55 protein-coding genes and 2 pseudogenes (1 of these 57 running past the window's edge) are annotated in these 56,258 nt (G+C 54.1%); 23 read left to right on the forward strand and 34 right to left on the reverse strand.

Going from position 1 to position 56,258, the window contains the following annotated elements; genetic code table 11:
• Both ACK4HN_RS07425 and psbC read left to right on the forward strand, forming a co-directional pair.
• A pseudogene (locus ACK4HN_RS07425) lies at nt 1-84 on the forward strand (photosystem II protein D2); the annotation flags it as partial.
• A complete protein-coding gene (psbC, locus tag ACK4HN_RS07430; RefSeq protein WP_409869780.1) occupies nt 68-1,453 on the forward strand; it encodes a photosystem II reaction center protein CP43 in 1,386 nt (461 codons plus the stop codon). The pseudogene ACK4HN_RS07425 and the gene psbC, both read left to right, overlap by 17 nt.
• 76 nt (nt 1,454-1,529) lie before the next feature.
• Here the strand turns inward: psbC and ACK4HN_RS07435 are convergent, their stop codons facing one another.
• The 9 genes from ACK4HN_RS07435 to accC all read right to left on the reverse strand — a co-directional run bounded on the left by ACK4HN_RS07435 (nt 1,530) and on the right by accC (nt 11,330).
• Complete coding sequence (locus ACK4HN_RS07435; protein ID WP_409869781.1) at nt 1,530-2,723, reverse strand: lipid-A-disaccharide synthase-related protein; 1,194 nt, start codon at nt 2,721-2,723, stop codon at nt 1,530-1,532.
• Complete coding sequence (locus ACK4HN_RS07440; protein WP_409869783.1) at nt 2,720-4,147, reverse strand: protein adenylyltransferase SelO; 1,428 nt, start codon at nt 4,145-4,147, stop codon at nt 2,720-2,722. The genes ACK4HN_RS07435 and ACK4HN_RS07440 overlap by 4 nt, the downstream gene beginning before the upstream one ends.
• 15 nt (nt 4,148-4,162) lie before the next feature.
• Nucleotides 4,163-5,905 (reverse strand): M48 family metalloprotease, encoded by a 1,743-nt coding sequence (locus tag ACK4HN_RS07445; RefSeq protein WP_409869785.1) that lies wholly within the window; start codon nt 5,903-5,905, stop codon nt 4,163-4,165.
• Nucleotides 5,906-6,129: 224 nt separating this feature from the next.
• Nucleotides 6,130-6,252, reverse strand: a complete 123-nt coding sequence (locus ACK4HN_RS07450; protein ID WP_409850819.1) for a transposase — start codon at nt 6,250-6,252, stop codon at nt 6,130-6,132.
• A gap of 387 nt (nt 6,253-6,639) precedes the next feature.
• On the reverse strand, nt 6,640-7,314 hold the full coding sequence (locus ACK4HN_RS07455) for a Uma2 family endonuclease (protein WP_409869787.1): 675 nt from the start codon (nt 7,312-7,314) through the stop codon (nt 6,640-6,642).
• Between the two features lie 54 nt (nt 7,315-7,368).
• Nucleotides 7,369-8,394: a phosphoribosylformylglycinamidine cyclo-ligase gene (purM, locus tag ACK4HN_RS07460; protein ID WP_409869789.1), complete on the reverse strand. Its 1,026-nt coding sequence runs from the start codon at nt 8,392-8,394 to the stop codon at nt 7,369-7,371.
• A complete protein-coding gene (locus tag ACK4HN_RS07465; protein WP_409869790.1) occupies nt 8,394-8,888 on the reverse strand; it encodes a low molecular weight protein-tyrosine-phosphatase in 495 nt (164 codons plus the stop codon). Before ACK4HN_RS07465 ends, purM begins: the two co-directional genes overlap by 1 nt.
• A gap of 10 nt (nt 8,889-8,898) precedes the next feature.
• Entirely contained in the window at nt 8,899-9,969 is a 1,071-nt protein-coding gene (gene murG, locus ACK4HN_RS07470) for an undecaprenyldiphospho-muramoylpentapeptide beta-N-acetylglucosaminyltransferase (RefSeq protein WP_409869792.1), read from the reverse strand.
• Nucleotides 9,969-11,330 (reverse strand): acetyl-CoA carboxylase biotin carboxylase subunit, encoded by a 1,362-nt coding sequence (gene accC / locus ACK4HN_RS07475; protein WP_409877420.1) that lies wholly within the window; start codon nt 11,328-11,330, stop codon nt 9,969-9,971. Before accC ends, murG begins: the two co-directional genes overlap by 1 nt.
• Before the next feature lie 157 nt (nt 11,331-11,487).
• On the opposite strand from accC, the gene speA reads away from it, so the two are divergent.
• The 8 genes from speA (at nt 11,488) to ACK4HN_RS07515 (ending at nt 18,864) form a co-directional block, all read left to right on the forward strand.
• Nucleotides 11,488-13,401 (forward strand): biosynthetic arginine decarboxylase, encoded by a 1,914-nt coding sequence (gene speA / locus ACK4HN_RS07480; RefSeq protein ID WP_409869811.1) that lies wholly within the window; start codon nt 11,488-11,490, stop codon nt 13,399-13,401.
• 9 nt (nt 13,402-13,410) lie between these two features.
• Entirely contained in the window at nt 13,411-13,797 is a 387-nt protein-coding gene (locus tag ACK4HN_RS07485) for a hypothetical protein (RefSeq protein WP_409869794.1), read from the forward strand.
• A gap of 49 nt (nt 13,798-13,846) precedes the next feature.
• A complete protein-coding gene (locus tag ACK4HN_RS07490) occupies nt 13,847-14,977 on the forward strand; it encodes an S-layer homology domain-containing protein (RefSeq protein WP_409869795.1) in 1,131 nt (376 codons plus the stop codon).
• Nucleotides 14,978-15,037: 60 nt separating this feature from the next.
• A complete protein-coding gene (gene sppA / locus ACK4HN_RS07495; protein WP_409869797.1) occupies nt 15,038-15,862 on the forward strand; it encodes a signal peptide peptidase SppA in 825 nt (274 codons plus the stop codon).
• Between the two features lie 29 nt (nt 15,863-15,891).
• Nucleotides 15,892-16,323, forward strand: a complete 432-nt coding sequence (aroH, locus tag ACK4HN_RS07500; RefSeq protein ID WP_409869799.1) for a chorismate mutase — start codon at nt 15,892-15,894, stop codon at nt 16,321-16,323.
• A gap of 2 nt (nt 16,324-16,325) precedes the next feature.
• Nucleotides 16,326-16,796, forward strand: a complete 471-nt coding sequence (locus tag ACK4HN_RS07505; protein WP_409869801.1) for a CBS domain-containing protein — start codon at nt 16,326-16,328, stop codon at nt 16,794-16,796.
• Between the two features lie 105 nt (nt 16,797-16,901).
• Nucleotides 16,902-18,419, forward strand: a complete 1,518-nt coding sequence (locus ACK4HN_RS07510; protein ID WP_409869803.1) for a CapA family protein — start codon at nt 16,902-16,904, stop codon at nt 18,417-18,419.
• A 40-nt stretch (nt 18,420-18,459) separates the two neighbouring features.
• Nucleotides 18,460-18,864: an NIL domain-containing protein gene (locus tag ACK4HN_RS07515; RefSeq protein ID WP_409850794.1), complete on the forward strand. Its 405-nt coding sequence runs from the start codon at nt 18,460-18,462 to the stop codon at nt 18,862-18,864.
• A gap of 6 nt (nt 18,865-18,870) precedes the next feature.
• On the opposite strand, the pseudogene ACK4HN_RS07520 reads toward ACK4HN_RS07515, so the two are convergent.
• Nucleotides 18,871-19,439 (reverse strand): annotated as a pseudogene (locus ACK4HN_RS07520) (Uma2 family endonuclease).
• Nucleotides 19,440-19,501: 62 nt separating this feature from the next.
• Here ACK4HN_RS07520 and ACK4HN_RS07525 point away from each other — a divergent pair.
• From ACK4HN_RS07525 to ACK4HN_RS07535, 3 genes are all read left to right on the forward strand, one after another.
• A complete protein-coding gene (locus ACK4HN_RS07525; RefSeq protein WP_409869805.1) occupies nt 19,502-20,155 on the forward strand; it encodes a TIGR02281 family clan AA aspartic protease in 654 nt (217 codons plus the stop codon).
• 3 nt (nt 20,156-20,158) lie between these two features.
• Entirely contained in the window at nt 20,159-20,743 is a 585-nt protein-coding gene (rdgB, locus tag ACK4HN_RS07530; RefSeq protein ID WP_409869807.1) for an RdgB/HAM1 family non-canonical purine NTP pyrophosphatase, read from the forward strand.
• A 285-nt stretch (nt 20,744-21,028) separates the two neighbouring features.
• Nucleotides 21,029-22,156, forward strand: a complete 1,128-nt coding sequence (locus ACK4HN_RS07535) for a DUF3824 domain-containing protein (RefSeq protein ID WP_409877422.1) — start codon at nt 21,029-21,031, stop codon at nt 22,154-22,156.
• Here ACK4HN_RS07535 and ACK4HN_RS07540 read toward each other — a convergent pair.
• From ACK4HN_RS07540 to ACK4HN_RS07580, 9 genes are all read right to left on the reverse strand, one after another.
• Nucleotides 22,153-24,372: a glycosyltransferase family 2 protein gene (locus ACK4HN_RS07540; RefSeq protein WP_409877424.1), complete on the reverse strand. Its 2,220-nt coding sequence runs from the start codon at nt 24,370-24,372 to the stop codon at nt 22,153-22,155. The two genes, ACK4HN_RS07535 and ACK4HN_RS07540, sit on opposite strands and share 4 nt — an antisense overlap.
• A 48-nt stretch (nt 24,373-24,420) precedes the next feature.
• Nucleotides 24,421-25,686 carry an HlyD family secretion protein gene (locus tag ACK4HN_RS07545; protein WP_409877426.1) on the reverse strand — a complete coding sequence of 422 codons (1,266 nt, stop codon included), beginning with the start codon at nt 25,684-25,686 and terminating at the stop codon, nt 24,421-24,423.
• A 113-nt stretch (nt 25,687-25,799) separates the two neighbouring features.
• Nucleotides 25,800-26,273, reverse strand: a complete 474-nt coding sequence (locus tag ACK4HN_RS07550; RefSeq protein WP_409870314.1) for a tRNA (cytidine(34)-2'-O)-methyltransferase — start codon at nt 26,271-26,273, stop codon at nt 25,800-25,802.
• A gap of 26 nt (nt 26,274-26,299) precedes the next feature.
• Nucleotides 26,300-27,106, reverse strand: coding sequence for an acyl-ACP--UDP-N-acetylglucosamine O-acyltransferase (gene lpxA, locus ACK4HN_RS07555; RefSeq protein ID WP_409850825.1), 807 nt, complete (start codon nt 27,104-27,106; stop codon nt 26,300-26,302).
• A gap of 12 nt (nt 27,107-27,118) precedes the next feature.
• Entirely contained in the window at nt 27,119-27,580 is a 462-nt protein-coding gene (gene fabZ / locus ACK4HN_RS07560; protein WP_011057628.1) for a 3-hydroxyacyl-ACP dehydratase FabZ, read from the reverse strand.
• A gap of 64 nt (nt 27,581-27,644) precedes the next feature.
• On the reverse strand, nt 27,645-28,502 hold the full coding sequence (lpxC, locus tag ACK4HN_RS07565; protein WP_409870310.1) for a UDP-3-O-acyl-N-acetylglucosamine deacetylase: 858 nt from the start codon (nt 28,500-28,502) through the stop codon (nt 27,645-27,647).
• Nucleotides 28,503-28,513: 11 nt separating this feature from the next.
• Nucleotides 28,514-30,550 (reverse strand): BamA/TamA family outer membrane protein, encoded by a 2,037-nt coding sequence (locus tag ACK4HN_RS07570; protein WP_409877428.1) that lies wholly within the window; start codon nt 30,548-30,550, stop codon nt 28,514-28,516.
• Between the two features lie 112 nt (nt 30,551-30,662).
• Nucleotides 30,663-31,250 carry a thioredoxin family protein gene (locus ACK4HN_RS07575; RefSeq protein WP_409853056.1) on the reverse strand — a complete coding sequence of 196 codons (588 nt, stop codon included), beginning with the start codon at nt 31,248-31,250 and terminating at the stop codon, nt 30,663-30,665.
• Between the two features lie 182 nt (nt 31,251-31,432).
• Nucleotides 31,433-31,669, reverse strand: coding sequence for a hypothetical protein (locus ACK4HN_RS07580; RefSeq protein WP_409853054.1), 237 nt, complete (start codon nt 31,667-31,669; stop codon nt 31,433-31,435).
• Between the two features lie 179 nt (nt 31,670-31,848).
• Between ACK4HN_RS07580 and surE the strand changes: the two genes are divergently transcribed.
• Nucleotides 31,849-32,652, forward strand: coding sequence for a 5'/3'-nucleotidase SurE (gene surE, locus ACK4HN_RS07585; protein ID WP_409853051.1), 804 nt, complete (start codon nt 31,849-31,851; stop codon nt 32,650-32,652).
• On the opposite strand, the gene xth is transcribed toward surE, so the two are convergent.
• Entirely contained in the window at nt 32,638-33,423 is a 786-nt protein-coding gene (gene xth / locus ACK4HN_RS07590) for an exodeoxyribonuclease III (protein ID WP_409869867.1), read from the reverse strand. The two genes, surE and xth, sit on opposite strands and share 15 nt — an antisense overlap.
• A 102-nt stretch (nt 33,424-33,525) precedes the next feature.
• On the opposite strand from xth, the gene ACK4HN_RS07595 reads away from it, so the two are divergent.
• Both ACK4HN_RS07595 and cax read left to right on the forward strand, forming a co-directional pair.
• Nucleotides 33,526-34,965, forward strand: a complete 1,440-nt coding sequence (locus ACK4HN_RS07595; protein ID WP_409869865.1) for a DUF3084 domain-containing protein — start codon at nt 33,526-33,528, stop codon at nt 34,963-34,965.
• Nucleotides 34,966-35,071: 106 nt separating this feature from the next.
• The gene (gene cax / locus ACK4HN_RS07600) at nt 35,072-36,139 is read left to right on the forward strand and encodes a calcium/proton exchanger (RefSeq protein ID WP_409869863.1); all 1,068 of its coding nucleotides are present in this window, start codon (nt 35,072-35,074) and stop codon (nt 36,137-36,139) included.
• Here the strand turns inward: cax and ACK4HN_RS07605 are convergent.
• Nucleotides 36,136-36,981, reverse strand: coding sequence for a transglutaminase N-terminal domain-containing protein (locus ACK4HN_RS07605; RefSeq protein ID WP_409869861.1), 846 nt, complete (start codon nt 36,979-36,981; stop codon nt 36,136-36,138). The genes cax and ACK4HN_RS07605 overlap by 4 nt on opposite strands.
• 248 nt (nt 36,982-37,229) lie before the next feature.
• Nucleotides 37,230-37,532 (reverse strand): DUF3155 domain-containing protein, encoded by a 303-nt coding sequence (locus tag ACK4HN_RS07610; RefSeq protein WP_409853039.1) that lies wholly within the window; start codon nt 37,530-37,532, stop codon nt 37,230-37,232.
• A gap of 273 nt (nt 37,533-37,805) precedes the next feature.
• Between ACK4HN_RS07610 and ACK4HN_RS07615 the strand changes: the two genes are divergently transcribed.
• Together ACK4HN_RS07615 and ACK4HN_RS07620 are read left to right on the forward strand one after the other, a co-directional pair.
• Nucleotides 37,806-37,979: a hypothetical protein gene (locus tag ACK4HN_RS07615; RefSeq protein WP_409869859.1), complete on the forward strand. Its 174-nt coding sequence runs from the start codon at nt 37,806-37,808 to the stop codon at nt 37,977-37,979.
• A complete protein-coding gene (locus ACK4HN_RS07620) occupies nt 37,980-39,182 on the forward strand; it encodes an anion transporter (protein WP_409869858.1) in 1,203 nt (400 codons plus the stop codon). It abuts the gene before it with no gap.
• Here ACK4HN_RS07620 and ACK4HN_RS07625 read toward each other — a convergent pair.
• Nucleotides 39,179-39,457 carry a hypothetical protein gene (locus ACK4HN_RS07625; RefSeq protein WP_409853032.1) on the reverse strand — a complete coding sequence of 93 codons (279 nt, stop codon included), beginning with the start codon at nt 39,455-39,457 and terminating at the stop codon, nt 39,179-39,181. The genes ACK4HN_RS07620 and ACK4HN_RS07625 overlap by 4 nt on opposite strands.
• A gap of 68 nt (nt 39,458-39,525) precedes the next feature.
• Nucleotides 39,526-39,750, reverse strand: coding sequence for a replication restart DNA helicase PriA (locus ACK4HN_RS07630; RefSeq protein WP_409869856.1), 225 nt, complete (start codon nt 39,748-39,750; stop codon nt 39,526-39,528).
• A gap of 396 nt (nt 39,751-40,146) precedes the next feature.
• On the opposite strand from ACK4HN_RS07630, the gene ACK4HN_RS07635 reads away from it, so the two are divergent.
• Complete coding sequence (locus ACK4HN_RS07635) at nt 40,147-41,880, forward strand: N-acetylmuramoyl-L-alanine amidase (RefSeq protein WP_409869855.1); 1,734 nt, start codon at nt 40,147-40,149, stop codon at nt 41,878-41,880.
• Here the strand turns inward: ACK4HN_RS07635 and rfaE1 are convergent.
• Nucleotides 41,877-42,899, reverse strand: coding sequence for a D-glycero-beta-D-manno-heptose-7-phosphate kinase (gene rfaE1 / locus ACK4HN_RS07640; RefSeq protein WP_409869853.1), 1,023 nt, complete (start codon nt 42,897-42,899; stop codon nt 41,877-41,879). The genes ACK4HN_RS07635 and rfaE1 overlap by 4 nt on opposite strands.
• Before the next feature lie 183 nt (nt 42,900-43,082).
• Between rfaE1 and glmM the strand changes: the two genes are divergently transcribed.
• Nucleotides 43,083-44,453: a phosphoglucosamine mutase gene (gene glmM, locus ACK4HN_RS07645; protein WP_409869851.1), complete on the forward strand. Its 1,371-nt coding sequence runs from the start codon at nt 43,083-43,085 to the stop codon at nt 44,451-44,453.
• Nucleotides 44,454-44,508: 55 nt separating this feature from the next.
• On the forward strand, nt 44,509-45,441 hold the full coding sequence (locus tag ACK4HN_RS07650; RefSeq protein ID WP_409869849.1) for a methylenetetrahydrofolate reductase: 933 nt from the start codon (nt 44,509-44,511) through the stop codon (nt 45,439-45,441).
• Here the strand turns inward: ACK4HN_RS07650 and ACK4HN_RS07655 are convergent.
• Both ACK4HN_RS07655 and ACK4HN_RS07660 read right to left on the reverse strand, forming a co-directional pair.
• Nucleotides 45,395-45,679, reverse strand: a complete 285-nt coding sequence (locus ACK4HN_RS07655; protein ID WP_409852903.1) for a DUF427 domain-containing protein — start codon at nt 45,677-45,679, stop codon at nt 45,395-45,397. The genes ACK4HN_RS07650 and ACK4HN_RS07655 overlap by 47 nt on opposite strands.
• A gap of 26 nt (nt 45,680-45,705) precedes the next feature.
• Nucleotides 45,706-46,428: an ABC transporter ATP-binding protein gene (locus tag ACK4HN_RS07660; protein WP_409869847.1), complete on the reverse strand. Its 723-nt coding sequence runs from the start codon at nt 46,426-46,428 to the stop codon at nt 45,706-45,708.
• 176 nt (nt 46,429-46,604) lie between these two features.
• On the opposite strand from ACK4HN_RS07660, the gene ACK4HN_RS07665 reads away from it, so the two are divergent.
• Together ACK4HN_RS07665 and ACK4HN_RS07670 are read left to right on the forward strand one after the other, a co-directional pair.
• Nucleotides 46,605-47,735 (forward strand): SLBB domain-containing protein, encoded by a 1,131-nt coding sequence (locus ACK4HN_RS07665; protein ID WP_409877430.1) that lies wholly within the window; start codon nt 46,605-46,607, stop codon nt 47,733-47,735.
• A gap of 17 nt (nt 47,736-47,752) precedes the next feature.
• Complete coding sequence (locus tag ACK4HN_RS07670) at nt 47,753-49,996, forward strand: polysaccharide biosynthesis tyrosine autokinase (protein ID WP_409869843.1); 2,244 nt, start codon at nt 47,753-47,755, stop codon at nt 49,994-49,996.
• Between the two features lie 4 nt (nt 49,997-50,000).
• Here ACK4HN_RS07670 and ACK4HN_RS07675 read toward each other — a convergent pair whose 3' ends face one another.
• The 7 genes from ACK4HN_RS07675 to ACK4HN_RS07705 form a co-directional block, all read right to left on the reverse strand.
• A complete protein-coding gene (locus tag ACK4HN_RS07675; protein ID WP_409877433.1) occupies nt 50,001-51,071 on the reverse strand; it encodes a RuBisCO accumulation factor 1 in 1,071 nt (356 codons plus the stop codon).
• A gap of 30 nt (nt 51,072-51,101) precedes the next feature.
• Nucleotides 51,102-52,007: a homoserine kinase gene (thrB, locus tag ACK4HN_RS07680; protein WP_409877435.1), complete on the reverse strand. Its 906-nt coding sequence runs from the start codon at nt 52,005-52,007 to the stop codon at nt 51,102-51,104.
• A 3-nt stretch (nt 52,008-52,010) separates the two neighbouring features.
• On the reverse strand, nt 52,011-52,673 hold the full coding sequence (gene upp / locus ACK4HN_RS07685) for a uracil phosphoribosyltransferase (protein ID WP_409877436.1): 663 nt from the start codon (nt 52,671-52,673) through the stop codon (nt 52,011-52,013).
• A gap of 56 nt (nt 52,674-52,729) precedes the next feature.
• Nucleotides 52,730-53,479 carry a polyprenyl diphosphate synthase gene (gene uppS / locus ACK4HN_RS07690; protein ID WP_409877438.1) on the reverse strand — a complete coding sequence of 250 codons (750 nt, stop codon included), beginning with the start codon at nt 53,477-53,479 and terminating at the stop codon, nt 52,730-52,732.
• A 22-nt stretch (nt 53,480-53,501) separates the two neighbouring features.
• Nucleotides 53,502-54,380, reverse strand: a complete 879-nt coding sequence (gene cdaA, locus ACK4HN_RS07695; RefSeq protein ID WP_409868972.1) for a diadenylate cyclase CdaA — start codon at nt 54,378-54,380, stop codon at nt 53,502-53,504.
• A gap of 20 nt (nt 54,381-54,400) precedes the next feature.
• A complete protein-coding gene (gene lysA / locus ACK4HN_RS07700) occupies nt 54,401-55,753 on the reverse strand; it encodes a diaminopimelate decarboxylase (RefSeq protein ID WP_409877439.1) in 1,353 nt (450 codons plus the stop codon).
• An 84-nt stretch (nt 55,754-55,837) separates the two neighbouring features.
• On the reverse strand, nt 55,838-56,258 hold the 3' portion of the coding sequence (locus tag ACK4HN_RS07705) for a prohibitin family protein (RefSeq protein ID WP_409868974.1). Its footprint extends 413 nt past the window's final position; the window shows 421 of its 834 coding nt (coding positions 414-834); its start codon lies off the right edge, out of view; its stop codon occupies nt 55,838-55,840.

Consider the following 56,258-nt stretch of genomic DNA (forward strand, 5'->3'; position numbering starts at 1 on the left):
CGTGCTTGGATGGCGCCCCAAGACCAACCCCATGAAAACTTTGTCTTCCCAGAAGAGGTACTCCCCCGTGGTAACGCTCTCTAGTAACTCGATCTTTGCCACCAATCGCGACCAAGAATCCTCCGGTTTCGCGTGGTGGGCCGGTAATGCTCGTCTAATTAATCTTTCCGGCAAACTTCTGGGTGCCCACGTCGCCCACGCTGGCCTGATCGTCTTCTGGGCCGGTGCCATGACCCTGTTCGAGTTGGCTCACTTCATCCCTGAGAAGCCAATGTACGAGCAAGGGCTGATTCTCATCCCCCACATTGCCACCCTTGGTTGGGGCGTTGGCCCTGGGGGCGAAGTGGTGGACACCTTCCCCTTCTTTGTGGTTGGGGTGGTGCACCTGATTTCCTCTGCCGTCCTTGGCTTTGGGGGGGTTTACCATGCCATTCGAGGACCTGAAACCCTTGAGGAATCCTTCCCCTTCTTCGGCTACGACTGGAAGGACAAAAATAAAATGACGACGATTCTGGGGTTCCACCTGATCGTCCTTGGCATTGGGGCCCTGCTCTTAGTGGCCAAAGCCATGTTCTTTGGGGGTCTTTACGACACCTGGGCACCTGGCGGTGGCGATGTTCGTGTCATTACCAACCCCACCCTTGACCCACGGGTGATCTTTGGCTATCTGCTGAAGTCTCCCTTTGGGGGTGAGGGCTGGATCGTCAGCGTCAACAACCTTGAGGACGTTGTCGGTGGTCACATCTGGGTTGGCCTGATCTGCATTGCAGGTGGAATTTGGCACATTTTGACCACACCTTTCGGCTGGGCACGCCGTGCCTTCATCTGGTCTGGGGAAGCCTATCTCTCCTACAGCTTGGGCGCCCTGTCCATGATGGGCTTCATTGCCACCTGCTTTGTCTGGTTCAACAACACGGTGTATCCCAGTGAATTCTACGGACCTACAGGTGCAGAGGCCTCGCAGGCTCAGGCAATGACCTTCTTGATCCGTGACCAGAAATTGGGTGCAAACGTGGGTTCGGCTCAAGGCCCTACGGGTTTGGGTAAATACCTGATGCGCTCTCCCACGGGTGAAATCATCTTTGGCGGTGAGACAATGCGCTTCTGGGATTTCCGTGGTCCTTGGCTAGAGCCGTTGCGTGGTCCCAATGGCCTTGATCTCAACAAGATCAAAAATGACATTCAGCCTTGGCAAGAGCGTCGTGCGGCTGAGTATATGACCCATGCTCCCCTTGGTTCTCTCAACTCCGTGGGTGGTGTGGCCACCGAAATCAACTCGGTGAACTTCGTGTCGCCCCGCTCTTGGTTGGCTACCTCTCACTTTGTCTTGGCCTTCTTCTTCTTGGTGGGTCACCTGTGGCATGCGGGTCGCGCCCGTGCGGCTGCCGCTGGTTTCGAGAAGGGGATTGACCGTGAGTCTGAACCCGTGCTCTCGATGCCCAGCCTCGACTAGGGTCACTGACTTAATCTGAACAAATTCAGTACTCCTTGGCTCCCATCTACGGATGGGGGTCTTTTTTTAGTAGGCCTCAATCACGGAGTATTTTTAGCAGTTGTTCAGCAATGCGATCGCTCGCTCCAGGTTTGCCCATGCGTTCTTTCCCATTGGCGGCAATTCGCGCCAGTAAGGCAGCATCTTCCCAGATCTGCCAAAGGGTGGGGATGGCCTCTTGAGGATCATCTAGTAGGAAAATCGAGTCTCCGAGAAGGTGTTTTTGGCGACTGGCAAACTCACGGGTAAACTGGGGACCGGCTCCAGCAAAGGTGATCACAGGTTTCCCTAAGCCCACGCACTGCTCCGTGGCTGTGCCGGCGAGGGCAATGCCCCCCTCCGCCCAATGCAAAAATTCACGAAAGTGGTGTGAACTTAAAATCAGTTGTTGCTGACCCAACTGCCATGCTGTGGTCTGGGGTAATGGACTGGCGATGGGTTGCCAACCCTCAAGAGCTTGCTCAAGAACACGCAAATCAAGGCTGGGACTGACAGCGGCAAGACAGGTTAGCGGCTGATCGGCATAGGGCGTTAGTGCCCGTAGCATCTGTTGCCAATTGCGGTAGGCCTCAGGAGCACGAGACCCCGGCAGCAGCACAATGGTTTTGGTAGTAAAAGGAGAAGGCGCCGGGGGTGGCATCACTAAGTCCATCATTGGATTGCCACAGTAGTGAACCGGGTAGCCCAAGTGCCGCAACCCTTTGGCGGTTAACTCATCGCGGACAAAAATGCCTCGACAGCGGGGCGATCGCCACAACCATCGCTCCCAAGGTAGGTAGTCACTTCCCGCCCAGCCCATGCCCCAGCGATAGGGACGCCCCGTTGCCTTATATAGGTAATAATCAGACTTAGCAGTGCCGATAAAACTATAGGTTCCCCCTGTGAGATAGGCTACCAACAGTGGCACAATATCCCCCACCGCTAAGAGATGCCCTGCCGATAATCGCTGCCAATCCCGAATAGCACGAACTTGCGCCCCCAACAGTCCCAACAGCCCTGCCCTGAGATCTCGCCATAGCTGTCGCAGATCCATGTAGATAAAGCCCCCAGAGGGGAGTATTTTTCCCGGCTGCAACAAAGGAATCCCTAGGCGCGTATAGGCAGACCCTAAGCCTACCAAGGGCAATGCCATCAGCTCTACATCTGGACAACGGTGCCGCAAGGCCTGCAAAATCGAGCTGGCGATCGCATCCTCACCGTGGCCATTACTGAGGCAAAGGAGCTGCTTCATGTCTGCATTAACTCAAGGGCTGCAGTAAATCGTGACCAATCATCCCCCTGATCAATGGCCTGCCAAATATGTTCTATCTGCGGACGAGTCAAGATAACAAGGGGATTGGCCGCCGCTAGGGTTTGGGGAATTGATGCTTGTTGTAACGGTGTAGCTTGCTGAAGGAGTTCAAAATAGATTTTTTTCCAACGGTCTAGAAGCTTTTGATCGGCGGAGGGGAGTATTGGGCTTTCACAAAAGATATGACCGACATCTACGGCCCATTGGGGGGAAAATTCCTGGCGCAGACTGACAAAGAACTGGGGATAACTGATGGAGCTGCGAGTGAGAAAAGCTTGGGTCTCTGCCACTAAGGGACGGCCAAGCTCTAGGGGAAGGCCTGCCCAACCGAGGCGTTTAAGCATGAGTTTGAAATAGGTGGCTTGACAGCGATCGCCAAAGGTTTTCAGGGCAGCTTGCATTTCCTCAAGGGGCATCACCAAAGACAGCGGGATTTGCAGCTTCTCTAGATTCCAAGCACAAATGGCTGGCTGATTGCCATAGGTGTAGCGACCATAGTAGTCAAAATAGGCTGCTGTAAATCCCAAATCATAGTGCTCCAAAAAGACATAGGGGCCATAGTCAAAGCTTTCGCCCGTAATCGCCATATTATCGGTGTTCAAAACACCGTGGCAAAACCCCGCCACCAACCACTGCGCTGCCAGATCTGCCGTTCGTGCCACCAATTCGCGATAAAAGGCACAGTCCCGTTCCTTGGGGTCTGGGATCTCTAGCAAGTGAGGATAGTAGTAGTAAATGACGTGATCAAGCAACCGCCGAATCAGATCCGGTCGCCGTAGATAGTGGAGCCGCTCAAAGGTACCAAAGCGAATATGAGAACGGCCAAGACGCACCAAGACACTGGATCGGGTTGGCGATGGCTCATCCCCCCGCCATAGGGATTCCCCCGTTTCCACCAAGCTGAGACTGCGAAAAGTGCGCACCCCCAAGCGATGCAGCAGTTCACTGGCCAAAACTTCACGCACGCCCCCTTTCAATGTCAGGCGACCATCTCCCCCCCGCGAATAGGGTGTGGTGCCCGATCCTTTGGTGCCAAGATCATATAGTTGACCATCCACACCGCGAAACTGGCCATAGAGGAACCCTCGGCCATCCCCCAAGCGCGCATTGTATTCCCCAAATTGGTAACCGTGATAGCGCATGGCCAAAAACGGTTCTCGCCCCTGAAATTGGCCAAAGGCCGCAATAAAATCGGCATCGGTTACCTTGGCAGGATCTAACCCCATCAAAGGCAAGAGGGCATCATTGCGAAAACGCAGAATGTGCTGCGGAAAGGTTGCCGCCTGTACCTTGTCCCAGTACTCTTCCCCTAGGGAGAGAAACGCGGGTTCGTACTCAAGGGTTTGAAAGCAATGGTGAGACATTCAGAGCGAACTGAGCTACTGCGGTGTTTTGGCAGTTTCCCGTTTAGATTTTTTGGGATTGGGAGGATCCACTAGCGTGCGCAGACGGGCTTGAATCTGTTGGTGCCGTTCGACTCCCTCAAACACAAAGGGGGTGTACCCGCGATCGCGGATCAAACCACGAACATAGCGAATCCGCTCATTGGTCGGCGGGTGCGTTGAAAACCACGGCAGCAGCGGCTCCTGATTGCGGTATTCCTTCTTGAGGGTGTGCATTAGGTTAAGCAAGCCGTCAGCGGCATAGCCTGCCTTCGCCAGAATCTGTGTGCCCAGAATATCTGCCTCTCGCTCCATTTCTCGACTATAGCGAGTCACGAGCATCCCTGTTACATAGCCACCCGCGGGTAATAGCCGCGTCAAGTTGGCAGTGGCTGTGCCTTGGGTCATTAGGCGAAAGCCGTGGGAGAGCACCGCATGAGCCATTTCATGGGCAAGTAACCCCGCCAATTCTGCTTCGGTATTGGCTTTGAGAATGGCACCGGCGTTGATAAAAATCTTACCCCCCGGCAAGGCAAAGGCATTGAGATCATTATTTTTTATGACAAAAAATTCATACTCAAACTCATTACGACCGGCCACTCTGGCGAGGCGCTGCCCTACTTCATTGACATAGGCTTGAACCTCAGGATCCTCAAGGAGCTTGACTTGGCGGCTAATGTGCCGCGCTGCTGAACGGCCTAGGGCAGACTCTCCCTGCATCATCAAGGCCATCATTTGAATCGAGTCCAAAGATAGTAAGGGATTTCCTGTGACAGCTACACCCACCAATCCCGTGAGGGCGCCGACAATCATGCCTTCGCGCAGTTGCCCCTGAAGGCGACGACGGAATCGTTGCATTCGCTCTGCGGCCAGTTGCTGAAATTCAGGGGTGGCGGGGTGGTCTGGATTTAGCAGAGCAAAACGTTGGGCGGCAAGGGCTGCCTCCAGCCACTGTTGCTGGCGATCGTAGAGAGTGACGAGGGTTCGTTGAATATCTGGTTGATCGGGATAGAGACTGGCGGCTTTTTCAAGATGGGCATAGGCCTCTTTGAGGTTCCCTTGCTGTGCGAGAAACTCAGCAAAGCGCACTTGGCCGGGGATAAACTCTGGGAACTGCTCCACCAAAAGCTGCAGCGGCACCGCTTGGGCAGTATAGAGTTGGGAACCCCCTTGCACTTCTCGCCAATAGACTTGAGCCGCAGGGGGCAGTTGACTGATTTCCTGTACAGCCGCAGGGATGACGCGAGGAGGTGGCAGGTCTAGAGCAGCTTTGGCCTTTTGGTAGTAGGTTTGGGCTGTTGTGACATCACCTAATTGCCAGTGGCGATCGCCCTCCCGTAGAAGTGCTAAACGCGCCTCCTGTGCTGCTTGCTCTGCTGTCAGTTGCAGTGTTGTTGGCGCCTCTGGAGAATTGTCAGTCGTTCTTGGTGCAGGTTCCATAGAGGGGGCTGCTGACTCACCCTTGATCTCAGTGCTCGTGGGTAGAGAGGCAGGGGATTCTACAGGAGGAACTACTTCTGCAGGGGGCTGGGGTGGTAGCGGTAATAGATCGATAGCAGAGCCTTCAGATTGCGGCAGGCGAGCTTGGGCAAAGGGGTCTTCTTTAATGAGGGCAATCAACTCCTCCTCTGCTACACCAGTTTGGGGTAGGGACAGCTCTGCTGCTTTGACAGGTTCAAGACCCACCCCTAAAAGAAGAGCAACAGCCAGCCGCCAGTAGCGTAACCGATATTTCACCATGACACTGTCCTCAAGCCACCTGATGCTTTATAGTCTAATCACTAGGTATGGTTGAATTGGGTCGTCATCAGAATCAGAAGTGTTGAATCCTCTAACAAAACTTAATGTTCTAAGCCACACATAGCTCCGGCTGCCCATCAAAGCTCCAATGAATGATGGAACATCGCTGACTCAGTTCCAGTTGCACATATCGTAATGTATCTAACAGCTTCCTACCAAAGTATTCAGGTATATCCACTAACTCTAAAATGCATTTTTAAGAATTTCCATAAATTCTCAATCGCCCCCCGCTGCCGATACAGTTCAGCCACTTCTTCATCGGTTAGATTCCATAGATTCGTCGCGATCCGAAACTCTGTCTTATACTAGCTCTTTGTAACCACGAATCGTCCCCCCAGCAGTGATGGCACAGTTGCAGAAACATCTGCAAGACCCCAGCGAGTTTGACAGCTATAGAACCATTGTGCAGTGGCTGCGACAGGAGCATTAGCTTGAGGTGGCCTACCCGACAGTGCATCTGTCAAGACGAGAGTCGCTGGAGATTGCTCACGCTCACGGGAGGGCGAGTGACGTTTTAGCTCTATAGTGTGGTCGAGCCTTTGAGGGGAAAACACTTTTTTCAGGTCTATCACCAACCCAATGGTCGAGCTTTTCAGGACTTTGAGTAGTCTCCCTAACGCCGCTGCTGCTTACTCACCCATTTGCGGCTAAAGCACAGTCCAGAAACGCTAAATTTATTGTGATTGCTGCTTCAAGGCTTCAGCAAACCGTTGGCCTTCAGGGGAAGCTAGCCCCTGTTGTAATGTGAGCATCACCCTTTTCATATCCCCTTGCAAAAGGGCAGGTAAATTTAGCCAGAGACCGGCAAACGCTTGACTGCGCAGCACTCCCTCGCGATCGGGCTGTTGTTGAACATAGCTGCCCTGTTTGCGGTGATACCAGTAGAAGGCCTGTTCTGAGACGACCCACACCAGATATTCCTTGACGCCAAAACGGCAATAGAGGTCTTTTTTATCGTGGAGATCGTAGGCGGCACTGCTAGAGGCAATTTCAATCACTAACTCTGGTGCCCCTTCAATGTAGTCATCGGCACTAATGCGGGACTGACCTCCCGCCGATTCCTCAAGGCGTAATAGCACATCGGGTTGGACTTCATTTTGGTTATCGAGTCGTACTGTGGCGTTATCGCAAACCATGAAGCCGCTAAATTCAATGCTGTAGTGAAAGAGCCAGCCAAGAATGTTGCTATGGGGCTGGGCGTGGTTTCTCACCCGAACTGGTGAAGCCACAAACACCACTCCGTTAATCAGTTCAGCTTTGTTAATGTGGGGACACTGAGCGTAGCGATATTCAAATTCCTCGCGGGTGAGGCGATCGCCACTTTCAAGGGTGAGGAGAGGAGTCGTCATTTTTCTCAAGAGTCCGTGATAGCACCCAGCATCTTTATTCTAGGCGGGAGTGAATTAAGCAGCAGGTAATCCCAATACCTCACCGCTGCCCGCAACAACGGTGCCAATGGGCCAACTGTCAATTCCCCACTCGGCAAAGCAGGCCTGCGCCGCTGCAACCGCTGACGCGGGTAAAACCACAGTGTACCCAATGCCCATATTGAAGGTGTTAAAGAGTTCTCCCAAGCTAACTTCCCCCATCTCCCCCAGCCAGTGAAAGAGGGGAGGAATGGGCCAAGCCTGCGGGTCAAGTTCTGCCGATCGCCCTTCGCCTAGGCAGCGGGGCAAATTTTCCGGCAGCCCACCACCTGTGATGTGCGCCATGCCATGGATAGGAATTCCCTCAGCTAAAGCGGCACGAATGGGTTGAACATAGAGGCGCGTTGGTTCTAAGCACAGCTCCCCAAGGGACGTGGTACCAAAAGGCGTATCCTGCCAATTGAGCTGGCGATCGCTGACAATTTTGCGCACCAAACTAAAGCCATTACTGTGCAAGCCTGAACTGGCCAATCCCAAGACCACATCCCCCACCTGCACCTGTGTGCCATCCAGGACCCGATCCTGCTCCACCACCCCCACACAGAAGCCTGCGAGGTCATAAACACCTTCAGGGTAAAATCCGGGCATTTCCGCCGTCTCCCCCCCCAAGAGGGCACAACCTGCCGCTTCACATCCTTGGGCAATCCCTGCCACGACAGCGGTCATGATTTCTGGCGCTAGGCGACCACAGGCAATATAGTCCAAGAAAAAGAGCGGCTCAGCCCCACAGGTGAGGACATCGTTGACACACATGGCCACCAGATCAATGCCGACCGTATCGTGGCGATTGAGCGTCTGCGCGATTTTCAGCTTGGTGCCCACCCCATCAGTTCCTGAGACCAACAGAGGCTGGCGATAGCCCTTGGGAATTTGACACAGTCCAGCAAAGCCCCCCAGTCGTCCCACCACTTCCGGTCGTTGGGTGCGCTGCACCAAGGGGCGAATCTGCTCAACAAAAGCACGGCCAGCGGCCACATCTACACCAGCACTGCGGTAGTCCATCAGCGCTGCTCCTGTAGTTGGGGATAATTGGCCTTGACATACTCCAAGAGACCCTCACAGGCATCGGTGAGCAGATCCAACACCTTCTCAAACCCCTGACGACCGCCATAGTAGGGGTCGGGCACTTCCTTCGCCTCGTGGTGACGGCAAAACTCGCACATTAACCGCACTTTGTCGCGGTATTTCCCCTCAGGGTCGAGGCGCAAAATATCGTAGTAGTTTTCCCGGTCCATTGCCAAAATGAGATCAAATTCCTCAAAGTCGGCAGTGTGGAATTGGCGTGCTCGATGGGTTAGGTGCAGTCCCCGTTGCCGTGCCGTCATCACCATACGAGAATCTGGGGGATCGCCGACGTGGTAGTTGCTAGTGCCAGCGGAATCACACTGAATCTCCTGCTCTAAACCAGCCTTTTTGATCAGGTCTTGCATGATTGCTTCAGCGGCAGGGGAGCGACAGATATTGCCAAGACAAACAAACAAAAGACGGATGGGCATAGCACATTTCCTAGGGGGTGGGAATTAGCATACGAATGAGATCAGCGACCTGCTGACTGCTGTGGGGCATGGCCAGTTGGCGGGCCTTCTCTGCCATGGCTTGTAATTTTTGCGGCTGCCCTAGCCATTCTAGAATGATCCGTCCGAGGCGATCGCCCGTCAATGCCGATTGTGGGATCATTTCAGCCGCACCGGCACTCACCAAGACTTCCGCATTCACCGTTTGGTGATCCTCAGCGGCATGGGGATAGGGAATCAATAGCGCCGGGGTTCCCGTGAGGGTCAGCTCCGCCAAGGCACTGGCGCCGGCTCGACTAATGGCAATATTCGCGCGGTGCAACAGTGGCCCCATGGGTTCAAAGAAGGAAAAGACCAAGTAATGGGGATGCTGAAGGCTCTGGGCTTCTGGATCATTGGTTCCTGTCAAATGCACCACCCAAGCGCCGGCCTCAAGCCACACGTGAACCGTTTCCCGTACAAGGCGATTGATAGCCACAGCCCCTTGACTCCCCCCCATCACTAGAATCAGGGGCACGTCTTTGGGAATCGGCAACGCCAAGTCGCCCCCCTGGAGAATATCGGGACGCACCGGTGTGCCCGTAACCTGTAGGTTCAGCCGTTTGGATTTGAGGTAGGCCAAACTGGCGGGGGTACCCAAGGCCACCAGTGTACACCAGGGCGCTAGCCAGCGGGTGACTTTACCCGGCAGGGCGTTGGATTCATGGAGTAGCGCAACCTGCCCCAGACTGCGAGCCGCTAAAATCGCCGGCGCCGCAATATAGCCCCCCGTCGTAAATACTCCTTGGAAGTGTCCCTGTTTTAACAACTGGCGCGTTTGCCAAAAGGCTCCCCACAATTGCCACAAGGGGCGCAGCCTTGCCCAAGGGGTCTTGCCTTGGACGCCACTAAAGTCGATGGTATGTAGGGGGTAACGGGGTGGAATCAATTTCTGTTCAAGGCGATCGCGCACGCCTAACCAATGGATCTCATATTCAGGTAACTCCTCTGCCACCGCCAGCGCCGGAAAGAGATGCCCCCCGGTACCACTCGCTGCAATCAGTAGTTTCCCTTGCCTAGGCATTAAACATTCCAGCCCAATGTGGTCATGAGCTTATCGACAAAGTTGGTATAGACAATGCCGCTGCGAAACTCCGGTGTGTCCATCACCTGCTGATGAAAGGGAATAGTGGTCGGCACCCCCATAATCGCACATTCTCGTAGGGCGCGCTTCATGCGGGCAATCGCAGCGGGGCGATCGCTCCCCCACACCACCAGTTTACCGATTAGCGAATCATAGTAGGGGGGGATTTCATAGTCGGTATATACATGGGAGTCCATGCGCACCCCAGGGCCACCGGGAGGCAAGTAACCGCTAATGCGACCGGGATGGGGACGGAAATTGCGCTCTGGATCCTCGGCATTAATGCGGCACTCAATGGCATGTCCACGCAATGTCACCTCTTCTTGGGTTAAGCGGAGGGGTTCCCCTTGGGCAATGCGAATTTGCTCGGCAATGAGATCTAGCCCCGTAATCATTTCCGTGACCGTGTGCTCCACTTGAATACGGGTATTCATCTCCATAAAGTAAAAGTTGTTTTCGCTGTCAAGGAGAAATTCAATGGTGCCGGCACCAACATAGTTAATGGCTTTGGCCGCAGTGACGGCAGCTTCCCCCATTTTGGCGCGGAGTTCGGGGGTGAGGGCAGGGCTAGGCGCCTCCTCTAGAAGCTTTTGGTGACGCCGTTGTACGGAGCAATCGCGCTCCCCCAAGTGAATGACATTGCCATAGCTATCCGCGAGAATCTGAAATTCTATGTGGCGGGGATTTTCAATAAAGCGCTCCAGATAAACCCCGGCATTGCCGAAGGCGGCTTCTGCTTCCCCTTGTGCGGCAGTGAGGGCGCGTCCTAGTTCTTCTTCGGAGCGCACCAAGCGCATGCCCCGCCCCCCTCCGCCAGCGGTGGCTTTAATCATCAGGGGATAGCCAATTTTGCGGGCGATCGCCCGCGCCGTTTCCTCGTCCTGCACCAGTCCCTCACTGCCGGGAATCGTCGGCACTCCCACCCGTTGCATCGTCGCTTTGGCGGTGGACTTATCCCCCATGGCACGCATCGCCGCAGGACTGGGTCCAATAAAGGTAATTTTGTGGTCAGCGCAGATTTCGGCAAAGCGGGCATTTTCTGCCAAAAAGCCATAGCCGGGGTGAATTGCGGCAGCATGGCGGGTAAGGGCAGCGGCAATAATGTTGGGGATATTGAGATAGCTGCGGCTACTGGGAGCTTCGCCAATACATACCGCCTCATCGGCCAATTGCACATGCAGGGCATGGCGATCTACGGTGGAATAGACAGCCACGGTGGCAATGCCCAATTCTTCACAGGTGCGTAGAATCCGTAGTGCAATTTCGCCACGATTGGCAATCAAAATTTTCGTAAAGGCCATGGCGGTCAACGGTAGGGGAAGCGATCCCTAATGCTACCATGCCCGCCGAACGCTACCGAAAAACCGAGCTGCAATTGCATTGGTGCCACTGGCAAAAACAAGTTAGGATCAGCAGGGTTTTGTTTGGGAGCGCACTATGGCTGCTGTGTCACCCACGATGGCATTGACCGTTACGAAAACCGGCAATTGGACAATTGAGGATAGCGAGCAGCTCTACCGCATTCAGGGCTGGGGCGAACCCTACTTTGGGATTAATACTGCGGGTCATGTCACCGTCTCTCCCAAGGGCGATCGCGGGGGGTCGTTGGATCTCTATGAACTGGTGCAGGCACTCCAGCAGCGCAACATTGGTCTCCCCCTACTGCTGCGGTTTTCCGACATCCTTGAGGATCGCATTGAGCGACTGAATGCCTGCTTTGCCCGCGCCATTGCCCGCTATGGCTATCAGGGGGCCTACAGGGGGGTTTTCCCTGTCAAGTGCAACCAGCAACGCCACATCATTGAAGCCCTCGTGCGCTTTGGTCAGTCCCACCAGTTTGGCCTAGAGGCGGGATCGAAACCCGAACTGCTGATTGCCTTGGCCATGCTCAATACACCGGGGGCACTGCTGATTTGTAATGGCTACAAAGACCGCAGCTACATTGAAACCGCTATTTTGGCCCGTCGCCTTGGCCACACCCCCATCATTGTCCTTGAGCAGCCCGAAGAAGTGGCGGAAGTGATTGCTGTCAGTCAGGCCTTGGGCATTGAGCCGATTGTCGGGGTGCGGGCAAAACTCAGTACCCAAGGGGTAGGGCGCTGGGGAACTTCCACGGGCGATCGCGCCAAGTTTGGTCTCACGGTGCCAGAGATTTTAGCAGCAGTCGAACAACTGCGGCAAGCAGGAATGCTCAACTCCCTGCAACTGTTGCACTTTCACATTGGCTCCCAAATCTCGGCCATTAGCGTCATTAAGGATGCCATTCGTGAGGCGGGGCAAATTTATGGGGAACTGGTGCGCCTCGGCGCCAATATGCACTACCTCGATGTGGGGGGTGGCTTGGGGGTGGACTACGATGGCTCGAAAACGAACTTCCATGCCTCGAAAAACTACAGTATGCAAAACTATGCCAGTGATGTCGTGGCTGGGATTAAGGACGCCTGTCGGCAGCGGGGCATTCCTGATCCGATTCTCATTAGTGAGAGTGGCCGCGCCATTGCCTCGCATCAATCAGTGTTAATTTTCAATGTCTTGGGGGTCAGTGAGGTGCCCAAAATTACCCCCGAACCCGCTACGGAGGAGGAGCACCTGATTATCCGCAACCTTTACGAAACTTACCAAACGATTGATGAGAAAAACTACCAAGAGGCCTACAACGATGCCCTGCAATTTAAGGGGGAAGCCATTAGCCTCTTTAACTTTGGCTACTTGAGTTTGCCGGAGCGGGCACGGGCAGAGAGTCTCTTTTGGGCCTGTTGTGCCAAAATCCTCGACATTGCCCGTCAGCAGGAATACGTGCCCGATGATCTGGAAGACCTTGAGAAAATCATGGCTTCCATCTACTACATCAATTTATCGGTGTTTCAGTCGGTGCCCGATAGCTGGGCGATCGATCAATTGTTTCCGATCATGCCCATTCACCGCCTCGATGAAGAGCCTACAGAGCGGGGCATCCTTGCGGATCTCACCTGTGACAGCGACGGCAAAATTGACCAGTTCATCGACCTACGGGATGTGAAATCGGTTTTGGAACTCCATCCCTTTCGTCCTGGCGAACCCTATTACCTTGGTCTTTTTCTCAATGGCGCCTACCAAGAAATCATGGGCAATCTTCACAATCTCTTTGGGGATACAAATGCCGTTCATATCCGTCTCACACCCAAGGGCTATGAAATTGAACATCTGGTGCGGGGCGATACAATGCAAGAAGTCCTCGGTTATGTGCAGTACCAAGGTGATGCCCTCCTCGAAAAAATTCGCCGCCGTGCTGAGGTTGCCCTTGCCGAAGGCCAAATTACCCTTGCAGAAGCGCAACACCTTCTAGAAAACTACGAGCGGAGCCTGCGCAGCTACACGTATCTATCCTCTTAGGGAAAAGCGATGCTGGGAAGATTTCAGTCAAGCCATTTGCGCATTGAGGTGCCGGCGACTGCCGAGCAGGTGCGGGATTATTTGACACAGCCAAGACAGTTACGGCAGTGGTTGTGGCCCCTACAGATTCAGACAACGGGCGATCGCCTGCAAGGGGGGGATACCTTCACCAGTGAATTCCTGTGGTTAAAACTAGAACATCGCGTGGAACTGCTCACGGCAGAGCGACTCGTGCTGGTATTGCGACAGGCCATTGAGGGCTGGCAGGAATGGTCGTGGGGAGATGGCTGGGTACAGTCCTGTATTGAGGGGGTGACGCCCCTGCCTCTAGAGTTGGGGCAGACGTTTCTCCTGTGGCGACTGAAATCTGCACTCAGTCAAGAGAAAGCCAAGTGAGGGTCGAGGAACATTGAAGCGATCGCGCCCATTGGGATGGATTTTATTCTTGAGTGCCCTACTTCTCAGCAGTTGTGAGGGGAGCGGGTTACAGAATTTATTTGCCGCGGATCCCCATGCCGATCAGTGGGCAGGTAGTTCTCCTACGGCTCCAGCCCCTACAGAATCCCTAGCGACGCTGCCAGAGAATTTACGGTTTCCTAATGCGATGCTCGTAGCTACTCAGCCGCAAGCGGGGGCACCGCAGATCACAGAAACCCGCTGGCAAGCACAAGCACCAGCGATCGCTATCCAGCAATTCTATAGCCAGCAATTTCAACAATCCGGCTGGCAACTGGTGGAGCAGCAAGTGGCGGATAATACGATCACCCTCAAGGGGCGCAGTGATGAGCTGGAAGTGAGCGTCACCATCAACACGGTACCAGAAAATAACCTGACAACGTTTACAGTTGCTTACACACCCGTCAATAGTGCCACGGCCACCCCAGCTCCCCAATCCAACGCTACCTCACCCCAAACCTTTGCTGATCTCGAAGATGCTCCTACTCCCCTCCAGCCTGCCATTCGCGATTTAGCAGAACTGGGGGTTCTCAGTACGACGGGCGATCGCCTGCAACCCAATACTCCCATCAGTCGCGCTCAGTTTGTGCGCTGGTTGGTGACCACCTACAACCGCTTTTACAACGATCGCCCCGCACGCCAAATCCGCTTGGGTAACCGCAACGACCCCCCGATTTTTCAGGATGTTCCCTCCACTCACCCTGACTTTCCCTATATTCAAGGACTGGCAATGGCTGGATTTCTGCCCAGTCCCCTCACCGGCGAGGGCAGTAGTTTCTTTCGCCCAGAAGCTCCTCTTACCCGTGAAACCCTTTTGCAGTGGAAAGTGCCCCTCGATCAGCAGGGGCGGCTAAATCCCAGTACCATTGACCGCATTCAGCAAACTTGGGGCTTCAAGGACAGTCAACGGATTGCTCCCGCGGCCATCAATGCCGTGGCTGCTGACTATCTGGCGGGGGATCTCTCAAATATTCGCCGCGTTTGGGGGGAAACCCGCTTGCTCCAGCCCCAAAAAGCCGTCACCCATGGTGAAGCCGCCGCCGCCCTGTGGTACATCGGCAACGGCACTGAGGGACTCTCAGCAGCAATGGTGAAGCAAGCACCGCCCTCTGCCTCCTAGAACCTTGCTAGATTAGAAATCTGAGTCAATTGTTAAGATTTGCGGAACTAACTGCTGCCTATGCCTTGGCCTTTTTCCCGTGGTTACCGTCGTCAAATTGCCCGCCTCGAAATTACAGGCGCGATCGCTGGCGGTACTCGCCGTCGTGTCCTCAAAGCCCTGAAAACCATTGAAGAGCGGGGCTACCCAGCGCTGCTGGTGCGCATTGACAGTCCCGGCGGTACCGTGGGGGACTCCCAAGAAATCTATGCCGCCCTCAAGCGCTTGCAGTCAAAAATGAAAATTGTTGCCAGTTTTGGCAATATCTCTGCCTCTGGCGGCGTCTATATCGGCATGGGAGCGCAGCGCATCATGGCCAACCCCGGCACCATTACAGGCAGCATTGGCGTCATCCTGCGGGGCAACAATCTGCAACGGCTCCTCGACAAAGTGGGGGTCTCCTTTAAGGTGATCAAATCTGGTCCCTACAAGGACATTCTTGCCTTCGATCGCGACCTCACCGAGGAAGAAATCCGCATTCTCCAAGACCTGATTGACACCAGCTATCACCAGTTTGTCCAGACGGTGGCGGAGGCACGTAACCTCGATATTGAAACCGTGCGCAGCTTTGCCGATGGGCGGGTCTTTACGGGGGAGCAGGCCCTTGCCCTCGGACTCGTGGATCGCTTGGGGACTGAGGAGGATGCGCGTCGCTGGCTGGCGGAACTGGCCGGCCTTGACCCCGACAAAACCAAGGTACAAACCATTGAAGAACCAAAGTCCCCTTTAGCACGTCTGTTTCCGCGTCAGCAGGAACGATTCCCCTTTCCGTGGCCAGCGGGTCTCGAGTGGTTGGAATTTGAAATCGCCACCAATGGACTTCCCCTCTGGCTCTATCGCCCCTAAGCTGGATACAGTACCCTTGCGGTCTCTTGATGGAGGAGCAACCTGTGGGCTGGCGCGTCCGAGCAATTCGTGGAGCAACTACCGCCACTGAAAATTCAGTTCCAGCAATCCGTGAGGCAGTTTTGGAACTCCTCGGTGAGATTGAGCGGCGTAATGCCCTTGATTTTTCAGAGGTGATTAGTGTCACCTTCTCGGTGACCCGTGACTTGGATCAAATTTTTCCAGCGGCGATCGCCCGTGAGTGCCCCCATTGGCGCAACATTCCCCTCCTTGATGTCCAGCAGATGCACGTGGAGGGAGATTTGCCCCGCTGTATCCGCTGCTTGATTTACTTCAACACGCCTAACCCCGATCAACCGATTTACCATGCCTATTTGCGCCATGCTCAGAGCCTGCGCCCTGACTTAGCAATGCATGGCGACTGCCATCCCCTTGAACTGTCCTCCCATTCTCTAGGTTAACTATGACCGCTCTTGTTCGTGACTACATGACCCCCACCCCCTTTACCATTCGTGCCGATGCGCCAATTTCTGAGGCAGTTCGCCTCATGGAAGAAAAACAGGTGCGCGGCCTCCCCGTGGTGGATGAGCAGGGCAAATTGGTGGGATTGGTATCTGAAGCTGACCTGATCGTGCGCGAAGCCCCCCTCGAGCCGCCCTTGTACATCACCTTCCTAGGCAGCATCATTTACTTTGAGTCTCCAGAATCCTTTCATCAACACCTCAAGAAAACCCTCGGCCAACAGGTGCAAGATGTCATGACCCCCAATCCCCACACCATTCATGTGGATGCCCCCATTTCGGAAGCAGCGCGTCTCATGGTCAATCACCACATTAGTCGCCTGCCGGTCGTGGATGACCAAGGGGAATTGGTGGGGATTATTAGCCGTCATGATCTGTTGCGAGCGTTACACGCCGAAGACTCCAACGCATGACGTTTGCCAAATTGGTCTAAGGCTAGCCCACAAGCGTTTTGGCTTGCCGTAGAATAACCCCAACAGGGCGCGATTGCCGAAAAAATTTTTTAATCTTTTTTGATCATGACCGCTTCCCTTGATTTGATTTGGCAGCAAGCACGGCAGGGTCAAGCGGAGGCCATTGCCCATTTGATGAACCGCACGCTTCAGGCCAAGGGGGTGCGTGCCCTCGTGCGGCGGCGGGGAGACTGTTTACAAATTATGTTTGAAGCGGCGCGATCGCTGCCGCCCCAAGTCTGTGTTCAGTTTGTTTGCCGAGGCCTCAGGCAACTAGCCCCCCAGGGAATTTTGCGCGTGCGGCTTCATGGGCGACGTCTTGGCGAAGACTGGCCGGAATGGACACAGACGGTTGACCTACAGGAGAGTTTACCGCCGCCACCAGTGGCGTCAGCAAGCTCAAGGCCAGCTTCCCCTGCCACCCCCTCCTCCTCTCAGGCGGTGAGTGCCTTTGCCCTCAGTTTACTGGCGATCGCGGGCACAGGTGCCGTTGCCTTTACTCTGCAAAACCAACTCAGTGTTGAGGCTCCGCCCCGTCCAGAACCCAGTCCTGCCATTACGACCCCTGAACCTGCTGTTCCCGCTGTCTCTCCCTCGCCAGCGCCTAGCGATCGCCGTTTGCGGATGAAAGCCGTTGGCGATATTGTCCTTGGCACCAATTTTCCGAGTAACCGTTTGCCTGCGGAGCCGCAAAAGCTCTTTGCTGCTGTGAAACCCTATCTGCAGGGAGCCGATCTCCTCTTTGGCAACTACGAAGGTACCCTCACCGATTATCTCCATCCCTTCAAAAACACCAGTAGTGGTCGCAGTTTTGCCTTTCGCTCACCACCCAGTTATGCCCAAGTATTGCGCCAAGCCGGTTTCCATCTCCTCAACATTGCCAACAACCACAGCTACGACTTTAACGAACAGGGTTTTCGCGATACGATTCGCTACATCAACGCCGCTGGCATGACTGCCATTGGCGATCTCAATCAAATTACCTACCTCGAAGCCAATGGCCTGAAAACAGCATTTATTGGCTTTGCCACCTATGACGGCCAAAATCGCATTCAAGACCTCAGGGCCGGTGCCGCTCTTGTACAGAAGGCCAAGCAAAACGCGAATATTGTCATTGTCAGTTTCCATGGGGGCGCCGAAGGCAGCGATCAAATTCACACCCGCGATCGCACCGAGTATTTTTACGGTGAAAACCGCGGCAATGTGGTGCAGTTTGCCCGCACCATGATTGACAATGGTGCCGATTTAATCCTAGGTCATGGTCCCCATGTCCCCCGTGCCCTTGAATTGTACAAAGGCCGCCTCATTGCCTATTCTTTGGGGAACTTTGTCGGCTATCAGACCCTGAGCAGTCACGGCACCCTTGGCAAGTCCTTAATCCTCGATGTTGAACTCGACGGTTCTGGTCGCTTCCTTCAAGGAAAAATCATTCCTGTACGCCTCGATGCCAAGGGGATTCCCCACATTGATCAAAACTTTGCTAGTGTGCAACTGATTCGCCGTTTAACCCAAGCCGACTTTCCCAACACCCCCTTGCAGATTGAACGCCTCGGTGAGATTGTCAGCACCGATTCCCCATCCTAGTTACAGTAGAAAGCAAGACGACAATTCAACACTTCAACCAGTGAAAAAGCGAGTCACATTGACATTCCCCCGGCGGGCAATTCAGATGCCCGTCACCTATCGCTTGGCCAAGGACTTTAACATTGCGGCCAATATCATCCGTGCCCAAGTGGCGCCCAACCAAGTGGGCAAACTAGTTCTCGAATTGGCTGGGGACATTGATCAAATGGAGGCCGCCCTAGAATGGTTACGGCAGCAGAATATAGAAGTGTCCCTTGCCAGCCGTGAAATTGTGATTGATGAGCAGGCCTGTGTCCACTGTGGCCTCTGTACAGGGGTATGCCCCACCCAGGCGCTGACCCTCCATCCAGAGACGTTTCAACTGCAATTTACCCGCTCCCGTTGCATTGTCTGTGAGCAGTGTGTCACTGCCTGCCCCATGGACGCCATTCACACGAACTTTTGATTGAGATTACAATTCTAGGCTGACATCCTCATAAATATCCGATATGTGGCCTTGCCAGCCAATGCTCTTGAATTCAACCCAATCCTCTGGAGGAGAGTAGGCCTGCCAAACCCATAAGCCCGAGGCACTACGACGAAAGCTCTCCAATCGCTGTCGGCGGGTATTCACAAGCACATATTCCTCGAGGCTCTCAAGGCTTTGATAGTCAATGAATTTATCGCCGCGATCAAAGACCTCTGTTGAGGGAGAAAGCACCTCAATTACCAAGCAAGGGAGGATTTATAGAGCGGTGTTTGCTGATCCCGTGGGTCACAGGTCACCAACAAATCAGGATAGTAAAAGCAATTTCGCTGCTCAAGCCGCACTTTCATATCTGACATGTACAGACGACAACCCCGCTGCCGCACAGTGGGTCGTAGGAGGGTGGCCAAATTCAAGGCTAGGGTAATGTGAGCATCACTGGCTGCGGCCATTGCAGATACTTGGCCATTGATATATTCGTGCTTAACGCCACTTTGGGCTTCCCATTCCAAATAGTCTTCAGGATTCAGTTGCGGCGAAGGTTGCGTGCTCATGGCCAGACTGCAATAGCCAGCGGTTCTCTCGCTACTATTGATCCTAGGGTACGAAGAAACGCATGACCCAACACTACGGATACTGGGCGCTGGCAACCTTGGTGGGAATGGTGTTCCTGATTACGCCGGCGCGGGGGACGCCGTCAGTTGTCTTACCAGAGCGTTTTTATCGGGCGATCGCCAACCAAGACTGGGCAACAGCAGTGCAAATTCTCAATCAGGTCATTCGTGCCCATCCCCAACAGGCGCAGGCCCTTGCTCGCTATCGTCAAGAATTGCTATGGCTGCAACAACTGCCCCGAACTCCTGCGCCACCCATGGCAACAGGGATCACCCAGCCCAGTGGCATCGTACCGATTCTGCGGCGGCAAGGGGGAATTCCCGTTATCTCAGTAACCTTTAATCAACGACTGCGGTTTGAGATGTTGGTGGATTCAGGCGCCAGTATGACCGTGATTACGCAACCCATGGCACGTGCTTTAGGCATTACTCCCGCTCAAGTGGTGGACAATCGCGTGTTTCATACCGCCAATGGTCAAGTAGTCTTGCCGATCGTGTATGTCCAATCCATCAGCGTTGGCGGCTTCCAGCGTCAGCAATTGCCCGTTGCGGTGGCCGGATCTGAAATCAGCCTTGGCCTGTTGGGGCAGGATTTTCTGCAGCACTTTGATGTCAGTTTGCGGCAAGATCATATTCAGTTGCAGCGTCGTCCTTAGGAAATGCCCGTTCTCGCCCAAGCTATCTTAGCCAGTCACAATGCCGGTAAGGTCAAAGAGTTTCAAGGCTGGTTACAACCGTGGATTGGGGAGTTGCTACCCCTGCCCGCCACCATTGAGATTGCTGAGACTGCCGATTCCTTTGTGGGTAATGCCTGTTTGAAGGCCGCCACTGCCGCCAAGGAGATGGGAGCGTGGGCGATCGCCGACGATTCGGGGCTAGTGGTGCATGCCCTGCAGGGGGCACCGGGCATCTATTCGGCTCGCTATGGTGCGACGGATGCTGAACGCATTGAGCGCCTCTTGCGGGAAATGGCTGGTGTGAGCGATCGCGCTGCTGAATTTATTTGTGTCATTGCCGTCGCCCGTCCCGATGGCACCATTGCCGTTACAACCGAAGGACGGTGTGCAGGCGAGATTTTAACGGCGCCTCGGGGGCAGGGGGGGTTTGGCTACGATCCTATCTTTTGGGTGCCCAGTCAGCAGCGTACCTTTGCGGAGATGAGTCCCACTGAAAAGCAACAGGTCAGTCATCGGGGTCAGGCGTTACAGCGGCTGCGGGAGTATTTCCAGACCTTCAATCCGTAAATTTACGGTTGTTGGCAGCAGGCTTTTTATCCTAGACTGACGTTAACAGTGTTGCTCAGCCAACTTGTGACCACAATGCAAGAACGAGCCTAGCGTCGCAAAGTTGCATTAGACAATGCTTTCCATAGAAAGAAATTCACAGAGAATATAATGAAAACAACAAGGGTGCAGGTCCCCTAGGCCCAGTGGCTGGCAGCCTTCTTGCCGTGATTCAAAGCAAAAACTATGGGCGATCGCGAATTAATAGACCAATTTATTAAAGACTTGATTCAGAACAATTCGCGAATGCTCTCGAATCGGCACCTGCGCGTGGAGCCAACCTTTGATGAAGTGCAGTTAATTTCCTACAAAGATGGCATCGTTGCGCGAGTAAAAACAGATGCCCCCACCCTTGCCATTGAAGTACGGGATGCCTCCCCCTATCGGTCTCTAATTCAAGAGGTAATGGTAGATTATGAGATCTTCCAAGTCGGTGTAGCTCAAACCCCCGGATTTTTACGTTACGAACATCGCACCGTTCCCGAAGGCTACGTGATCCAATACACCGAAGCAGGAGTGCTGTGGAAAGACCGCTGGGCACGGGGGAAGCGGTGGGGTGCTCTTAGGGGGGGCACCTCCCTTGGGATGGATGCGATGATTCTCTATCGCGGTACGTGGTATCCCATTCAAAGTGTCAATGTGGCCAATGGCTTTGTTGCCATTCGTACCTTGGGAGGGGAACTCACCTACAGTGCCTCTGACTTTCTGGTGTGGCTGAAAAAAGAAGAGAAAGAGACCGCCGAGAGTCGCAGCCAGATCAGTGGCTACAAACGGGGAGAACGCATGGGCGAAATTGACAGCGCCCCCACCCAAATCCTCGAGGCTACGGAAATTATGACTGCCAAGGCCAGTGACACCCCATCAACGCCAATTGCCTCCCCTGCTGGCGAACCAGAGGAGGAAGAGGATCACGCCGTCATTTTGCCTGCGGCGCCACCAGTCCCTGCAGTGGCAGCAACAGCGTCAACGCCCTCTGAGCCTGTGCAACCAGTTGAGGCTACCCAAGGGTATCCAGCAGCGAACTACGAGCATTCTGTGGGCTATCCCCACCCCAACTATGACTATTCCCAAGGGTATCCAGTGGCGAACTACGAGCATTCTGTGGGCTATCCCCACCCCAGCTATGATTACACCCAAGGATATCCAGCAGCGAACTACGAGCATTCTGTGGGCTATCCCCATCCCAGTTATGGCCACCCCTACCCGCCCCAACCCTACCAGCACATTGATTCCAACATTCAGATGGCACTGACGTATCTCCAATCCAGCTTGGCCTATCTGCTGCAAGTTGAGCCGAAAAATGCCAATATCCATGCAGCAATTCGCGCCACGAGTATGGCAATTCAAAATCTCCTCAGCCTTCTCAATGGTTAGCGGCTCTCGGCTAAGGGATGTAATCGAAAGAGACTTTGGAGCATGGCCCAAGCGGTTTTTAGCTCAGGAGCACGCACTTCTTGCCATTGACTAGGCTGACAGTAGAGATAGGGAATCAAGCGGCGCTCTTGCGCCAAGGACAATTCCGAAAACAGAACGCCTACCGCTACCCTTCCTCCCCTCTCTTGGGGAGATTTTGAACGCAAGGGGGCACACCAGCGAACAGTAACTTCTAGCGTCAAGTCTGCTAGCTCCCCCGGCGGCAAGAAGCAGAGATACCCTTTAGCACCCCTGAGACAGGCAGCTAGTTCTTGACTGGAGAAATCTTCAGACCAAAGATGCAGACGGGCACCGCCTTCACTGATGTCAAGGGTATACCCTGTGAAGGATTTGCCGTCTAACTTTACTTGGCAGTTTTCTGAACGTACCAGTACATAACAGGATTCACGGCGCTCAAAACGGGTAAAGCGTCGCTGCGGCACATCAATGGCTACCATGATTGAAACAAGCAACAACCCTAAGTTATAGACACTCCAAAAGATATTGAGTGCCAAGCTATCTGGGTTCACAACTGTGTCTTGGAGAGGGCGGCTACGCCAGAGAATCCCCAAGAAGGTGACGGCAGCTAAGAGTAACAGAGGACGGATGAGTGGCCAATTGGGATTGATGCGGTGCGGGTCAATGATTCCCTTGGGAGTGACCTTAAAGGTTTTGCCGCGAGGTTGAATGAGCGTGCGGAGAATCGTAATGGCCATGGGAAAGGCCAAAATGGTTTCATAGACATCAGACCAAAACGCTGAACGCCGCCCCTCGGTAAACCAAGAAAAACTCAAGGCATTGCCGAGATAGTAGGGCAAGTAAAAGTAGAGAATCTCGTTAATTGTCGCCCGCAGGGGGGCGGTGCCAAATAGGAGAAACGTCAGCGGAACCAAGAGGGAAGTGACCCGCGACAGGGCTAAAAACCAATAGACAATGCTCAAGGCATGGGAGAAGCGCTGACTAAAGCGTAGGTTGGGCACGGTAAAACAGTTACCCCCCACAAACAACATTTGTAAGGTGCCCTGCCCCCAGCGCAGGCGTTGATTGACGTAAGCGCTAATGGTTTCAGGCGACATGCCGGCAGAGAGGGCCTCGTTGAGATATTTCACTCGATAGCCCAAACTCTGGAGTTTCATACTGGTCATGTAGTCTTCGGTAATGGTATCGGTGGGAATACCACCAATCTCATCGAGGGCACTGCGGCGAATGACAAAACAGGTGCCACAGCAGACTACAGAATCCCACCAATCGCGACTGGGTTGGATAAAGCGGAAAAAGAGGCTCTGTTCATTGTTGACAATTCCTTCTAGCCCTAGATTGACGGTAATGGGGTCTTCGTTAAAAAAATGCTGCGGGGTTTGCACCATGGCAGTTTTGGGATCTTGGAAAAAGCCAATGGTGCGGTTGAGAAAATTGCGGCAGGGGGTAAAATCGGCATCAAAAACGACGATAAATTCGCCAGTAAGGGTGGGTAGGGCATGGTTGATGTTCCCCGCTTTGGCGTGACGATTGTCGGGGCGATCGCGATACTCACAGCCCAATTCGGCAGCAAGGGCACGCACATGGGGGCGGCGGGTATCGTCCAAAAGATAAATGCGCTTATTGGGGTAATCCATTGCTTGGCAAGCAATTACCGAGCGTCGTAGAATATCCACGCCCTCGTTGTATGTTGGTAGGATCACATCTACCCAAGGTTGGTACTTGCCACTGATCACATCTTGCTCGTAACGATCCGCCTCTGGGCTGCGGTTGATCGTAAAACTACAGTGAAAAAAGAACGCTAGGGTGTTAAAGACCATCAACAGTTCGGCCAAAAAGAGGCCAACCGAGAGCACGCTATTGACGGGATCATCCAAGTTAAGACTGTAGAAGACTCGCCACAATTCGTAGCGCACCCCAAAGAAAATAGTTCCTCCAGCAACCAACAGCCGAGCCAAGGAGGTTGGCTGCGGCCAGAGTTCTTTAATCAGCAAAACAATGGCACCCCATATCGCACTGGGCAATAGCAAAGCCTCTAAGCTGGTTCCCTCAGTGCGAAACATCGCCTTGCCCGCATTCCAAGTCCCCACCAGATTGGGAACGAGGTTTTGCCAGTCAAACGTCCAGAGCTGAACGGCGGCAAAGGCTAGGATGGCCAACGGCAGCAGAGTTCTGGCATATTGCTTTCGCAGTAGCATGGGGCTTCGGGAACTACACAATGATCGGGATGAGCGAGAACCGCCCACTCAGGATCGGGTATCAAAAATGACTTCTACACTTTGACCAACGCCGCAAAACCGCTGTGCTCCTAGTTCGGCGGGCAACTCTTCTAGGGCAATGTCCACGGCCAACTCATTGCGCACTAGATCGGGAGGGGGAACAGCCACAGTTTCCCCCACCACCACCTTGCCCGGACCGCCGCGAATGGCACGTACCCATCCGCGTAGTCGGCGATCGCTCCCATCCAGGAGACGCACGGTGGCTGGTTGTCCCACCCGCAGACGAGCATTTTCGCGCTCCGCCACCAAGGCCGTTGCCCAGACATCACTACAGTCGAGAACCTTAGCGATGGGATCACCAGCACTAATGGGAATTCCCAAGGCACCACTTTTGTGAATCACTGCCCAGACGACGCCGTCAATGGGCGATTGAATGCGGGCAAGCTTTTGCAGCGCTAGTTGTTGCTTAATGTTAGCAATTTCCCGCTTTAACTGTTCAATGGTAGCTTCCGCTTCAGCAATTTGGCCTTCAATGTTCACGACTTCAATTTGTAGATCAATCAGGCGAATTTGAGGAAAGCTAAAGGTGCGTGCTGAATCTAGTTGCAGGCCCCTGCGGAAGGCTTCTAGGTTGGTTTGATAGCGGCGCAGTTCCGCCTGTTTATTTTTGACCACCTGTTCTGCTTGGCGAGCTTTGTAAATGGCTTCATCTGCTCGCTGCCGCGAAACAGCGCCTTGGCGCACTAGACGCGTGTAACGATCTGCCTCAAGCCGAGCCAAGGTCAGGGCCTCTTGGGCTTCTCTGAGTTCTGCTAACACCCGCTGCAGGGCTTCTTGGGCAAACTGAACCTCTAAGCGGTATTGTTCCCGCTGATAGTAGCTCAGTTCTGCAATCAGTTTTTGGCGACTCTGGCGTTTTTGGAGGAGCACCTGCCGCTGGCGTTGGGCAACGGCTAACCGAGTCTCCAAGTTTTGGCGATCGGTTTCCAGTTGAGGATTGCGCTCGTTTTCAATTCGCCCGATTTCCTGACCTTTGCTTAGAAGCTGGCCGGGCTGCAACGGATATAAAACAAGGGTACCGGGAATCCTAGCATAGATGTTAAGGAGCGTGCCGTTGAGGTAGCCCACGCGGCTAAAAACTCGCATCTGGCGGTACCAGAGAAACCATGCTCCCGCTGCCACCAAGGAGAAAAGAAACAACAGGCGCAGTGCCCGGAAAACCTGCTGTCGCTTAATCTGAATGGGAATCCCCTTGAGTAAGAGCACCGAAAAAAACTGCGGGGGAAATTGCACAGGTGCTTTTAAATAGAAACCAGCCCTAGCCTATAAAAAAACTCTCACCATGGCAACTCTCCTGAGCTTCTTTGAGGGAGTGCACAGGGCATAAAGGAAAGGCGTTCGCCTCTTTAGGTTAGAGAAAGACGGCGAGAAGAAAACAATTGGCGGTAAGCTTCCATAAGAGCGATCGCCACCGACGCTGAGAGATTCAAACTGCGAACAGCCGGTTGCCACATGGGAATTTTCAAAAAGGCATCACAGGTCGCCAATACGTCAGGGGGAATGCCGTCAGGTTCACTGCCAAAGACCAGCCAATCACTCTCTGCGAAGGTAAAGTCCCAGTAGATCTGTTGTGCCGAAGGCTCAAAGGCAACTAACCGTCCTTGCCGATGGGTGGTTTTGAGAAATGTTGGCCAGTCGGGATGGCAGTACAAGGTCACGTAGGGCCAATAATCCAAACCCGCTCGCTTCAAGTAGCGATCGCTGAGTTCAAACCCCAAGGGTTCAATCAGGTGCAGTGGCGTTTGGGTAGCCGCACAGGTGCGGGCAATATTGCCTGTATTGGGGGGAATCTGGGGATGGACAAGCACCACAGCCGGCATGGCGTTGAGGGGAAGCAACTAAAGACTTAATCCGTTGTTGCCCGGCCACTGGGGGTTAAGCCGCGCCGTCCCTCTTCACGGGCATAGGTCAAAAAGCGCTGGAGATGTTCTAGATACTCAGAGGGGGGCAATGTCGCCAACTCGGCGATCGCTTGGGCAAGGGGTAACTCACGGCGATAGAGAATGCGAAACGCTTCTTTGAGATCGCGCATTTGCGCCTCCGTCACACCCGCCCGCCGCAATCCCACTTGGTTGAGGGCACGCACCCGCGCCGGATGACCTTCCACCAGCATATAGGGGGGCACATCCCGATCTACCCGTGCCATTGCTCCCACCATTGCCAAGCGACCAATATGGACAAACTGGTGAATGCCCACCATACCCCCAATGCGTGCCTTGGATTCAATGCACACATGGCCAGCGATCGAGGCAGCATTCGTAATCACCACCTGATCCTCAATCACGCAATCGTGAGCCACATGGACATAGGCCAGCAGCAGATTGTGGTTACCAATAATCGTGGCATCCCCTTCACCATTGGCGCGGTTAATTGTCACAAACTCGCGAATCGTATTGTAATCACCAATGCGCAGGGCACTATTGGCACCCGTATATTTTTGATCCTGGGAGGCGGTGCCGATAATTGCCCCTGGAAAGATGCGATTGCCTACTCCCACCTCCGTTGGCCCCTCAATAATCACGTGGGCACCAATTTCCGTATGGGCGCCGACGCGCACCTGTTCACCAATCACGGCATAGGGGCCGACCCGAACTGTGGGATGCAGCTCAGCACTGGGATGAATGACAGCAGTGGGATGGATCAGTGTTTGCATCATTGATTGTGACTAGTCCACTAGCGAGAACATCATCTCGCCTTCACAGACCAATTGGCCATTCACCTCAGCCCGTCCTTGCATTTTGCCAATGCGCTGCTGCTTAACCACAAGAAGCTCAGCTCGCAGGATCAACTGATCCCCAGGGACGACTGGACGGCGAAAGCGAACCTTATCAATGCCCGCGAACACAGAAAGCTTATCCTTTGCCCAGTTCATCTGCATCAGGACAACCCCTCCCACTTGGGCAAGAGCTTCCACAATGAGCACCCCCGGCATAATTGGTCGACCGGGAAAGTGCCCTTGGAAAAAAGGCTCGTTGATCGTGACGTTTTTCAGCCCCACGGCATACTTTTCTGGCACGTAGTCAATGATCCGATCCACCAGCAAAAAGGGGTAGCGGTGGGGAAGCAACTGCTGGAGTTCGGTGACCGTCAGCACAGTGGTGGGTGGGGAGTCAGTCAACGTTGGCATAGAAGTAAGTGTCGGCGTATGATCTTAAAGATATAAACAAATCATAGGGGAGAATGGTTGCTCCCTAAACCATCTGGCGGGCGATCGCCCGTGCCAATTGGGTATGCAGATGATGACTCGCCCGATAGGCGACATAATGGGCGATAGGGGGTGTTCCTAGGAGGGCTAAATCTCCCCAAAGATCCAGTAACTTGTGGCGAACCGGTTCATCGGCAAAGCGTAACGGCGGGTTGACCCAACCACTGGCACTGCACACAAGGGCATTCTCTAAACTGCCCCCCTGAATCAGGCCTTGGCTGCGCAAATCCTCCACTTGTTCAGCAAAACCAAAGGTGCGCGCAGGGGCAACGGCGATCGCTAGTTCTGAAGGGGTAAAGCTACACCACTGGCGACCAATGGCCGCATAGGGAAAGTCAATGCCATAGGTAAGGCGCAGCTCGGGGGCAGGAATGGCACTGACAAAGGCCTCCCCTTCGTAAACGGTAACAGGCTGTCTCAAGGTTACCGCTGGCCGAGGCGCTTCCTGAGAGACAACACCGACCTTTTGAATGCCTTCTAACCAAGGTTGCGCCGAGCCATCGAGCACCGGTACTTCAGCTCCCGTGATCTCAATTGTGACATTGTCAACACCAGCGATCGCCAGCGCTGCCAAGAGATGTTCAACCGTGCGCACACTAGCGCCATGGGCGACCAACTCCGTTGCCAACTGAGTGGATTTCACCGCCGCAATCTGAGCAGGAATCACGGGCTGCTCCGCCAGATCAAGGCGCACAAATTGCCGTCCTGTATTGGCGGGGGCTGGCTTCAGAGTCACTTCAACCCATTGACCGGAATGCAAACCTACCCCTGACCATTGGACAGCCTCCCTCAGAGTCTGTTGCATCGTTGTCGCCAATACTGTCGGTACAGAGGCTGGAATCATCCCTCTCTCTCCTAGAAGCGCTCCCCAATGCCAAAGCTGAAGGCGCTGCCCCCTTCATTGTTCCAGCCAAAGTCAATGCGGATATTTCCCAAGGGCGTATTCACCCGCAGCCCTGCGCCATAGCCCAAACCTTCGCCGGGTTTACCGCGCACAATCCCCGGCTGTCCCGGCACGCTACTTTGGGTACCGAGCAAACTTGCTCCATCCACAAAGAGCGCCCCGCCAACAATGTTAAAAATCGGGAACCGATACTCAATGGTTCCCTGCACAAACGCGCGTCCGGAGCCGATCGCTCCCTCTTCCCAACCGCGTACTGAGTTGGCACCCCCAATCGTAAAGGATTCATAGGGCGGCAAATCACCAAAAATGTTGCCCGCTTGGATATTGAAGGCAAAGGTTTGCGGCCCCTCAATCCGCAGAAACTTCACCGGGATATAGAAGCTGTAACTTCCGCGCACTCGGTTGAATAGAATGCTCCCCGCTCCAATGGGAATGGATTGATCCACTCCCAAGCGAATCACTTGACCACTCGTCGGCCGCAGGGGATCATTGCGCAGGTCGCGTAGAATGGCTGCTTGCACTGTAAACAGGTCATTGTAGCCACGACAGACCCCGTTATCGGGAAAGGTTAAGCAGTTGCCTAAAACATCGGTGGCTGTTCGGTTAAAAGAAGCATCCATAGAGGTGACCCGCTGATATTGCAGACCAAGAGAACCGGTCCAAGCGGTGCGAATCAACTCCCGATCTTTCGTAAAGGGGCGGGTAAAGAAGATGGAAGCACCCAAGCGGTTGATGCGGGGCAAATCACCATTGGCCAAGGGGACGCTAATCGGGCCATTGCTGAAGGTAAAAGGCACATTTAAGCGGTTAAAGGCACTGACGGTATAGGAGGTACGGTAGGGATCGCCCTTGATCCACGGATCTGTGAAGTTCACATCGAAGAGCAATTCCCCTTCTGTGCCGCCTTGGGCTTCCACCCCAAATTTCCAGTTGCGCCCAAAGAGGTTATTTTGCTGGAAGGCCACGGTGCCAAATAGACCTGAGGCCGAGCTATAACCTGCCCCGGCGGAAATACTGCCGGTGTTGCGCTCTTTGATATTGAGAATCAAGTTCACCTTTCGCGGATCCTGACCCGGTTCAAGGGCAACTTGCACATCCTCAAAAAGTCCCAGTTCAAAGAGGCGCCGTAAATCGGCTTGCACGGTATTTTGGTTGAGGACAACGCCGGGCTGGATGTCCATTTCGCGGCTAATGACAAAGTCACGAGTACGCTGTTTTGTTGGCTCCCCTTCTTTATTGAGGAAGCGATAGGTGACCTGTTCAACCATCCCTTCAGCCACCTGCAACGTCACAACCCCATCGGGATCCACTTGGGGGGTACCAACCACTTGCCCCAAAATGTAGCCATTGTCTTTGTAAAACGTGTTGATTTTCTCAATGCCGGACTGTAGCTCGCGGAGGTTCAATGTACGGCCAATTTGGGGTGCAAAGATCTCATTGACTTTTTCTTGGGTGAGCACTTGATTGCCGGCGACTTGAACGGCTCGCAGCACCGGATAGGGACGCACGACAAAGGTAATCCGCACCCCAAGAGGCGTATCGCTGGGGACGGCATTGACATCAGCAAAAAAGCCTGTGGCAAAGATGGCGTTGGTATCCTGTTGTAGTTGCGTGCGGGTGGTGGTACTGCCGGGCCGGGTGCTAATGACTTGATACACCAGTTGCTCTAGTTCAGGAGTGGCGCCTTCAACCACCACTTCCGCAATCAACACTTGGGGTTCATCAACGGGAGGCTGGCCCACAGACGGGGGGGTGGGCGGTGTTGGGGTTACCGCTGGCGGAGGCTCAGGAGTTGGTTCTGTCAATGGTGGTGCTGGGGAGGTCGGAGTTTCGGCAGGTTGGTTTTCAGGAGGGGTGGGGGCTTCTTGACTACGGCCTGGACTCAGAGGACCAAGGGCGATCGCCACAGCTGCCATTGCCACTGCTACCGTTTTCAGAGCAGCCCCCATTGGCTGCATTCGCACTGGCGAAAGAAGTTGGTTATTCACTGCTCACACCTAAAAAACAAATCGCGTCAATACAGCCAAACCCATTGCCATTGATATAACCGTAGGTTAACGACTGAGAAGGGGCAATAAAAGTGCCCCTCTGTTTGCCTTTCTAACCTTGGCTATAATAAGCGGGTTCATTCCCCGGTTTCCACTTGATATTACAGCCGAGACTCGGTTTTTGATCCTCGCTGGGGGTTTGACCAGCTAACACGGCATCAATGGCGGCACGCAAGTCTTTGCCAGTTACCGGTAAGCCATTTTGGGGGCGGCTGTCATCGAGTTGGCCCCGATACACGAGCTTGCGATCGCCATCAAAAAGGAAAAAGTCCGGTGTACAGGCTGCCGTATAGGCCTTGGCGGTTTCTTGGCTCTCGTCGTAACAAAGCGGAAATGTAAACCCCAGCTCGGTGGCCATTGCCTTCAGGGACTCTGGGGCATCATCGGGATAGTTGGCGGCGTCATTGGCACTAATAGCGACAATTCCTAGACTCGTGTCTTTATAGTCGCGCCCCAGCTTCGCCAGTTCCTCTTGGACGTGTTTCACATAGGGGCAGTGGCGACAAATAAACATCACCAGTAGCGCTTTCTTGTCGGCAAAGGTGTTGAGGGAAATCGTTTGCCCACTCACCACATCGGGGAGCTGAAAATCGGGAGCAACAGTACCAAGGGCAAGCATCGTGGACTCTGTCCGCGCCATAAAACCTCCTGAGAACGCTGGCAAGAGTGTTACAAATAGCAATATCGTCCCTAGTGTACTCTGTTGCGATCGTTCCTCAAAGTGGCGAGGGGAGCGACTCCCCCAACGAACGCAAAAAGCAGCAAGATTACTGCTGCTTAGAAATTATAGGTTTTGATTCTTGAGCACAGAGAAAAATTGCTTTAGCCAATATAGCTTTGACGGGAAACGTGCTTCTCGAAGGTGGCTTGGGTTTGGTGGAGAAGTTGCTCGCGGCTGTCGCCTGTATGTTTCAGGGCGGGCACTAGATTGCGGGCTTGGAGTGCCATGTGCAGTTGCAAATGGGCAACGTATTCGCTGAGGTCTTCACGGAATAACGGATGACTTTGATGCACAGACACAGTGTTCTCCTTCAACTGATGGTTCAGTAGGCGTTCCATAGATCCTGTCAATCCCCAAGATGGTTATGTCAGGCATGGTGCATTCAAACTGTTTGGCAGGGTGGGTCATGCAATGCGCCACTTGACCCTCTTAGAGGTTAACATTTCTCAGGGAGTGTGCTGCGATTTGCAATCAACTGTAATGTTTTGCCAATACTTCACGATTCAGGGGGCGGGAAATGCGGTTACTGATTGCCAATGATGATGGGGTCTTTGCCCCCGGTATTCGGGCGTTGGCAGACACGCTGGCGATCGCTGGCCATGAAGTCGTGGTCGTGTGTCCTGATCGCGAACGCTCTGCAACAGGGCATAGCCTCACAGTCTTTGATCCGATTCGTGCAGAAGTCATCAGCGATCGCTTTCACCCCAGTATTAAGGCCTGGGCCTGCTCCGGTACCCCCTCCGACTGTGTGAAACTTGCCCTTGGTGCTCTCCTAGAGGAACCCCCGGATTTTGTTGTTTCTGGGATTAACCAAGGCTCCAACCTCGGCACGGATATTCTCTACTCCGGCACGGTGTCTGCTGCCATGGAGGGGGTGATTGAGGGAATTCCCAGTATTGCCATTAGTCTCACTAGTTTCACAGTTCATGACTTTCAGCCGGCTGCTGACTTTGCCAGTCGTCTGCTCAAGGCGCTGGAAACTGCCCCCCTGCCGCCAAAGATGCTCCTCAATGTGAATGTGCCTGCCCTACCCGCCAGTGAAATTGCTGGTGTGGTGATTACGCGGCAGGGGATTCGGCGCTACCATGACCTGTTCCAAAAGCGCATTGACCCTCGCGGCAAAACCTACTACTGGCTTGCCGGTGAGGTGGTTGAAGAATACCCGCAAGACCCCAATCAGGCGCCCACGGATGTGGAAGCCATTGCCCAAAATCTAATTAGTATTACGCCATTGACCTTTGATCTCACCTACGGTCAAGGGGTTCAGGAGTTAACGGAGTGGCTGCGGCAGCCCACTGTGCAACCCCTATTTAATCTCTAGGATCACTGGGGCATGGTCACTGGGTCTGGGTAAGCGCCGCGGGGTAATATCAATGTGACAATTACAGGCACGCGCTTTGACCCCGGCGGTAATGTAGAGGTGATCAATGCGCCAACCCTGATTGCGGTGAAAGGCGCCCGCCCGATAATCCCACCAAGAGTAGTGCCCCGGCTCCTCGGTAAAGTGGCGAAAGGCATCGTGGAAGCCAAGGTCGCGAATGGCTGCAAGCAGCTCCCGTTCCGCATCGGTGGCTCCTACTCTTGTGGCGCGATCGCTGGCATCAAAAAGGTCCTTATCTTCAGGGGCGATATTAAAATCGCCACAGAGAATTATATCCCCTTGAGCTGTCAGTTTTTGCAAGTACGCATGCAGTCCCTTGAGCCAGTGCAGCTTGTAGTAGTACTTCTCACTACCATACTCGCCGCCGTTGGGAATATAGACATTCACCAGGATCACCCCAAGGGTTAATTGGGCACGCATGAGTCGTTTTTGCGTATCCAACCCACTGTGGCTGGGCAATTGGGGGGCAAAACCCGCTTCTACTCCCGCAAGGGGTTGACGACTGAGAATGGCCACCCCGTTGTAGGCCTTTTGACCACTACAATAAACGTGATACCCACGATCCAAAAAGGGCTGACGTGGGAACTCCGCATCGGTGACTTTGGTCTCCTGAAGACAGAGATAATCCACTCCAGTGCTATCCAACCATTGGCACACATGATCAAGGCGGGTGCGAATTGAGTTGACATTCCAAGTGGCAATTTTTGGCATTGGTTAATCGCAGTCAAAGTGATTTGCCCAAACCATTGTAGGGAAGAGCATCGGCGCATACTGTAGAAAGTATAGTTGGGGAGTGACAGCAGTACCCGAAATATGGCTGGGTATGTTCTCGTCTTGGCGGTGATTATCCTAGGGGGCGCGATCGCGACAGTGGGCGATCGCCTTGGCTCCAAAGTGGGCAAAGCCCGCTTGAGTTGGTTTAATCTGCGGCCTCGCCAGACAGCCGTGCTCATTACCATTCTCACAGGCAGCTTAATTTCTGCCTCCACCCTAGCCATCCTCTTTGCCCTCAGCCGTGAATTGCGCGATGGCGTGCTGCGCATTGATACCATTCGCCGTCAACAAGCCGCTGCTGAACAAGAACTCGCGGAAACCCGTGCCCAAAAGGATGAAATTGAAGCGGAACTGGCGCAATCGCAAATTGAACTGGCCAACATCCGCCAGCGCCTCAGTCAAACCAACCAAATCTTAGAGCAGGCCGTCAATCGCCAAACCCTTACCGAAGCAGAACTGAAGCACCTCCAAAACCGCTACACCCAAGCCCAAAAAGACCTCGAAAACTTTGAAGCCCAAGGGGCACGCCTGCGGCAAGAAATCCAACGCCTGCAACGGGAGCGACAGGCCATCCAGGAGCGCCTTGAGAATGTAGCCGCTCAAAAAGCCGCCCTAGAAACCGCCACCCGTACAGCTCAACAACGCCTTGCCGAAGTTGAAGATCAAAAGAATCGTCTGAAAGCTGAAATTGACCGCATTCAGGATCAACTGGCTCTCGCCAATCAGCAGCAGCAGCTCCTCCGCAGTCAGCAGCGCAATCTGCAACGGGAAATTGCTGTCCTTGAGGCCAGTCGCCAACGCCTTGAGGAAAACGTGAGCATCCTGCTGTTGGGTCTGCGGCGGGGAACGATCGCCATTCGCACAGGGCAAGTCTTGGCCTCGGCCATCATCCAAAATGTCAAGGATGCGGCTCAAGCCACCCAAGTGATTGAAGAACTGCTGCGGGAAGCGCGGCGCAATGCCATTGTTCTCAACAATCCTCAAAATGTGAAACCGACGGATCAGGTGATTCAAATTACCACCGAAGACGTGAACCGCCTGCGCAGCCAAATTAGTGACGGTCAGCCCTATGTGGTGCGTATCCTAGCGGCAGCCAACTATCTCCAGGGGGAAAGTAATATTCTCGTGGTGCCCCAAGTGGCACGGAATCAGGAGGTTTTCCGCCAAGGGGAGAATCTGGCTACGATTTCCTTGGATCCGAGCCAAATGACCGATGAGCAAATTTTGCAACGGTTGGATCAGTTGTTTACCAAGAGCAATCAGCGGGCGATCGCCTCCGGGGTGCTTCCCGATCCAGTAACCGGCACAGTGGGTTCCTTTCGCCAAATTGAACTGGTGAAATTTGTTCTCGATCTCAAAGATCACCAAGGGACAATTGATATTAGTGCGGTCACTCCCACCACCGTTTATACTGCTGGCCCGCTGACGCTCTCCCTTGTCGCCCGCCAAAATCAGCGCGTGATCCTGCGCAGTGGCTAGGTACCAACTGGATTTCTCGCCGCTTGAGATGGAAAACTCCAACCGCAGGCTAGGATAGAGGAGATTTTTCTCCTTTCAGCATTTCCACCATGTAAAGGATGCCCCCATGAAGCGACTAGTTTCGATTGGTTTTTTGGTGTTTATTCCCCTCTCGATTGCCGCTGAGAAACTAGAATGGGGTGCCCTCTCCGTCTTTATTTTGGCAGCCTTGGCGATCGCCCCCTTAGCCATCTGGCTGAGCACGGCAACAGAGGAGGTCGCCCTTGCCACTGGCCCGACGATTGGGGGGCTATTGAATGCCCTCTTTGGAAATGCCACGGAGCTGATTATTGGCATTGCGGCACTGCGAGCGGGTTTAGTGGATATTGTCAAAGCCAGTATTACGGGAACCCTGATGGCGAACCTTTTGCTGGTGATGGGGTTATCCATGCTGCTGGGGGGCATTCGCTACAAGGAGCAATCCTTTGCCCCAGTGGTGGCACGGGTGAATGCTTCCTCGATGACGGTGGCGATCGCTGCCATGCTTTTGCCGGCAATGGTCATTTATACCTCCAGCAGTGTGCCGCAAACAGCCATTTCCAAAATGTCAGTCGTGGCCGCGATCATTCTAATTCTGGTTTATGGGCTAACCTTACTCTTCTCCCTGAAAACTCATAGCTATCTGTACGATGTCAGTCAGGTGGAACTGGGGGATGCAGAGGGGCACCCTGAACAGCCGAACCTCCCCCTGTGGATCACTGTGCTGATTATGGCCACGATTGGGGTGGCCTTTGAGTCGGAAATTTTTGTCGGCGCCGTTGAGGCGGCAACGGAGGGGTTAGGTCTGACGCCGCTATTTACGGGGGTGATCCTCTTGCCATTAGTGGGTGGTGCAGCCGAATATGTGACGGCGGTGGGGGTTGCCCTCAAAAACAACATGGATCTGTCTGTCTCGATTGCCTTGGGGTCGTCGCTTTTGGTGGCACTGTTGGTGGCACCTGTCTTAGTGCTCATTGGCCAGGTCATTGGTCAGCCGATGGACTTGAACTTTAGTCTGTTTGAAGTGGTGACGGTGATTATTGCCGTTGTGATTGCCAATGTGATTAGTCTGGATGGCCGCTGCAACTGGTTAGAGGGAGCACTGCTACTAGCTACCTATGGGATTCTCGGCACCGCCTTTTTCTTTCATCCCTAGGAAAGTCGCTGAATCTGAAGTTGATAGGTCATGGTTGAGGTAACCCCTTGTCCCCATAGGGCACCTTGAATGGGGGCTGCATCAGCGGGATCGGCGGCAGCCACAAGGGCAATGTGGCGATCGCTCACTGCTAGGCCGTGGGTGGGATCATAACCACGCCAGCCTGCGCCCGGTAAATAGACCTCAGCCCAAGCATGGAGGTGGCGCTCAGGATTGTCCAAGTCGCCCTCCTGATAGCCACTGACAAACCGCGCTGCTAAGCCCACAGCCCGACAGGCATGGATAAACAAGACTGCTGTATCCCGACAGGAACCCATTTGTTTTGCCCAAGTGACACAGGGGGGCCAAGGAGCACCGGTTTCGCGAATTTGGTGCTGACAGGTGCGGTAAATTTTGTTATTGAGATCACTGAGAAATGTGAGAACACTGCCATCCCCACTGGCTAAAATTTGCCACGCCAATTCATAGGCAACCGGATCCACTGGCGGGGATAGATAGGGATATAGGCTCGTTGCCAAGCGTTGCGGATAGTTAAAAGGGAGTGTAATTGCCCACGGGTCGAGTAAATAGTTAAAGGGGTTCTCACAATAGGTTTCCACTTCGGAGGTGACTTGAATGACGAGGGAAGTAGTGGGCTGCGGTAACCACCAGTAACGCTGAAGGTGATTGCCATGGACATCGAGGACGGTACTTTGGCCTTGGGGGGTGGGTAAAATCTGGAGGGAGAGCGATCGCAGGCGTTGGTGGCCGTCACTGCGAGGGATCAAGCGCAGATCATGGGGGGCAAGGGTAACAGGGGCGCTGTAGGTGTAGGTAGTTTGATGACAGATACAGTAGTGCATTGCCCATCGAGGTTATGGATTTGATTTCTAAAAGGAAGCCGCCCGGACCAGTAACTGCCCAGGCGGGGTGTGGTGTGAGGAGTGAACGGAAACGTGCGTCTCCGCTATTTCTATTTTAGGGGACAGTTTCCAAATTGCCATAAGTAAATGGCGCCAAAAGATCAAATTTTAGCCTCTCACCCCAAAAGTAAAAAGAGCCAAGAGCAAGTCCTGACTCTTCATAAAATGGGGGTTTGTAAAAAAACAGCCTAACGGGTGGCTGCCATTTTCTCTTCAGCAAGTTCCCTTAGACTAGGGAATAAAAAGTGGTTTTCTTCAACGTACTGCGCACCAAATAAGCCCTTTTCTGCCCAGAAGTAGCGATCGGTGGTGTGCTCATTCCGCTTCACAAGAACCAAAGCAGGTGGGGTGATCCCTTTTGCTTGAATAAATTTCCGCGCTGCTGTGACGGGTTTATCTTCGCCACTTTCGATGCTATATTGAGGTACGCACTCAAGGATTTTGCGTCCTTCGAGACGCCGCCGGCTCTTCCGCTTCCGTCTTCTGGCCAAGTTGCCCTACCTCCTTTGCCTTCAAAGAACTGTTATTGAGTTTACAAAAGTTGCCCTTTAGTATATCTGGTGTATTCTCGAATTTCAACTTTCCTTAATTTATCGAAACACGATTTATTGATGGGGCAACGATCCCTAGCTTAGGATCAACACTTTGCTGATCCCAGTGCCCTCACTATAGCAAATTGTGCCACTTGAGAAAGTGGTTCATTCGGTTTGCTCCACAGCCAATGGGCTACCCTAGAGAAAAACTGTCTAAGCTGCTGACCCCCTATGATGATCCAACGCTTAGTGCAACGGGTGCTCAAAACCCAAGTGTTAACCTCAGCCATTGAAAACCAAATTTCCCAACTGCTGTGGAAGCGGGAATATGACGCCGATGATATGGCCGCCCTTGGGGAGTTGCTCGATGCCCTAGAGGCCAAGAAAATTCAAACCCAACAGTAGGTGCTGCGGTCTCTACTGCAACTCCTGATCCTTGCCCTCAGCTACGGTGCCTTAGCCCTTGGGGGGGTACCGGGGCTACGCATGAATCGCGCAACGATCGCCCTTGTGAGTGCGGCGCTTTTGATCGCGCTTGGGGCGATTGATCTGCCTACCGCTTGGCAAGCGATTGATCCGCAAACCATCGTGTTCTTGCTCAGCATGATGATTGTCAATGCTTATCTGGGCTTGAGCGGCTTTTTTCAAATCGCGATGGTGACCGTGGTGCGCTTTAGTAGCAGTCCCTTGGGGTTACTAGTGTTTCTCACTGTGGCAACAGGAATCCTATCGGCAGTCTTTCTCAACGATACCCTTGCTCTTGTAACGACGCCTCTAGCCTTGCGCATTACCCATGTCTTGGGCTTGAATCCAGTGCCCTATCTGCTGGCGATCGCTGGTGCAACGAATATCGGCTCAGTGGCCACCCTCAGCGGCAATCCCCAAAATATCCTTGTTGGGTCGTTTTCTCATCTGGGGTATCTTCCGTTTGCTCAAGTGATGGTACCTGTAGCGGTATTGGGGTTAGGGTTGCAAGTGGTTTGGTTATGGTGGCTGTATCCGGGGGTGCGATCGCGCCAGCCCTGTACATTGGCTACGCTCCCCGCAGGACGGGTGCAAAAAGAATTACTCGCCAAGACCCTGATTGTGGCTGGACTGATGTTTTTGGCCTTTCTGGTGGGCTTTCCCCTAGCAGAGTCCTCTCTGTTGGCGGCAGCAGCTTTACTGGTGACGCGCCGTCTCAAGCCAGAGCGCGTGCTGGCGCAGGTGGATTGGTCTCTCTTGGTACTGTTTGCAGGTCTGTTTATTCTTACCCGCTGTATTCAAAACTTTGATTTATTGACCGTTTTGCGCCCTTGGGTCAATCAGCCGCTGCCCCTCGTGGTGATCACCGCCCTGCTGTCAAATTTAATTTCTAACGTCCCGACCGTGCTGTTGCTCGCGCAGTTTATCCCCAAAGGTGCCGATCAACTTTGGTACCTATTAGCAGCCATAAGTACCCTCGCGGGCAATCTTACCCTTTTTGGTGCTGTGGCTAATTTAATTACCGTTGAGGCCGCCGCGAGCGCAGGACACCGTTTTTCCTTTTGGCAGCATTTACGCTTTGGTGCGCCCCTGACAGTGTTGACGCTAGCGATCGCCTACGCTTGGATCGTGAGTCAGACCTAGGGGCTAAAGGTTGGGGTCGTTGCTCCGGAGGCACTCTCAAAGTAGGCTACATCAGACATAATGACAGGAGCATCGGATTCAGGAATGGACTGCCCTTGACTGAGATAGCCGACACAGCCATTCATCAGGCTATAGACAAAAATCACGCCTCCCGCTGAGATGGCCACGAGGCCACTGGCCAGCAGTAAGGAAAAATCCCGAAGGCGATAGGCACCGTGGAGGAGTCGCACCGACCACAGCACCAATGCCAGTACCAGTAGAAGTAAGATAGCCATATGCAAACTATCTTAACAACTCTCAGGATTTTCCTCATCAATCTTTAGATTCTTCTAATGAATTCTTGCTAGCACAGTGCCCGTGTTCGCTCTATGGTGCAGGTGAGGTTGGCACCATACTGACCCACATGGGTAATTTCAGGCGTGTAGGCCTCTAACACCCGTCCTGTGCGATCGCACATTGTTAGGACGTAATCGCAGTGGGGGCACTGCGTATGAGTGACGGAGCCATAGCGTTGACGCAGGGCTAATTTGCCACAGTGAGGACAGTGAATCGTTTGCATGGTAACCATAGTTAAATAATCCTTAAATTATTTTTGATGGACACGAAATTGTGATAAGAGCGCTGCGCAAAAGTAAGGTTTCAAACTGATAAGACTAAAGCAATAGTATTGCGCAACATTAAGGGAATTTATGAGAGAGGACACTATTTATTATGGATGGATTTCCTAGAGATGACAATGATCCCAATGTTAAAAAATATGCTACTCAAGCGGGGATCAACGAATTCTATAAGCAGCCTAAGAGAAAACTTCTTCTCTTTTCTGAGAAGTGATTGACTTTTATAACAGTCCTTTGCACAAGGATGAAACAGGATCAGAATAGGCAAAACGCGATGTGAGTACCCTATTTTTTTAGATAAGGGCAGTAATCTAAAGAAAAGATTAAGAAATGTATGAGGGTTGGGGGTGAATTGGTTTGGTTTGAGTCTCTTTGGTGCGCTAATGGTGAGTTCACTCCAGCCAGCACCGGCAATGGGGTCACTGCAGGTGGTTTATCCGCCGCGAGAGCACGCCACCAGTGCCCCTCAGATTTTCTTTATTGGCACAGCACCGCCACAGGTTGTGGTGACGCTCAATGGTCAAGTGATTAGCGATCGCTCGCCAGCGGGACACTTTGCCCCCAGTATTCTCCTGCAGCCCGGCTTGAATCGCATCACCCTGCAAGCGGGGGATCAGCGCCTTGACTTTGCCATCACCCGCACGGTGCCTCAAGTACCAACCACCCTACAACCCCTAGAACCAACCGCCGATTTAGTGCGTCTGGCCAATGAAATTGTTTGCTTTACCGCTGCTGCTCCTAGCGATCGCGCCGTTCAAGTCCAAGTGGGTCAGCACATTCTGCCCCTAGAACCCCTCCCGCCTCAAGTACAACTGCCGTCTAACCTTGCTGCCCTGATTGATCAAGCAGATGTGGTGACCCCTCGCCCTTCTCTCTACCGCAATTGCCTCCAGCTAAGCCAAGTGGGCGACTATGGCCAAATTCAGTGGCAATTTGACAACCAACGCCAGCTAGGTGCCCGCATTCGTGTGGTGGAGCCAACGCAATTACCTGTTGTTGAAGTCACCCGCTCCCTTGGGGGGGTAGCCCGCACTGGCCCCGGCACCGATTATTCACGGCTAACGCCCTTGCCAGTGGGAACGCGAGCACGGGTGCGAGGACAAACGGGGGACTGGCTGCATTTGGACTATGGGGGGTGGATCCGCGCCAATGAAGTCCGCTTCCTCTCCAGTGCTCTGCCAACAATCGCCACCATCCGCAGTATTACCAGCCGCCAGCTTGCCGGTTGGACAGAAATTAGCTTTCCCTTGGATGTACCCGTACCGATTTCAATTCAGCAGGGCGATCGCCAGTTCACGCTGACACTCCACAACACGATTCCCCAAACCGACATCATTCGCCTCGATGCCGATCCCGTGATTCAACGCCTTGATTGGTATCCTGTTGATCAACAGCGGGTGGAGTATCGTTTTACGCTGCATCATCGTCAACAGTGGGGCTATCGTGTGGCCTATGAGGGGAATCGGCTGGTGCTGCACCTGCGTCATCCACCCCAACTCCAACGGGGAACACAACCCCTGCGGGGGGTTAAAATTGTCCTTGATCCCGGCCATGGCGGGCCTGAGGACTTGGGCGCACGGGGTCCAGATGGTACCCCAGAGAAGGTCGTCACATTGGCACTGGCCAAAAAACTGGCACCTGAGCTAGAACGCCTTGGGGCAACGGTCATTTTGACGCGCACAGAGGATATTGATCTGGACTTGTCCGATCGCCTGCTCGCCATTGAATCCGCCCAACCCACCCTTGCCCTGAGCTTGCACTACAATGCTCTCCCCGATGCTGGCGATGCCCGCCATACCCAAGGAATTGGCGCCTTTTGGTATCACCCCCAAAGCCACGCTCTGGCCGTTTTCCTCGAGGGGTATCTCAGTCAGCGACTGCGGCGGCAGCAGTACGGTGTGTTTTGGAATAACCTTGCTCTCACTCGTCCCACAATTGCCCCTGCGGTGCTGCTGGAACTAGGCTTTATGATTCACCCTGAGGAGTTTGAGTGGATTGTCAACCCGCAAGCCCAAGCTGAGCTTGCCCGTACCCTTGCCCAAGCTATTCTTGAATGGTTACAGCAGGCTACGCGGCACTAATCTTCCAGCAAATGGTGCAGGGCTGCCGCCATCTCGGCGGTGGATGTGGTAGCTGTGCCAAACTGGCGTACGACAATACTGGCGGCCAAATTGCCTAAAACCGCTGCCTCCCAAAAACTGGCACCCGCCGCAAGGGCAAGGGTTAAAGCAGCAACAACGGTATCGCCCGCCCCAGTGACATCAAAGACATCGGTGCGGTTAAAGGCGGGCAAATGGTAGGGCGCCGTCTCGCGACTAAAGAGACTCATACCGGCATCGCCGCGTGTAATCAGCATATATTTAGCGCCCGTCAAGTGGAGTAAATCTTCCCCAGCCCGCAGTACGTCTGCCTCCGTCCGAATCGGGTAACCCACCGCTGCCTCTGCTTCTGGCAGGTTCGGCGTAAATAGAAAAGCACCGCGATAGCGGGCTAAATCCCGTTGGGTGTCCACAATGGTCCGCTCATGCTGTAGGGCAGCGGCAATCACAGGGGGGGTAAAGACGCCATCGCCATAGTCGGAGCAAACTACTGCATCGGCAGTCCCCACCTGCTGACGAATAAAGGCCGCTAGCGCCTCCTGAAGCGCCGGGGCAGGCAGATCATCGGACTTGCGATCCACCCGCACAATTTGCTGTGTCACCGACTGGCGAGCATGACCTGAGATGCGCGTTTTTGTCACTGTGGGGCGATCGCTATCCTTAAAGATGCCTCGCGTATCAATCCCTGCCCTTTGAAAAATGCCACAGAGGGCTTCCCCTTGGGGATCTGCACCCACCAGACCAACGGCCTGCACCTGAGCACCCAACTTGGCCAAATTGTAGATGGCATTGGCACCGCCGCCGGGGACTTGGCGGGTAAACTCATGGCGCAAAATCAGCACAGGGGCTTCCCGCGAGAGGCGCTCCACCTGACCCGTGAGGAATTCATCGAGGGTGAGATCTCCCACCACCAGTACCCGTGCTGCGGAAAAGGACTCCAACAAGTGTAGGAGTCGCCCTTGGGACGATTGCAATTGCTGGCGCAGGTCGGGTGGTAACATCTGGCTTTGCCTCAATTCCCGCTGATCCAGAATACTCCTATGGGGGGACATTGATGCGGCAGCAAAGGTTCATGGAGGTGCTATAGTCCAGAGATAGTGAATAAATGTTAAGACGTCTCTCCTGCATAGCTCAGGAGATCGACTAGAAAATAGTGAGTACTGGTGTGGCGTGAGGAATTAACCATGACTGGGCAGCAGCCGATTCGGTTTGGCACCGATGGCATTCGCGGACGCGCTGGGGAGTTCCTAACCCCCAACTTGGCCTTGAGTTTGGGATATTGGGTAGGAGAAGTGCTGCGGCAGACTACGGATGCACCCCAGCGCCCCTTTATTATTGGTCAAGACTCCCGCAACTCCAGCGATATGTTGGCCACAGCCTTGGCCGCAGGGTTAACCGCCGCTGGTTTTGAAGTGTGGAATGTGGGCTTGTGTCCGACCCCCTGCATTGCCTACCTAACGGCCACCACAGAAGCCATTGGTGGCGCCATGATTTCCGCCAGTCACAATCCGCCCGCCGATAACGGCATTAAAATTTTTGGCAGTGACGGTACGAAGCTCAGTCCTGATCTGCAAAAAGAAATTGAAGCGCACCTCAATGCTGGCTTATCCCTGCCCCATACGGAGCAGTGGGGACATTTGCATCATCGTCCCGAACTGCTTCAGCGCTATCGCCATGCCGTACAAGCCCCCCTTGAGGATCGTCAACCGCTGCGGGGACTGCGGGTGGTGTTGGATTTGGCTTGGGGATCTGCGGTATCAGTGGCAGCGACGGTATTCCATGCCCTAGGGGCTGAGGTGATTGCTCTTCACGATCGCGCCGATGGCGATCGCATTAATGTCAACTGCGGTTCGACCCATTTAGAGCCGTTGCAACAGGCTGTCCGTGAAACCCGTGCTGCGATGGGGTTTGCCTTTGATGGGGATGCTGATCGCGTGCTGGCAGTGGATAGTCAAGGACGAGTCGTTGATGGCGATCACATTCTCTATTTCTGGGGACAAAGGCTCCAGTCGCAAGCCCAACTGCCCAAGGATTTGATTGTTGCCACTGTGATGTCTAATCTGGGCTTTGAGCGGGCTTGGCAAGCGCGGGGTGGACAACTGGTGCGGTCAGCGGTGGGCGATCAATACGTCCATGCAGAGATGTTGCGCCACGGTGCCATGCTGGGGGGAGAACAGTCGGGACATATCCTCTGCCGTCACTATGGTGTAGGAGGAGATGGCCTGCTCACAGCCGTGCACTTAGCAACCCTTGTCCAAGATTCCCGTCTCTCCCTCGACCAACTGCGGGACCAGAGTTTTACTCCCTATCCTCAGATTCTGCGCAATGTCCGTGTTGAGGATCGGCAGCGGCGACTCCATTGGCAAGAGTGTGAACCTCTACAACAGATGATTGCGAAAGCCCAACTGGATATGGGCGATCGCGGGCGAGTCTTGGTGCGTGCCTCTGGTACAGAACCTGTCATCCGGGTGATGGTGGAAGCAGAGCAGCAAAGCGTTGCTCATTATTGGACAGAGACTTTGGTGCAGACGGTGGCTGCCCATTTGGCCGCCTAGGAACAGGCGTCAGTAGTGTGTATGATAGTGGCCTAGTCGCGCTCTACTTATTTACTTGTCTGTTTCTCATTTCCAAGCTGCCTGTGAGCAGGGTGAGTTTCTCATCACTGCAGAGGTGTGTCCCCCCAAAGGGCGGGATGCCAGTGCCATGTTGCGTCAAGCGGCTCATTTGAAGGGACGGGTACATGCGGTAAATGTCACCGATGGCAGTCGTGCGGTTTTGCGCATGAGTTCTTGGGCCGCTGCCTATTTGCTCCAACAGCAGGGATTTGAACCCATTTGTCAGATGGCCTGTCGCGATCGCAACCGTATTGCCCTGCAAGCAGACCTCATGGGCATTGCTGCGCTTGGCTTGCGCAACATTTTGGCACTGACAGGCGATCCCGTTAAAGTAGGCGATCATCCCCAAGCCAAAGCAGTTTTTGATTTGGAATCTGTGCGGCTATTGCGGGTTATTAGCCAACTCAATCAAGGGGTGGATAGTGAAGAGCGCCCCTTGCCCGATGGTGCCACCCAATTTTTTGCCGGCGCAGCCGTTGATCCCCAGTCGCCCAGTTGGTCAGGACTGCAGCAGCGATTTGAACGCAAATTGGCAGCGGGTGCCCAGTTTTTTCAAACCCAGTTAATTACCGACTTTGAGCGGCTCGCCAAGTTCATGGATCAGATTGCTGCTGGCTGTGGGCGACCAATTCTGGCGGGAATTTTTCTCCTCAAGTCGGCTAAAAATGCTCTGTTTATCAATCGCGCGGTGCCGGGGGCTGCGATTCCTCAGCACATTATCGATCGCCTTGCCGCTGCCTCTGACCCCCTCGACGAAGGCATTACCATTGCAGCGGAGCAGGTGCAACAGGCACGACAACTCTGTCAGGGGGTGCACTTAATGGCCGTGCGCCGTGAAGATTTGATTCCGGAAATTCTTAACCGCGCCGGGATTCCTCCCCTTAGCGGGTCACCTGTACCCCGCGCCAAAACGCCACATAACCCTTGATATTGGCTGCCGCGGGCTTGGGATCAGGGTAGTACCACGCTGCATCGCGATTCACTTCACCGTTGACAACAACGTGGTAGTAGCTGGCTGTGCCTTTCCAGCCACAAACCGTGTGGGTATCGCTGGGCTGAAAATAGGCTAGGTTGAGTGCCTCGGGCGGAAAATAAACATTGCCTTCGACAACTTCATAGCGATCGCTCTCGGCCAAGGTCACGCCTTTCCAAACTGCCTTTGCCATTGCTTTTTTCTCAGTGATTCCCCTTCTTAAGATAGAACAGGTGCCGTCAGCGGGCTAGGCACGTTGGGGCGATCCGAGCGAATTTGACCGTCACGAAACTGAATAATGCGGTGCGTGACCGCCGCCACATCAGGTTCATGGGTGACCATAACTACTGTCATGCCGGCCTCATTGAGTTGACTAAAGATGGCGAGAATTTCCGCTGTGGTGTGACTATCGAGGGCACCGGTGGGTTCATCGGCAAGGAGGAGCAGGGGCTGATTGACAATAGCACGGGCGATCGCCACCCGTTGCTGCTGTCCGCCGGAGAGTTGATTGGGACGATTCTCAAGGCGGTGACCCAAGCCCACCTGTTCTAGGGCAGCGATGGCGCGATCGCGCCGTTCTTTAGGCGGGACTTGAGCATAGACCATGGGTAGCATCACGTTTTCCAGTGCCGTCAGCTGCCCCAGAAGGTAAAACTGCTGGAAGACAAACCCAATCTTGGCATTGCGAATATGAGCCAGTTCATCATCACTGAGGTGAGCCACATCTTGGCCATCGAGAAAGTAGCGGCCAGAGGTCGGGCGATCCAAACAGCCAATAATATTCATCATTGTGGACTTGCCGGATCCCGATGCCCCCATAATGGCGCAGTACTCCCCTCGCTGAATTTCTAGATTCACATCCTTGAGGGCGTGAACCTCGGTTTCCCCTTGGCCATAGACCTTAGAAATATGCTCTAGACAAATGAGTGGCTGGTCTGACATTACAATTCGTTAAAAGTCGGTTACTCTTATTCTAAAGCTGTCTTCCTAGGGGGTAGGCTCTTTGCTTTTTGCCATGTTAAACCGCTGGGAATCTCCCAGTGTCCCCCTGCCCTGTGGTAAAACGGGAGAGAACATAGGTTCTTGGCAAAAGCGCAGACTCACTAGGAGCATTCACGATGGGGTGTAAAAGGTTAGCACGACTGCAAAAAGGGGCTGTCGGGCTGGCGATCGCTAGCGGCCTGACCCTTGGGGCAACACTTCTAGCACTCCCCTCCGTCACCGCTCAACCTAGGTCTATCAGTCCAAACTCCTATAGTTTTACCAGCGTGAATCCCCTCCAAGACTATCTTTTAGGGCCAGGGGATGTGCTTTTTATTGAAGTGGTCAACCTGCCGGCAAGCGTTACTAGTCAGCGACAATTCACGGTTAATCTCGATGGCTCAGTCACTCTACCTTTGGCGGGACGAGTCATGGTGGGCGGTTTAACCCTACCCCAAGCAGAGCAGGTGATTCTCAATGCCTATAGTAAAGTCATGCGCTTTCCAGCAGTGACGGTTACGTTGCAGACTCCGCGCCCCATGAAGATTCTATTGGCGGGTGAGGTTAGCCGTCCGGGAACCTACGTTGTTCCTTTTACGTCTGTATCGGCCTCTGCTCCTGGTATTGGCCTTTCCGGTGGCTTAACATGGCCTCGCCTGAGCCAAGTACTCGCTCAAAGCGGTGGCATTACCCAAGAGGCAGACATTCGCAACATTGAGGTGCGCCGTCAACTGGGAAATGGCCAAACTGCGGTGACCAAAATTAACCTCTGGGAAATGATTCAGTCTGGCGATGCCAACCAAGATATTACGCTGCGCAGTGATGATGTAATTGTGGTGCCCAAGGCAAAGGAAGTAAATGCAGCGGAAGCCATACGGGTGGCCTCTGCTACCTTTTCGCCAGAAAAAATTCAAATTCAAGTGATTGGTGAAGTGAGCCGACCAGGTATTGTGGAAGTTCCTGCCAATGCCACCCTCACTCAGGGAATTGGGGCGGCGGGCGGATTTAATGTGCAGCGTGCCAATCGGTCTCGGGTGACGCTGGTGCGGCTGAATCGCGATGGCACCGTCAGTCGGCGACGCATTCCCTTTAGCTTGGCGGCTCAACCCGATGCCAACACCAATCCTGTGTTGCAACAGGGGGATGTGATTGTGGTAGAACGCTCAGGGGTAACCCAAGTGGGGGATGCGATTGGGAATGCCTTGCGTCCTCTAGGGGGGCTGGGAACGCTAGGAATTATTTTTAATCTAATTAATCAATTCGATTGAGAGAGGGTATCCTGCTGATGTCGCTTCCCCACAAGGTACCCAATTTACGAGTCGTCAATCGTGAGGCACGCCCTGCGGGCGATCGCCAGCGAAGTTCCTTACGATTCAGCACCATAAAGAGTTCTAAAAAAGGTGGGCTGCAAGCCTTCGGCGAGCTGTATCGGCGACGGTGGCGACTTCTTGGTGGCACAGCTTTACTCTCATTCTTGGCAATCGGTGGATATGTCCTCTGGCAGCCGCAAATGTACGAGGCCTATTTTCGCCTCCTGATGGAACCGCTCAGAGAGCCACAGCCTGCACCAACGCTACCCCGTCGCGATGGCCTTGCGGGAACCCTTCCCAGCGACTCCCTGCCGTCACCCTCACCAACCCCAACCCCTCAAGTTGATTTGGGGTCACAGATTCTGGTGCTGGAAAGTGATGAAGTACTGGCACCCATTGCTCGGAAACTGCAACAGCAGTACCCCCACCTGACCCCACGGGTCTTGGCCGAGCGTCTAGAAATTCGACCCGTCGTTCATGCAGCAACAGAGCAACTCGCAGCGCAAACCAAAGTCTTAGAAGTGGCCTATCGCGATCGCCAGCCCGAAATCGTGACCGCTGTCTTAAAAGCCGTAGCAGAAGCATTTGTTGACTATAGTCAGCGCGATCGCCAAGAACAGCTCCATCGCACCCTAGAACAACTGGATAAAGAGATCAATCGGCACCTTAAAGAATTGGATCAATTACAGCAGCAACTCCAAGCCAGTCAACCGCAAGGCGCAAGTCTGCAACCCTCGGAGCAACTGCGCTTTTTGACAGAACAGTACCGCCAAATCCATAACCTGCGCCAAGCAGCTCGCCTAAAGGCTGTGGAGGCCTACGGTCGTTTTCAAGGGTTCCAAGAACAACTAAAGATGACACCCGCTGAAGCCCTAGCAGCAGCAAATTTGAGTACCTCCCCTGCCTATCAACAACAACTGGCACGCATTCAAGAACTGGATCAAGAAATTGCCAAGAATCTGGCTATTTTCCGTGAAGGGACACCCGTCATCCAAGCCCTAGAGGAGCAGCGGCGAGTTTTAGTGGAGCAATTGCAGGCGATCGCCCGCCAAGTAATTGGTGAACAATATCGAGTGGACAACCCCACTGCCTTGGGCTTTCAGGGAACCGTCTCGCAAACGCTGATTACTAACTACATTACGGCGTGGATTGAGTACGAAAACCAGCGGCGCTATGATGCTCAGCTTGCTGCTCCTCAAGCAGCGGTTGCCCAACAATTACAACAACTGAGTAGCCAACTGCCCGCGATTGATCGCCTGCAAAATCAGATGCGGATGGCGAATCTCTCCCTAGAGATGCTCAATCAAGCTCGACAGGCGGTGCAACTACAACTGGCGCAGAATAACTTTGCGTGGCAGGTGTTGACGGATCTAGAAAATCCCGCCCTTCAGCCTACGTTTCCGCGCTTACTGCTGCTGGTGCTGGGGGCGATCGCCAGCCTTGGGTTGGGAGTTCTGGCCACTTATCTAGCGGATGCCGCCGACAATAGGTTTCTCAGTCCAGCCCGAGTAGAAGAGACCCTAGGCTTGCCCCTCCTTGGCACAATCCCCAGGACAACCCCGCAAACTCATCTTCGCCTAGAGCGAGTGGCGAAAGGCAATTCAGGGCTGTGGCAGGTGACCCAAGTGCTCCCCTGTGTCGGTGAACGGGTGAAGTTTCAGGAGGCGTTTCATCAGACGTTTGCCAACCTCCAAGCCGTGGGCTTAGGGCATGTGTTGGCTGTTATTTCCGCCCTACCCGCCGATGGGCGCACGACGATTGCCCTCCATCTTGCCCTTGCTGCCGCAGCCACGGGTCGGCGCGTTCTGCTGATTGATGGGGATTTACGGCGACCCCAGATTCACCGCTATCTTGGCCTTACCAATGAACAGGGCTTGGCGGATTGGTTGATTCACCGGCGGCACTGGTATAGCGTTGCTCAGGCGCGGCGCGGCCTCGCAATTTTAACTGCCGGGGAGTTACGGCAACAGCCGATGCGGCTCCTCAGCCAAGACACCATCAAGCAATTTATGGCTCATCTCAAAAACTACTTTGACCTAGTAATTGTGGATACACCGCCCTTAGCCAACTTTGCCGATGCCAAGCTTTGGTCGGGACTGGTGGATCAGACCCTTGTGGTGGTGAATCTGAAGGCACCCCAGCAACCAGTGCGTCTCGCCTTGGGCGATTACAGTTTGGGCAGTGTCAGCCCGCTGGGGGTAGTGGTCAACCTTGCCTGAGGAATTACTCCTCAAAGAACCAGAATTCTTTGTTGATACTCTCGTCCAAGACTTGGGGGGGGCGCAGCACCAGCAGGAGTTGACCCAGAATCGGAACTGTAGGCGGTTCAGGACACCAAGTGAGTTGGACAGTGTCCGTAGAGGCAGAGGGGAGCAGCAGATAGCGATCGCGATCCCATTCTGGCAGCCCGCGATCCACAATCAAGAGCACCTGTTCAATGGGGAGTCCCTCAGGCGTTGGCGGCAATTCCGTGGGTAAGTCTGCCGCAGGCCAAAGAACTGCCACAGGATCAACGGCATTCAGGAGAACCTGCCAACTGGGGAGAGCCACTAGGGTCATGGGCTGGGGAATGGAGACGAATTGAAAGGCACCTGTGGCGGTTAACTGGGGCACTTGATTAAACGCTGCGGCAGTGAGGGGAGCTATTCCTGCTACGGGAAGGAGGTAGGGGAGGTCTTCAGCGGAATCTAGGCGGTAAAGGGGGAGTCGGGGTTGACTAGCAGCGGGAACCACGGTAAAGTCCGTCAGCAGTTTTTCAAGGGCTTGCCGACCTGTGGCAGATTCCACAAAGCGAAAGCCCTGAGCAATGAGGCGCGATCGCTGGGCCAAATCGCGTTGCTGCCGTGCCAGTTGCCAGTAGTAGCGACCAATGCGATCGCCGACGCTCTCAGCAAAGCCTTCACTGTCATCCTTTTGATAGCTCACGGCCTTAAGGGCACGGCACACCTCATGAACCGCAGTGAGATCCAATTGTTTCTCAACAATTAGCGTCGCTACTGCAAGGCGATCGCCCGCCGACAAGACCCGCAGTTCATAGAGCAGGTCACTCCCCTGGGTCTCAAAATAGGCGCGTACGGATTCAGGGGCTTCCCGTAGGCTCTGACTGACTTGCAGGGCAATGATCAGTTGGTTTTGGTGGATGGGTTCAATGCCCGTAGCCTCAAAAATCGCTTGGGGAGAGAGTCCTTGTTTTTGCAGTTGCTGGCAGGCTGCCCCCCAATCTTGCCAAGTTCCCTCTTTGCGGCGCAGGCGTTGCAGCACTTCCGTTGTCAAATCCTCCTGTTCTTGACTCATCCAATCACCTCCTAGCAGCAGGGAAGCATTCTAGCGATCGCGCACCGTTGTCCCTTGGCGTTGAATGGCGAGAACCTCGACCCGCGCCTGTACGTTAAACCTTGCCCAAGTCTCCCTCAACGCTGCGGCAATGGCTGGGGCGGTAAGGGGATCCCCAAGCGCCAAGAGGGTTGGCCCTGCCCCACTAATCACCAGACCATGGGCACCTGCCCCAAGGGCCGCGCGGTGGAGATCTGTATAACCTTTGATCAAACCTTGGCGGTAGGGTTGATGCAGGCGATCGCCCAAGGCGAGTTGCAGCCACTCCCGTTGCCCCGTTTCCAAGCCCCGCAGCAAAGCGCCAAGGTGACTGAGATTAAAAACCGCATCACTGTAGGTACAGTGGGGAGGCAGCACTTGCCGCGCTGTTTCCGTCGCTAGCTCAAAGTCTGGAATCGCCACAATCGGCACCACATCCTGATCCCAAGGAATCTCCAGCCAATGCCATCCCCCTGTGGTTTCTTGGACAGCTAGACGACAGCCCCCAAGCAACGCAGGCACCACATTATCCGGGTGGCCTTCCATTTCAATTGCCAATTCCAACACCTCGTGATGACTGAGGGGAAAGCCCGCCAGCCGATTGGCTCCCACCAAACCACCAATGATTGCTGTCGCTGAACTGCCTAAACCCCGGGCAAGAGGAACCCCCAGATCAATTTCTAGATACACGGGTGGGGCTTCGCGGCCTAGATATTGATAGAAACGGCTGTAGGCACGATAGGCCAAATTGTCGGAGCTACTGCTGACAGCGGCGGCTTCAGTGCCCCGCACACTGACATGGGGGCGATCGCTCAAGGAAAAGGTGAACGTATTGGTAAGGGTCAGAGCGGCCCCTAAGCAATCAAACCCTGGCCCCAAATTGGCCGTTGTTGCTGGCACAGTCACCACTGTCATCATCAGTTATGCTTCCTCCCCAGTACCAAAGGCGCGATCGCCCGCATCTCCCAAGCCGGGCACAATAAAGCCCTGCTCATTCAATTTCTCGTCAATCGTGGCGGCATAGACTTGCACAGCGGGAAAATGGGCACCCAGTTTCTGCAACGCTGGGGGAGCGGTGACCACGGAAATAATGCGCACTAGGGCGGGGTCAATCCCCCGCTGCACCAATTCCTGCATTGCTACCATAATGGAACCTCCCGTCGCCAGCATCGGTTCACTAATCAGGACACGGGTTTGCGGGTCAAACTGCGGGGGCAACTTATTGAGATAGCAACTGGGTTCAAGGGTGGCCTCATCCCGCACAATTCCTAGGTGATATGTTTTAGCTGTGGGTAAGACCCCTTGGGCACCGTCGAGCAAGGCCAAGCCCGCCCGCAGAATCGGTACCACCACAATGGGCACTTGGGGATTCACCACCATCGCAGCGCAGGGGGCTAGGGGGGTTTCAACCACTGTTTCCGCCGTTGGCAACCATTCCCGTGCCGCCTCGTAGGCCAGCCACCGACCCAACTCCGTCATCGCTACTCGAAATAGGGGCATAGGGGTCTGGCGATCGCGAGCCACCGTTAGCCAGTGCTGGATTAGGGGATGAGGGGGGACATAGATGCGCAATTGGGGGGTCACAGATCACTCCAAGCGATACCCAGTCAGCTTTCCTATTCTCCACCGAAATCGTCCCTTTAGACACGACCAAACCGCCGCTGTCGCCGTTGGTAATCCCGTAGCGCCTCATGGAAAGCCGCTCGGTCAAAATCTGGCCAGAGGGTTTTGGTGACGTAAATTTCTGAATAGGCTATCTGCCAGAGCAAAAAGTTACTGACGCGCATCTCGCCACTGGTGCGAATCAGCAAATCAGGATCTGGTAGGCCGCCCGTGTACAAGTGCCGCTCAAAGAGCACTTCATCAATATCCGCAGGGTCAAGGAGTCCCGTTTTCACTTGGGCTGCAATCGAACGGCAAGCGTGGATGATTTCCCGCCGCCCACCATAGTTGGTTGCCACCACAAATTTAATTTTTTGATTATTGGCCGTAGCGGTCATCGCTCGCTCAATTTCCGTTTGCAGCGATTTTGGCAAGCACGCCAAGTCACCCACAAAGTGAATTTGCACCCCCTCGGCAACCATTTCCGCCAGCTCCCGCTGCAACACCCGCTCAAAGAGGGTCATCAGAAAGTCCACCTCCGGCAAGGGGCGCCCCCAGTTTTCCGTGGAGAAGGCGTAGGCGGTCAGGGCTTCAATGCCCCAATCTTTGCAACAGCGCAGCAAATCCTTGAGGGTGTCCACCCCCCGTTGATGCCCCATAATACGCGGTAAATTGCGTTGCTTTGCCCAGCGGCCATTCCCATCCATAATGACCGCCACATGGCGAGGCAGGCGATCGCGATCCAAGTCATCGGGTAACTCAATCAATGAATGGGGCTGTAGTGTCATGGACACATCCTGCTGACGGAAATTAGCGCAATGGCCATACCATTTTCCAGAATTTTAAGCTGTGCCGACCCTGACGGGGTTGTGAAGTTCCCGTCCCTTGATCCTGCACATATTGCCGTAACAATTCCTTGAGTTTACTGCTGGTGAGGGGACGTTGCAGCTCTCCCCGAAAGGCAAGGGAAATAGACCCCGTTTCCTCAGAGACCACCACACAGACACAGTGGCCAATGCGTTCAGTAATCCCTAGGGCGGCGCGATGGCGAGTGCCCAACTGCCAAGGGCCTGTGCGGTCTGAGAGGGGCAAGATCAACCTAGCGGCAATGACTTCAGCTCCCCGCACCCAAATTGCCCCATCGTGGAGAGGAGACCCTACTTGAAAAATTGAGGTAATCAGCTCTGGGGAAAGGCGGGCATTAAGAGGAATTCCCGCATGGGTAAAATCCTGAGGGCTGAGCTTTGTGTGCGTCTCCAGCAGAATCAGTGCCCCTGTGCGATCCTGAGATAATCCCTTCACAGCGGTCACAATCAACTCCACCGCATCATTGGTCAGACTCGACTCCACCACAGGCTGCATCAAGCCAAGGAACTGCCCCCGTCCCAACTGTTCCAGAAAAATGCGAATTTCCGATTGCAGGATGACAGCCAAAGCCACCGCAGAGCCAATCACTAGGTTGTGCAAAACAAAACTCAAAAACTGTAGTTCAATGGCACGACTGAGGGAGGTCGCCAACAGCAGGAAGATAAAGCCCCGTACCATCCAGAGGGTTCGTCGCTCAGCCACCACCCGCAAAATAGCGTAGGTTAAGGCCAAGACCAAAACCACATCGATCACTGTTCGCACCTTGGCCAGCGTCTCGGAGGACAGCAGCAGCCACGACAAGTTACCTAGGAGGCTTATCATCCCATCTTGCTCGTCACCTCCTAGGGGGCGGGGGTGCTCAGTCGCAGGGGCAAGACATCATGAGCCACCAAATCAGCATAGGTTTCCCGTTGCAGTATCAGGTTGGCTTCCCCCTCACAAACAACCACCGCCGCCGGCCGGGGCACACGATTGTAGTTGGAGGCCATGCTGTAGTTGTAGGCCCCTGTACTGGCCACCACTAAAATATCATTGGCTTGCAGGGGGGGTAGGGTGACCTGGGGCAGCAGAATATCTCCTGATTCGCAGTGCTTACCGGCAACACGTACAGTTTCTGTGGCGGCAGTGGTCATGCGATTGGCACACAGGGCAGTATATTGTGCCTGATAGGTAATCGGTCGTGGATTATCGGACATGCCACCGTCCACTGCGATATAGGTGCGCAGCTCAGGAATCACCTTACGGCTGCCCACAGTGTAGGCAGTTACTGCCGCCGGCCCAACGATGGAGCGACCCGGTTCACAGAGGAGTTTGGGTAAGGGGAGATGACGTTGCCGACAGGCTTGGCTCAGTTGATGGCTAATGGCTTTAGCCCAGTGGGCGATCGCCGGTGGATTATCCGATTCGACGTAACGAATGCCGAGTCCCCCCCCCACGTTCAGTTCGCGCATAGGGAGCATGGCGTCACGGGCTTCGGCCAGCCAAGCCACTAGAACGTCGCAAAGGTCTAAATGGGGTTGCTCCTCAAAAATCTGGGAGCCAATGTGGGCGTGGAGTCCAACCCAGTCTAGTTCGGGATGCGCCTTGGCAAACTGGAGCAACTCTGGAAACTGTTGCGGATCAAAGCCAAATTTACTGTCCAGATGCCCAGTGCGGATATATTCGTGGGTGTGGCATTCAATCCCCGGTGTCAGGCGCAACATGACGCGCGGTGGCGTCGAGAGATCATGCTCCTCAGCATAGGCAGCAAGGCGTTCCAGTTCTAGCCAGTTATCGGCAACAATCGTGCAATTCACCTCAAGGGCATAGAGGAGTTCTTGGGGGGACTTGTTATTACCGTGGAAGTAGATATGGCTAGCAGGGACACCGGCCCTCAGGGCAGTGTAGAGTTCGCCCCCGGAGGCCACGTCAATGCCAAGACCTTCACTGTGGGCAAGGGCGCAGGTGGCCAAGCAGTTCCAAGCTTTTGAAGCGTAGAGTACCAAAAATTCACCGCCATAGGTCTGCTGAAGCGTGTCTTGGTATTGACGGCAAGCGGTGCGAAAGGTGAATTCATCGAGGATGTAGAGGGGAGAACCAAACTGTGCCACTAACTCCACCACATCGCAACCACCAATGGTGAGATGGCCTCGGGCATTGATTTCCGCAGTCAGGGGTAAAATCTGTTGATTGGCCGCAAGAGGGGTGGAGATCATGGGTCAGTGTCGAGAGAAATCAAGGAATAAAAGGACAAGTTACTATTCTCAATTCTAGGGGGATTTGGGCGATCGCTCCTGTGTCTATTTTTCAGCGCTCCAGTTCAGCAAAAAAGGGGGTAGCCCTTCCTTACCATTGAGCACAATGACTTGGGGCACTTGGGCACCCCCTTCTCGCCATGCTTCGATCGCTTCCTTTTGCAACACTAACTGGCCACCGGGGGCGTTGAGGGTTTCGGCAAGGAGGCGTTGGGCTTCCGCTTTCCCTTGGGCACGGTTAATTTCTGCTTGTGCCTGTTGAGCTGCCTCTTGGGCAATATAGACCGCCCGTTGTGCCCGCTGTTCAGCAATTTGCTTATCCTCGACCGCCTTGGAAAATTCCTCCGAAAAGTCAAGGTTAACCACACTGGTATCTAGGACGAGAATGTGGTATTTCGCTAAGCGATCGCTAAGGGCACGATCAAAATCCTCCTTCAATTCATCCCGCTTCGTAATCGCCTCCTCT

It is taken from the genome of Thermosynechococcus sp. (assembly GCF_046299655.1).
In the GTDB taxonomy this organism is placed as follows: domain Bacteria; phylum Cyanobacteriota; class Cyanobacteriia; order Thermosynechococcales; family Thermosynechococcaceae; genus Thermosynechococcus.

What these genes read in the sequence shown, in the direction of transcription:
- ACK4HN_RS07660 (WP_409869847.1), bottom strand. Translation starts at nt 46,428, where the DNA reads ATGTCAGACCAGCCACTCATTTGTCTAGAGCATATTTCTAAGGTCTAT.
- ACK4HN_RS07540 (WP_409877424.1), bottom strand. Translation starts at nt 24,372, where the DNA reads ATGCTACTGCGAAAGCAATATGCCAGAACTCTGCTGCCGTTGGCCATC.
- accC (WP_409877420.1), bottom strand. Translation starts at nt 11,330, where the DNA reads ATGGCCTTTACGAAAATTTTGATTGCCAATCGTGGCGAAATTGCACTA.
- surE (WP_409853051.1), top strand. Translation starts at nt 31,849, where the DNA reads ATGCGGTTACTGATTGCCAATGATGATGGGGTCTTTGCCCCCGGTATT.
- aroH (WP_409869799.1), top strand. Translation starts at nt 15,892, where the DNA reads ATGGAGGAGCAACCTGTGGGCTGGCGCGTCCGAGCAATTCGTGGAGCA.
- ACK4HN_RS07595 (WP_409869865.1), top strand. Translation starts at nt 33,526, where the DNA reads ATGGCTGGGTATGTTCTCGTCTTGGCGGTGATTATCCTAGGGGGCGCG.
- murG (WP_409869792.1), bottom strand. Translation starts at nt 9,969, where the DNA reads ATGCCTAGGCAAGGGAAACTACTGATTGCAGCGAGTGGTACCGGGGGG.
- ACK4HN_RS07505 (WP_409869801.1), top strand. Translation starts at nt 16,326, where the DNA reads ATGACCGCTCTTGTTCGTGACTACATGACCCCCACCCCCTTTACCATT.
- ACK4HN_RS07455 (WP_409869787.1), bottom strand. Translation starts at nt 7,314, where the DNA reads ATGACGACTCCTCTCCTCACCCTTGAAAGTGGCGATCGCCTCACCCGC.
- uppS (WP_409877438.1), bottom strand. Translation starts at nt 53,479, where the DNA reads ATGACACTACAGCCCCATTCATTGATTGAGTTACCCGATGACTTGGAT.
- ACK4HN_RS07580 (WP_409853054.1), bottom strand. Translation starts at nt 31,669, where the DNA reads ATGGAACGCCTACTGAACCATCAGTTGAAGGAGAACACTGTGTCTGTG.
- ACK4HN_RS07465 (WP_409869790.1), bottom strand. Translation starts at nt 8,888, where the DNA reads ATGCCCATCCGTCTTTTGTTTGTTTGTCTTGGCAATATCTGTCGCTCC.
- ACK4HN_RS07675 (WP_409877433.1), bottom strand. Translation starts at nt 51,071, where the DNA reads ATGAGTCAAGAACAGGAGGATTTGACAACGGAAGTGCTGCAACGCCTG.
- lysA (WP_409877439.1), bottom strand. Translation starts at nt 55,753, where the DNA reads ATGATCTCCACCCCTCTTGCGGCCAATCAACAGATTTTACCCCTGACT.
- ACK4HN_RS07525 (WP_409869805.1), top strand. Translation starts at nt 19,502, where the DNA reads ATGACCCAACACTACGGATACTGGGCGCTGGCAACCTTGGTGGGAATG.
- ACK4HN_RS07615 (WP_409869859.1), top strand. Translation starts at nt 37,806, where the DNA reads ATGATGATCCAACGCTTAGTGCAACGGGTGCTCAAAACCCAAGTGTTA.
- xth (WP_409869867.1), bottom strand. Translation starts at nt 33,423, where the DNA reads ATGCCAAAAATTGCCACTTGGAATGTCAACTCAATTCGCACCCGCCTT.
- ACK4HN_RS07625 (WP_409853032.1), bottom strand. Translation starts at nt 39,457, where the DNA reads ATGGCTATCTTACTTCTACTGGTACTGGCATTGGTGCTGTGGTCGGTG.
- cax (WP_409869863.1), top strand. Translation starts at nt 35,072, where the DNA reads ATGAAGCGACTAGTTTCGATTGGTTTTTTGGTGTTTATTCCCCTCTCG.
- thrB (WP_409877435.1), bottom strand. Translation starts at nt 52,007, where the DNA reads ATGATGACAGTGGTGACTGTGCCAGCAACAACGGCCAATTTGGGGCCA.
- glmM (WP_409869851.1), top strand. Translation starts at nt 43,083, where the DNA reads ATGACTGGGCAGCAGCCGATTCGGTTTGGCACCGATGGCATTCGCGGA.
- cdaA (WP_409868972.1), bottom strand. Translation starts at nt 54,380, where the DNA reads ATGATAAGCCTCCTAGGTAACTTGTCGTGGCTGCTGCTGTCCTCCGAG.
- rfaE1 (WP_409869853.1), bottom strand. Translation starts at nt 42,899, where the DNA reads ATGTTACCACCCGACCTGCGCCAGCAATTGCAATCGTCCCAAGGGCGA.
- ACK4HN_RS07655 (WP_409852903.1), bottom strand. Translation starts at nt 45,679, where the DNA reads ATGGCAAAGGCAGTTTGGAAAGGCGTGACCTTGGCCGAGAGCGATCGC.
- lpxA (WP_409850825.1), bottom strand. Translation starts at nt 27,106, where the DNA reads ATGCAAACACTGATCCATCCCACTGCTGTCATTCATCCCAGTGCTGAG.
- lpxC (WP_409870310.1), bottom strand. Translation starts at nt 28,502, where the DNA reads ATGATTCCAGCCTCTGTACCGACAGTATTGGCGACAACGATGCAACAG.
- speA (WP_409869811.1), top strand. Translation starts at nt 11,488, where the DNA reads ATGGCATTGACCGTTACGAAAACCGGCAATTGGACAATTGAGGATAGC.
- ACK4HN_RS07440 (WP_409869783.1), bottom strand. Translation starts at nt 4,147, where the DNA reads ATGTCTCACCATTGCTTTCAAACCCTTGAGTACGAACCCGCGTTTCTC.
- ACK4HN_RS07445 (WP_409869785.1), bottom strand. Translation starts at nt 5,905, where the DNA reads ATGGTGAAATATCGGTTACGCTACTGGCGGCTGGCTGTTGCTCTTCTT.
- ACK4HN_RS07630 (WP_409869856.1), bottom strand. Translation starts at nt 39,750, where the DNA reads ATGGTTACCATGCAAACGATTCACTGTCCTCACTGTGGCAAATTAGCC.
- sppA (WP_409869797.1), top strand. Translation starts at nt 15,038, where the DNA reads ATGCCTTGGCCTTTTTCCCGTGGTTACCGTCGTCAAATTGCCCGCCTC.
- ACK4HN_RS07535 (WP_409877422.1), top strand. Translation starts at nt 21,029, where the DNA reads ATGCTCTCGAATCGGCACCTGCGCGTGGAGCCAACCTTTGATGAAGTG.
- ACK4HN_RS07575 (WP_409853056.1), bottom strand. Translation starts at nt 31,250, where the DNA reads ATGGCGCGGACAGAGTCCACGATGCTTGCCCTTGGTACTGTTGCTCCC.
- ACK4HN_RS07435 (WP_409869781.1), bottom strand. Translation starts at nt 2,723, where the DNA reads ATGAAGCAGCTCCTTTGCCTCAGTAATGGCCACGGTGAGGATGCGATC.
- ACK4HN_RS07665 (WP_409877430.1), top strand. Translation starts at nt 46,605, where the DNA reads ATGGGGTGTAAAAGGTTAGCACGACTGCAAAAAGGGGCTGTCGGGCTG.
- fabZ (WP_011057628.1), bottom strand. Translation starts at nt 27,580, where the DNA reads ATGCCAACGTTGACTGACTCCCCACCCACCACTGTGCTGACGGTCACC.
- ACK4HN_RS07605 (WP_409869861.1), bottom strand. Translation starts at nt 36,981, where the DNA reads ATGCACTACTGTATCTGTCATCAAACTACCTACACCTACAGCGCCCCT.
- rdgB (WP_409869807.1), top strand. Translation starts at nt 20,159, where the DNA reads ATGCCCGTTCTCGCCCAAGCTATCTTAGCCAGTCACAATGCCGGTAAG.
- ACK4HN_RS07510 (WP_409869803.1), top strand. Translation starts at nt 16,902, where the DNA reads ATGACCGCTTCCCTTGATTTGATTTGGCAGCAAGCACGGCAGGGTCAA.
- ACK4HN_RS07485 (WP_409869794.1), top strand. Translation starts at nt 13,411, where the DNA reads ATGCTGGGAAGATTTCAGTCAAGCCATTTGCGCATTGAGGTGCCGGCG.
- purM (WP_409869789.1), bottom strand. Translation starts at nt 8,394, where the DNA reads ATGGACTACCGCAGTGCTGGTGTAGATGTGGCCGCTGGCCGTGCTTTT.
- ACK4HN_RS07550 (WP_409870314.1), bottom strand. Translation starts at nt 26,273, where the DNA reads ATGCCGGCTGTGGTGCTTGTCCATCCCCAGATTCCCCCCAATACAGGC.
- ACK4HN_RS07670 (WP_409869843.1), top strand. Translation starts at nt 47,753, where the DNA reads ATGTCGCTTCCCCACAAGGTACCCAATTTACGAGTCGTCAATCGTGAG.